The following is a 57536-nucleotide window of genomic DNA, read 5'->3' as shown; positions in this document are numbered from 1 at the left end:
GAGCCGTGGGCGCACCGGGCCCGTACCGAACTGAAGGCCACGGGCGAGACGGTCGACCAGGACGGGGACGCGAGCGGGCTGCTCGCCCGGCTCAGCCCGCAGGAGCGGGAGGTCGTACGGCTGGCGGCCACCGGTGTCACCAACCGTGAGATCGCCGCCCGGCTCTTCCTGAGCCCCCGCACGGTCGGCCACCACCTCTACCGCGCCTTCCCCAAGCTCGGCGTCAGCTCCCGCGCGGACCTCCCCGGACTCCTCGCCCCGGACTCCTCGCCCCGGACCACTGACGCCCCGGACCATTGACCGGCCTCCTCGCCCAACGCGAACGACCGCCGGGCGAGGAGGCTGATCCGGTGCGTCACAGGCGCTGGCTGCAGCTGTTCGATGGCGGTCGGGCGGCCCTGTGCCGAGATGCCGGTCAGCGGCAGGACGTTCACGCCCTGCCGGGAACGCGCCATGCCGTTGGCGGTGCGAGGCAGGCCGTCGCCGGACGTGTCGGAGGACATCAGCGGGTAGCGCGCGCCGCGGTAGCCCAGCACCATGCGGATGCAGCCGGAGCAGTCCAGGGGCCGGGCGCGCATGGCTTCCGGCCTGCGCCGACGGCGCCGCGTCGGCCGGCACCCGAAGAGGCCGGCGTGCCGGCCGATCTCATGGAGGACCGCGGCCTTCGCGTCTGCAGGGGATGCTCCGACCAATGCCCCTGGAAGGAACCACGAACGTGCAGGGGAAGGCGGCGAAGCGCCACGACGCGACCTGCAAGGCCTCCGCACAGGCCCTGACGATCCTGTCCAGGCTCCTGTCCAACTGGTCCGACGCCGGGCACTAGCCCCGGCAGGGGGTGCCACCGAGAGGGAGCTCCACCGAGAGGGAGCTCCACCGAGAGGGGGTGCCACCGAGAGGTCGGCGGGGCTGGGGCCTCACCTCACCGTCCGGACTCCCCGCGGATGACGGCGAGCACCCCGTCCAGCTCGTCCGGCCTGACGAGTACGTCCCGTGACCTGGATCCCTCGCCGGGCCCGACGATGCTCCGAGCCTCCATCAGCTCCATCAGCCGGCCGGCCTTCGCGAAGCCGACGCGCAGCTTGCGCTGGACCATCGAGGTGGAGCCGAACTGGGTCGAGACGACCAGCTCGGCGGCCCGGCAGAGCAGATCGAGGTCGTCGACGTCGTCCTCGTCCGCGTCCTCGTCCGCGCCCTCGTCCGCGTCCTCGTCCGCGTCCTCGTCCGCGCCCTCGTCCGCGTCCTTGTCCCCGTCGGGCGCGGCGAACAGCCCTGGGTGGGAGGTGCCCATGCCGCGCAGGCGATCTCGTACCTCCACCGCGCTCTGCGGCCGATGCGAAGGGTGCTTCTCCAGAAGCGCGAGAATCAGTTCGTCCCACCCGCCCGGGAGATCCGGCCGACGTCGACTCGGGGGGACAGGAACCTCGGTGACGTGCTTGACGAGCAGCGCGACCCCGCTGCCGGCTGCGAACGGGGGCTGACCGGTGACGAGCGCGTACAACACACAGCCGAGGGAGTAGAGGTCGCTCCGGTGGTCGGCCGGAACAGCCTGGGCCTGTTCCGGTGACATGTAGGCGGGCGTTCCCAGCACTGTTCCCGCCGCCGTCAGGGTCGTGTGGGGAGACGCGTTGTCCAGGAACGCGGCGATGCCGAAGTCCAAGATCTTCGCGACACCGCGCGACGTGACCATGATGTTGGCCGGCTTGATGTCGCGATGCAGCACCCCCGCCGCGTGCGCCGTCGCAAGCCCGTCGCACACCTGGCTGCCCCATGAGGCCACATCATGGGGGGACGGTGGCCCCTGCTGGATGATGTGGTCGAGGGGCTGCCCGCCGAGCAGTTCCATGACGATGAAGAGCAGAGAACGCCCGTCCACCTCGGCCGCGCCGATGTCGTGCAGCGTCACGACATGCTCGCTGTCGAGGCGCGCGACAACGCGGGCCTCGCGCTCGAACCGCGCCATGGCGCCGGGGTCCGGGCCGCCGTACTCGCCGGCCGTCAGCGTCTTGACCGCGACCTCCCGGCCCAATCGCTCGTCGTACGCGCGCCACACCTGGCCCATGCCGCCTGTGCCGACGAGATCGATCAGCCGATAGCGGTCACCAACCCGTGTCCCCTGCACTGACCCTCCCCGACGTCGGCAGCCACGGCGATCCTATGGCCCCTGCCGCACAACCGAGGGGACAAGCAGAAGGCCCCGGCCGGTTTCCCGGTCGGGGCCTTCACGGTCCCGACAGGTCACTGGCGGAGAGTCAGAGGCCTGTCCGGGGCCGCCGCTCAGCCTTGTTCAGGCGATGTGGTTGAACGTGGAGCCCTCGCCCGCGTACAGCGACGTCGACTGACGGCTGAAAGGGGCGGTGGTGGAGCCCGTCGAGCGGTAGACGTACGTGCCGCCCGCCCCGTACGCGATCAGGTCCGGGCGCCCGTCGTTGTCGAGGTCACCGGCGCCGACGAGCTGCGAGAAGACACCCCAGCCGGCGCCGATCCGCACGCGGGTGGAGAAGGTGCCGCCGCCGTTGCCCTGGTACAGCCAGAGGACGCCGTCCTTGTCGCGGGCGACCAGGTCCCCGGCGGCGGTACCGGCGATGTTCCCGGCGGCGGTGATCTGGTTGTAGATGCCCCAGCCCCAACCGGTCTTCACGCGCGGCGCGAAGGGGGCGGTGGCGGAGCCCGTGCCCTTGTAGAACCACAGCACGCCTGCGGTGTCCGTGGCGAGGAGGTCGGCGCGGCCGTCGCCGTCGAGGTCCGAGCCGCCGGTGAGCTTGTCGTAGATGCCCCAGCCGCCGCCGACGCGGGCGCGGGGCGCGAAGGTGCCGTCGCCCTTGCCGAGGTAGTGCCAGAGGTAGCCGGAGCCGTCGAGGCCGACGAGGTCGCCGACCTCGTCGCCCGCGATGTTGCCGACGGCCTCGATCTGCTTGTACGTCTGCCAGCCCGCGCCGATCCGGGTGCGCTGGGCGGGCTTGACCTGGCCGTTCACCGGCCGGTCCAGCAGGTCGTCGCGCCACAGCACGCCGGAGGCGTCCCGGGCGAGGACGTCGGTGGAGCCGGTGTCGGTGTAGTCGTGCGGGTTGCTCGTGCGGACGACCGTCATGAGCCAGCCCTGGTAGGCGGGCTCGCCGATGCCGTCGAGCGGCGTCGCCTCGGCCTCCACCGCGTACCTGCCGTTCGTCGCGTCGACCCCGCCGCTGACGCCGTCCCAGGTGTAGCTGAAGAGGGTGCCGGGGGCCGGGGCGTTCACGCGCGTGCGGAACTCCTTGCCCGTGTCGGTGTGCGTGAGCGTGAGGTCCAGGTAGGCCTCGGGGCGCGACAGCGTCCACCCCAGCGTCACCTTGCCGCCGGTCTTGTCGAGTTCCGCCACGTCGGGGACGTGGACCTGCTCGATCTCCAGGCCGACCGCCATCTGGCCCGTTTCCGCCACCTTGGTGACCGTCGGGGTGCCGTCCTCCGCCGCCGCCGCGATCCGGAACAGCCCGTCGCCGTCGGCGGCCCGGCTGCCGTTCACCACCGCGCTGCCGTCGTTCGCGGCCGCCGAGCCGGACGCCTGGTCGGCGAGGTCACGGGTCTCGCCGCTGGTCAGGGAGATGGCCCGGACGGGCGTCGAGGGGTTGCCGTACACCAGCCAGCCGCCCACGATCTCGGTGTACCACTCGCTGTCCCGGGTGCCCAGGACGGTCTGCTTCGCCTCGCGCGTCGTGCGGTCGACGGACGTGACGAACAGTCCGGTGCCGGACTTCCACTCGAGCCAGGCCACGTGCGAACCGGAGGACATCAGGTTGCTGAAGCCGTACCCGGACTCGGCGGAGGCGTACGTCTCGGACACGGTCCCGTTGGCCACGTCGATCACGGCCCGGCCGCCGGTCCGCGCGGCCGCCGGGCCCGTCTCGTAGCCGACGAAGGCGACGCCGCCCTGAACCGGCGTGCTGGTGAAGAAGTCGGTGGCGTCCGCGGGCAGCCCCGACACCTTGCGGCTGGTCGTCGTGGCGCCGTCCTTGCTCACGACGTGCAGTTCCGCCGTACCGTCGTCCTTCGTCACCTGCGCGAGCACGCTGGTCGGGCTCACCACGGCCACGTAGTTCGCGCCGAGCGCGCCGAGGTCGATGTCCACGCCCGGGGCGGACGGGTCGGCCATGTTCCGCAGGGTGAGGGAGCGCATCTCGGAGATGAAGTTGGCGTCGCCGAGGACGACCACGTCGGTGCCCGCCATGGTGAAACCACCGTCCTCGGGCGGGTGGAGCCGGGTGGGGGCGCCACCGTCGTACGGCGTCCAGAGCAGGTTCCTGGTCGCGTTCTCGAAGGAGTGGGTGAGGAAACCCGTGGTGCCCACGCCCGCGAGATTCGAGCCTTCGGGGAAGCCGGGAAGGGCCGCGGCCTGCTCGGCCGAGGCCGAACCCGAGGCCAAACCCGAGGCCGAACCCGAGGCCGAACCCGAGACGGAGACCGAACCGGCCGCGAAGGCGGCCGGGGCGGTGGCCAGCGTGCCGGCACCCAGGGCCGTGACGGCGAGCCCAGGGCCGAGATCCGCACACGACGAGGTGTCCGCGGGTGCTCTGGCCGCCATCCGCAGCGGCGCCACCTACAGCATGGCGGATACGACGCATCCCGTAGGGCAGCATGCCGGGGTCTTTGCACGCCGACTTCAGCGCATGCGGCTGCACGGAGTGGAGCCTCTTGGGCTGGAACGAATGGTGCGGCTCCTCCGCGAGCATGGCCGGCCGGTGCGCGGAGGGCTGATCCATTCTGCTGATCGGAAATGGACCTTCCTGCTCTACCTCACCGAAGACGGCAGCGCACTGGTGGCCTGCGCCCGCCTGCAGCGGCGGGTCGAGCGATCACCACTTGAGGAAAGCGGGAGGGCGTACCCCCGCGGGCACGGCTACCGACTGAGAGCCTCAGCGAGGTCCAGGAACAGCGATACGCCGAAGGCGGCGGCGGCTACGATCCCGACCACCAACAGGGTCACGATCAACGCGATTGCCATCGTGATCCGCGTGCGTCTCACCGCCGACCTGTATGCGCTGTCGTCGTCCCAGTCCTGATCATGCATGGCGGCCCCCTTGGCAGGCACCGTACAAGAGGTACGTGGTTCGCCTCGCCTGCCGGCGGCCCCCTGACGGGGGCCCTGCTGAAGAAGACCGCCGATCAGGCCGGCGAGGCTCTCTGGGGCCTGCCCGAGGGCAGGTGAGACGGAAACTGAGACGGACAACGAAGAAGGGCCCCGCTGCAAGCAGCGGGGCCCTTCGACATCGTGCCCGGTGAGGCACTGGCGGAGGATACGAGATTCGAACTCGTGAGGGGTTGCCCCCAACACGCTTTCCAAATGTTCGTACGGGGGTCCGGCTGGGGTCGTACTTGTCCTGACCTCGGGTGGAGTGACTGGGGCGCTACCTGGCGGACGGCCCCGGACGGGGGCGAATGCAACCAGAACTGCAACCACCGTTCGACTACTTACGCCCCTCGGGGCCGTACCACTGGAGGGGTTGGCCGGTTACTGCGGCGATGCACTCGAAGTCGTGGTCGCAGTGCAGGAGTGTCAGTCCCTGCAACTCGGCGGTCGCGGCGACGACGAGATCCACCGCACCGGCGCTGCGGTGCTTGCCCTGTTTGGTGAGGGCTTCCTGGACCTGCCAGGCGCGGTCGTAGGCGCGGTCGTCGACCGGGACCCAGCCGAAGATCAGCCGTATGTCCTCGATGCCGCGTGCCCGGTCGGCGGCCGATCGGGCGCTGTAGAAGAACTCCAGCTCCGTGATGGGGCACGTGGCGATGAGGCCGGCTGCTGCTGCCTGGTCCCAGCCGTACTGCTCCGCGTCGCCCCGCATGAATCGGGCGAGGGCGCTGGTGTCGATCAGGTAGAGCGCGGCATTCACCGTCGGTAGTTCCGCTTGTCCTCGAAGAGCGTCAGATCGAACGCGCCTTCGTCGGCCGCGGCGCGCAGGCGGGTCAGGGCCAGCGCCCGCCGCCTGTTCTCCAGTACCTCGCGCAAGGCTGTGTTGACCGTCTCCTTCTTGGTACTGGTGCCCAGGGCTTTGGCTACGTCTGCCACCAGCTCGTCATCGAGGTCGATCACTGTCCGGCTCATGTGCACCTCCCGTATATCAACTGTGGAAACAAGTATATCTCTCATGGTTCATCGATGTCATGGATTCACGTCGGCATGACGCCGTGGATGCGGGAGAGGGTGAAGACGCGTTCGTCTTCTCGCAGGTGGCACCAGGCTTCGAGGTAGGGCGGGTCGAGTTCGAGGCGGCTGAGGGTGCGCACCGTGCGGTTGCCGGAGGCGGCGACGTACTCCACGGCGATGGCATGAGCTGCGTCGATGGCGTGGGCGAGCTGGCGGACGTCGGTGTACGGCAGGCGCTTCGCCCACCCTGCGACGATCTCCTCGGTGTCTGTGGCGAAGGGCACTCCGCCCTCGAACGGTGCTGGTTCGGGAGCCGTTGCCGGGGCGGCCAGCAGCCGGGTCGCCAACGCGCTCGGGTCGAAGGCGGCGGATCCCTTTGCCATGCTCGGGGCAGCGGTCCGGCCGCCGCCCCTCGCCCTGGAGCCGCGCGGAGCCGGAACGCAAGCGGCGGCCCGCCGAGGCCGGGTCTTCTCGATGCGTACCGTTCCCTCGTCGGTCTCGGCGACGGGGGCGTATCCCTCGGCCCGAAGAGCGGCGAGGGTCGCGTCGAGCGGGCTGCGGCTGATCAGCACCGTCGGTGCCAACTGGCGCAGCCCAAGCTTGGCGAGCTTGCGGTGGGCGGCGAGTTCGGCCAGGAGCGCGGGCTCGTCGCCGTGGAGGACGCAGGCGGCGGGGGCGATGCGCACGCGCCCGTGGCTTCGTGCGGTGTCGGTGATCAGGTACGACAGCGGCTGTGGCAGCGGCTCGGCGGCGACGGCGGCCAGGTCGGCCGTGATGTCCTCGGGGGTACGGCCGGCGTCCAGGGCCCGGCGGACGCTGCCGGGGCTGAACCGCCACACCGATGCCGTGCCGTTGGTCTCCCGGTCGGCGACGGAGTCCAGGAGCGAGGCCAGCCGCGCGGACGGGGTGCCGGTGACGACGGCGGTGAGGTCGGCGCCGATCCGGGCCGTCGCGGCGGCCGAGGGCAGCAGCCGACGGCATTCGATGCCCAGCCTCTCCGCGTCGCCGGTCCACAGGTGGATGCCGAAGGCGGACAGAGCACCGCGTGCGAGTACGCCGAGGAGTTCGGCCTCCTGGATCACGGTGGCGAACGGCGTTCCGTCCGGCGACGAGTCGGCGAGGGGGCGGTGCCAGGCGACCAGCGGCCCCAGATCCGACGCGACCCGCACGCCCTGCCCTGTCGGGAGCCGCGCGGCTGAGGCCAGCAGACCGTGGCGGGCCTGCACGCAGCCGTTGCAGGGCGGTGCGCCGCCGAGTGCCGGGAGAGCCTTGTTGTCCTCGTCGCGGGCCTGGGTGGGGGTGAGCGGCAGGTTCCACCATGCCTGGAGCAGTACGGCGAACTGCTCCGGGGGTTCCTGTGCCGCCCAGGCGTCGTATGCCTCGGTGGGGGCCACTCGATCGCAGTCCCGGGCCAGCAGCCCGGCGGCGTACGCGGTCTCCAGGGTGAGGCGTACGACGGTGTCGTCGGCCTGGGCGGCCTTGCCGATCCGTGCCAGTTCACGCGCACCGATCCCGCCGGACTTCAGCCGGGCCGGCGCGGTTGCCGAGCAGGCCGACAGGACCGAGGCAGCGCCGGCGGCGAACGCCGAGGCGACGGCCGACGCCTCGCGGTCGACCTCCCTCGGTGTGACGGGCGCCAACCCCACGGAAGGCGGGACGGCTTGGAACGGGGCGTGCCAGCCGGGCCCGCGCAGCGCGAGTGCCACCTCGGCGGGCATACGGGCCGGGCCGTAGCGGTGGCGGTCCTGGACCAGGAGTCCCCGCTCCAGTGCCCATCGAGCGCCCGGTTCGAGATCGGGGCCCGGACTCCCGAACATGATGAACCGCGCGGGCCTCGCGGGCCCGGCCCCCGCTCGGCCTTCCAGCAGCTTCCGGGTCGCCGCAGGGGCAGTGGCGACCACGGAGAGGATCCGCTCCGGGTCGCCGTGGTGTTCCATGAGCGCGGCCAGCCGCTGCGCCTTGCTGCCCGGCGGTTTGACGCCCAGTGCCGCCAGCATGCCGCGTAGCTCGTCGGAGGTCGTGCCCGTGAGCAGTTCCTCCAGCGGGGCATCCAGGCCCAGTGGTGCGTCCCACGCCTGCCGGAGCGGTCCGGCCATGCGGAGCTTCCCTGCGCCGTCAGGCCAGACCAGAGCATGATCGGCGAGAGCCTCCAGTGCGGCGTCCAGCTCGCGGGCGGCTTCACCGTCCGCCGCTTCCAGCAGCTCCGCCAGGGCATCGCGCGACGCGGGCGCACCCAGCGCCGCCAGCGCTTCGGCGACCTGGAGATGAGGCAGGGCGAGCTGCGGCAGGGCAAGCGCCACCGATCCCGGGCGCTGAAGACGGTCGGCCAGTTCCCCCACCGATCGCGGCTCCGGAGGGGACGCGGCGTCCCTCCGCGTCTCGAGCACGCGTGCCAGGCGACAGCCGTCAAGGCCGTCCAGCCAAGTCGCCAGCGTCGATCGGGACTTCATGCCGGGACACCTCGCGGGATCAGGACCATGGCAGCGGGGAGACCCGCCGCGGGGTTTCAAGGATGTCGTACCCCTGTGATCCGCAGATGCCGTACGGGGCAGGACTCCCCCGTTGGTGGGCGCCGGCATCCGCGAGGCGGCGGGAGTGGGGCTACCCAGTTACCCGAGACACCCGAATTAGGTGCATGTGAACGCAACCGGAAATGCAACCGGAGCATGACGAGAAGCCGAGCCGCAGATTGCGGCTCGGCTTCTCGTTTCGCCTGTTCAGGCGGCTGCGGAGGATACGAGATTCGAACTCGTGAGGGGTTGCCCCCAACACGCTTTCCAAGCGTGCGCCCTAGGCCTCTAGGCGAATCCTCCGCCGCAAACAATACAAGACGTTGAGGAGTGCTCGCGAACCTGATCCCCGGGAGCGATCCCGGAGGTCGGTCCGAGGTCGATCGGGGGCACGTGGGGCCCCTGGGATCGGGTACCCTTGGCGGAGCCCCTCACGTGGCGCTATCTGACTGAACTCCCCCAGGGCCGGAAGGCAGCAAGGGTAGGTCGGCTCTGGCGGGTGCGTGGGGGGCGCTTGCGTTCCCGGGAGTGCCCGGGTTGTCGGTGGGCGCCTATAACCTCGTATACGTGTCGTCTCTCGCGCTGTACCGCCGCTATCGCCCTGAGTCCTTCGCCGAGGTCATCGGGCAGGAGCATGTCACCGACCCGTTGCAGCAGGCCCTGCGGAACAACCGGGTCAATCACGCGTACCTGTTCAGCGGGCCCCGTGGATGCGGCAAGACGACCAGTGCGCGCATCCTCGCGCGCTGTCTGAACTGTGAGCAGGGTCCCACTCCCACCCCCTGCGGGGAGTGCCAGTCCTGCCGTGACCTGGCGCGGAACGGGCCGGGGTCGATCGACGTCATCGAGATCGACGCCGCTTCGCACGGTGGTGTGGACGATGCCCGTGACCTGCGGGAGAAGGCGTTCTTCGGGCCCGCGTCGAGCCGGTACAAGATCTACATCATCGACGAGGCGCACATGGTCACCTCGGCGGGCTTCAACGCCCTGCTGAAGGTGGTCGAGGAGCCGCCGGAGCATCTCAAGTTCATCTTCGCCACCACCGAGCCCGAGAAGGTCATCGGGACCATTCGGTCGAGGACGCATCACTACCCCTTCCGGCTCGTGCCGCCCGGGACCCTGCGGGAGTATCTGGGCGAGGTCTGCGGGCGTGAGGGCATTCCCGTCGAGGACGGGGTGCTGCCACTCGTCGTGCGCGCCGGTGCCGGGTCCGTGCGTGACTCGATGTCCGTCATGGACCAGCTGCTGGCCGGCGCCGCCGAAGACGGTGTGACATACGCCATGGCGACGTCTCTTCTCGGATACACGGACGGGTCCCTGCTCGACTCCGTGGTGGACGCCTTCGCCGCCGGGGACGGCGCGGCCGCGTTCGAGGTCGTGGACCGGGTCATCGAGGGCGGCAACGACCCCCGGCGGTTCGTCGCCGACCTGCTCGAGCGCCTGCGGGATCTGGTGATCCTCGCCGCCGTGCCGGACGCGGCCGAGAAGGGGCTCATCGACGCCCCGGTCGATGTCGTCGAGCGCATGCAGGCGCAGGCCTCGGTCTTCGGCGCCGCCGAGCTCAGCCGGGCCGCCGACCTCGTGAACAGCGGGCTCACCGAGATGCGCGGGGCCACCTCGCCGCGGCTGCAGCTGGAGCTGATCTGCGCGCGCGTGCTGCTGCCCGCCGCCTTCGACGACGAGCGGTCGCTCCAGGCCCGGATCGACCGGCTGGAGCGCGGCGCCGCCGCCGCGCCCGCGCCCGTCTTCACCACCGGTTCGCCGGCGCCCGCGATGGGGTACGTGCCCGGTCCCGAGGCTCACACGCCGATGGCGCCGCCTCCGCCCCCGCCCGCGCCGGTCCAGCCCACCCCGACTCCTGCCCCAGCACCCGCCCCCGCGCAGCCGACTCCGGCCGCCGAAGGCCCCCGCCCGGGCGCCTGGCCCGGGGCCGCCACACCCGGTGCCCCCGCCCCCGGCGCCTGGCCGGGCGCTTCGGCCCCCGCCGCTCCGGCGCCGCAAGCCCCCGCTCCCGCCCAGGCCGCTCCCGCGCAGCCCGCCCCGGTCGCGCCCGCCGGCGACATGGCCCAGGGCGCCGCCCAGGTGCGGAACATGTGGCCGTCGATCCTCGAAGCGGTCAAGAACCGCCGCCGCTTCACCTGGATCCTGCTGAGCCAGAACGCCCAGGTCGCCGGGTTCGACGGCACCACCCTCCAGCTCGGCTTCCTCAACGCCGGCGCCCGCGACAACTTCGCGAGCAGCGGCAGCGAGGACGTCCTGCGCCAGGCGCTCGCCGAGCAGTTCAACGTGCAGTGGAAGATCGAGGCGATCATCGACCCCTCGGGCGGTGCCACACCGCCGCCCGCCGCGGCCAACTTCGGCGGCCGCCCGGCCGCGTCCGCGCCCGCCCCGTCCTTCCAGCAGGCCCCGCCGCCCGCTCAGGCCCCCGCGCCCACCCCGGCACAGGCGCCGCCCACGCCCCGCCCGCAGGCCTCGGCTGCCGCCCCCGCTCCCGTGGAGGCACCGCCGCAGCGCCGGCCCGTCGCGCCCGAGGACGACGTGCCGGAGGAGGACGATCCCGACCTCGTCGACTCCGCCCTCTCCGGCCACGAACTGATCGTGCGCGAGCTCGGAGCCACGGTTGTGGAGGAATACACGAACGAGTAGGGCCGTCTCGCTCGGTGGCCCGCACAAAGACCACGGCCGCCCCCGGGCTACCCTGGCTGGCGTGAAGGTCCTCGTCATCGGCGGCGGCGCCCGCGAACACGCCCTGTGCCGCTCTCTCTCCCTCGATCCCGACGTCACCGCTCTGCACTGCGCGCCCGGCAACGCCGGAATCGCGGAGGTCGCCGAGCTGCACCCCGTCGACCAGCTGGACGGCGCCGCCGTCGCCGGCCTGGCCACAAGCCTGGAGGCCGATCTGGTCGTCGTCGGCCCGGAGGCCCCGCTCGTCGCCGGTGTCGCCGACGCCGTCCGCGCGGCCGGCATCCCCTGCTTCGGCCCGTCCGAGCAGGCGGCGCAGCTGGAGGGCTCCAAGGCGTTCGCCAAGGACGTCATGGCCGGGGCCAACGTCCCGACCGCCCGCAGCTACGTCTGCACCACCGCGGAGGAGATCGACGAGGCGCTCGACGCCTTCGGCGCTCCGTACGTCGTCAAGGACGACGGTCTCGCTGCCGGCAAGGGCGTCGTGGTCACCTCCGACCTGGCCGAGGCCCGGGCGCACGCGCTCGCCTGCGGCCGCGTCGTCATCGAGGAGTACCTGGACGGCCCCGAGGTCTCCCTCTTCGCGATCACCGACGGCGTCACCGTCCTTCCCCTCCAGCCCGCGCAGGACTTCAAGCGCGCGCTCGACGGCGACGAGGGCCCGAACACCGGCGGCATGGGCGCCTACTCGCCGCTGCCCTGGGCCGACCCCAAGCTGGTCGACGAGGTCATGGACACCGTCCTGCAGCCCACCGTCGACGAGCTGCGCCGCCGCGGCACCCCCTTCTCCGGGCTGCTGTACGCGGGTCTGGCGATCACCAGCCGCGGTGTACGGGTCATCGAGTTCAACGCCCGTTTCGGCGACCCGGAGACCCAGGTCGTGCTCGCCCGGCTCCGCACCCCGCTGGCGAGCGTCCTGCTGAACGCCGCCAACGGCACGCTCGACAACGAGCCGCCGCTCAACTGGCGCGAGGACGCGGCCGTGACCGTGGTCGTCGCCTCGCACAACTACCCCGGGACGCCGCGTACGGGTGACCCGATCGAGGGCCTCGACGAGGTCGCGGCGCAGAACGCCCCGCACGCGTACGTGCTGCACGCCGGCACCAAGCGGGACGGCGACGCGATCGTGAGCGCCGGCGGCCGCGTCCTGTCGGTCACCGCGACCGGGGAAGACCTGGCGCAGGCCCGCGAGCGGGCGTACAAGGCGGTCGGCCGCATCCGTCTGGACGGCTCCCAGCACCGTACGGACATCGCGCGCAAGGCCGCGGGGGAGTGAACCCCTAACCGCCCCGGACCGTCATCACCTTTACCCAAAGCCATTCCATCGAGTGAGGGCTGGGCCATCCGGATGACGCCCGCCGAACCCCCAACTAGGGTGCGGCGAAGGCGTTCCGGCACTTGGCCCACCGGCATTGCGATGTCAGTGGCGGGTGCCACAGTGGGGGAGTGAGCAACACCGCCACAGGCAGTCCCGACGAGGGCAGGAGGGGGTGATGTACGGCGTGTCCGGTACCGGTTCCGTTGTCGGCGAGGAGATGGGTGCGCGCGCCGCGCGCACCCGGGCCCTCGCCGTGCTCCGTGTCCGCGGCAGGGCGCTGGGCCTCGCGCTGCTCCCCGCGGCCGCGGCCGTGATCCTCTACGCGGGCGGGGGCACCGGCCGGTTCACGGGTGCCGGCTGGGACGCCGCCCGCTGGGTGACCACCGCGCTCGCGCTGGTCGTCCTGCTCGCCACGGCCGCCGTCGCGCTGGTCGTCGCGCGCGCCCGGCCCGCCGTCACCCCGACCGTGGAGCTCTCCGAGACCGCGGCCCCCGATCTGTACCGGCTGGTCCGGGACCTGGCCGACCGGCTGGGTGTCCCGGCGCCCTCCGCGATAGCCCTGACGCCGGACTGCGACAGCTGGCTGGAGGACCGTACGCATCCGGCGCACGGCACGACGCAGGGGCTGCGCCGCTCCGCCGACGCGCCCGTCCTCGTGATCGGCTCGCCCTTCCTGTGGTGGATGCGCGTGGGCGAGCTGCGGGCGGTCCTCGCCCCCGTCGTCGCCGGTACGGCTCCGGCGGCACAGCCCGACATAGCCGCGGCCCGCCGCTTCGTGCAGGGCCTGGACGCCGCCGTCGCCGTTCCCCGCCGCGCCGGGCTCGACCCGGTCAGCAGGCTCGGCGCCCACGCGATCGGGCGGGTCGCCCGGGTTCTGCTGCGCCTGTGCCGCGGGCATGCGGCCGAGATGGAGCGGGGCGTCGCCGCGGCCGGCTCCGAGCGTGCACAGGCTGTGGATTACGGGGTCCGGATCGTCGCCCAGGAGCAGGTCGGCCTCGCCTACGCGGGCTGGGACCGGCTGCTCACCCGGGTCGCGCTGCCCGCCTGGCGGATGGGCCGCTGGCCCGCGCGCCTGGACGCGGGCGTGGTCTCCGCCCTCACCGAACTCTCCCGCCGTGACCGCCTCGCCGAGGGTTTCGCCTCCCGGCTCGGCGAGCGCCCCGCCTGCGACCTGCTCGAAGAGCCCGGGGCCGTCGACGAGGCCGCCTCGCTGCTCGCCGCCCGTCTCTTCCACGGCGGCCCCGCGGAGTCCGGCCCGGACTGGTCCCCGGTGGACTGGAACCAGTACCCGGAGGAGGTCGTGGACCGGAAGTGGCGCTCCGACGCGGCCCGGCTCCACCAGGTCCTCGACGATCTGGGCGTGCTGCCCACCGGCTCCGCGAGCGCCGACGGCCCGACCGGCCCGACGCTGACCCGCGTGATGTCCCACCTGTCGACGCGCCCCCCGGAGGCCATCGCCCCGGACACCATCGCCCCGCAGGCCATCGCCCCGGACACCATCGCCCCGGACACCATCGCCCCGGAGGCCATCGCCCCGGAGGCCATCGCCCCGGAGGCCATCGCCCCGGACACCACCGCCCCGCAGGCTCCGCCCGAGGCGCCCGCCCCGGACGGCGTCCCCGAGGACCAGGACGTCCCCGACGCCCCGGACGACCAGGACCCCCACGCCCCTGGCGAGCACGACGGCCCCGAGCCGTCCGCCCCCCACCCCGCCGCCGACACCCTCGCCGCCGCGCTCACCGCCCGGGTCGCCCGCGAGGAGGCCGCCAAGCCCGCCGCTCCCGTCCCCGCGCCGCACGCGGCCACCCTCGGCGCGGACACGCTGCCGCTCTTCCCGCTGCAGCCGCCCCGCACCGGGCGCGATCTGCTCGCCGACCATGTGACGGCGATGGTCTGCTGCGCGGCCGTCGACACCGCCGGCGCCGCTCCCGGCCTCGACTGGCTCGACGGCCCGGCACTCCTCGTCGGCGGCGAGCGGAACACGGACCTGACCGCCCGCGTCCTCGCCCTCGTCGAGGACGGCGACCCCGTGCCCCTGCGCGCCTGGCTCACGGAGACCGGCGTCCGCCCCGAGAAGCCCGTGCGCCTCGTCTGAACCCCCGTACCCCCGTACCCCCGTACCGCCGTACCCCCGTACCGCCGGAAGGGCGTCTTCCGTTCACGTCAATTCGCGACGAACGGTGACGGAGTGCGTGCGTTATGTGATGTGCTGGGGACCGGCACTGACAGCAGCACGTGACAACAACACGACGGAAGACGGCGCGGGGGAGTCGAGGGAGGGGCGCAGTATGGGGGCGGAGCAGATCAGGCGGTGGGAGTCGGGCGCGCTCGCCCACGCCGTGTCGGACCCCTTCGGCCAGGGCCCCCTGCCCTGGCTGCGCGGTTCGGAGAACTACTTCGACGACACGGGACAGGTCGTTCCCTGGTACGCCGACGAGACCCTGGCCCGCGGCGGCAGCGGCGGCCCCCGTACCGCCGACGACGTACGCAGCCAGATCAAGGGCTTCGCGTCCAACGGGGCCGTCGCCCCCGGCGAGGCGATCGATTTCCACATCACGGTGGACCCGCCGCAGCAGTTCTCGGTCGACATCTACCGGATCGGGCACTACGGCGGCGAGGGCGCCACGAAGATCACCACCAGCCCGCGCCTCTCCGGAATCGTCCAGCCGGCCCCGCTCACCGCCGACCGGACGGTCTCGTGCCACCACTGGTGGCAGTCCTGGCGCCTGCAGATCCCCACCCTCTGGTCGATCGGCGCGTACGTCGCCGTGCTCACCACCGCCGACGGCTACCGCTCCCACATCCCCTTCACCGTCCGCGACAACCACCCCGCCGACCTCCTCCTCGTCCTCCCGGACGTGACCTGGCAGGCGTACAACCTCTACCCGGAGGACGGCCGGACGGGCGCCAGCCTCTACCACGCGTGGGACGAGCAGGGCCGTCTTCTCGGCGAGGAGGATGCGGCGATCACCGTCTCCTTCGACCGCCCCTACGCGGGCGCGGGCCTGCCCCTCCACGTCGGCCACGCCTACGACTTCATCCGCTGGGCCGAGCGGTACGGCTACGACCTGGCCTACGCCGAGACCCGCGACCTGCACGCGGGCCGCGTCGACCCCACCCGCTACCGCGGCCTGGTCTTCCCCGGCCACGACGAATACTGGTCCGTCCCCATGCGCCGGACCGTCGAACTGGCCCGCGAGCAGGGCACGTCCCTCGTCTTCCTCTCCGCCAACACCCTCTACTGGCAGGTGGAGCTCGGCCCGTCCCCCTCCGGGGTCCCCGACCGCCTCCTCACCTGCCGCAAGCGGCGCGGCCCCGGCCGGCCCGCACTCTGGCGCGAGATCGACCGCCCGGAGCAGCAGCTGCTCGGCATCCAGTACGCGGGAAGGGTGCCGGAGTCGCACCCCCTGGTCGTACGGAACGCGGACCACTGGCTCTGGGAGGCCACCGGCGCGGGCGACGGCGACGAGATCCCGGGCCTGGTCGCGGGCGAGGCCGACCGCTACTTCCCGCGCACCGCGCTCCCCGAGCACCAGGGCCGCATCCTGCTCGCCCACTCCCCCTACCAGGACGGCGAGGGCGCCCTGCGCCACCAGGAGACCTCCCTCTACCGGGCCCCGTCCGGGGCGTGGGTCTTCGCCTCCGGCACCTTCGCCTGGTCGCCCGCCCTGGACCGGCCGGGCCATGTCGATCCGCGCATCCAGCGCGCCACCGCGAATCTCCTCGACCGCATCTGCAAGAGGGACTGACCAGCAAGAGGGACTGACCAGCATGAGGGACTGACCAGCCTGTCGGCGGGCCCGGCCGACGCGTCCGTGTCCCTGTGCGAGAGAATCGAAGCGCTCCCTGGATCAACCTACGCGGAGGAACCGTGTCCGGATTCGTAGAAAAGCCCGAGCCTGTTCAGGTCCCGGGCCTCACCCACCTCCACACGGGCAAGGTGCGTGAGCTCTACCAGAACGAGGCGGGCGACCTCGTGATGGTGGCCAGCGACCGCATGTCCGCGTACGACTGGGTGCTGCCGACCGAGATCCCCGACAAGGGCCGGGTCCTCACCAAGCTCTCCCTGTGGTGGTTCGACCGCCTCTCCGACCTGGTCCCCAACCACGTCATCTCCACCGACGTCCCGGCAGGCGCCCCCGCCGACTGGGAGGGCCGCACGCTGATCTGCAAGTCGCTGCAGATGGTGCCGGTCGAGTGCGTGGCCCGCGGCTATCTGACCGGCTCGGGCCTCCTGGAGTACAACGAGTCCCGTACGGTCTGCGGTCTCGCGCTCCCCGAGGGCCTCAGCGACGGCTCCGAGCTGCCCGCGCCGATCTTCACGCCCGCCACCAAGGCCGCCGTCGGCGACCACGACGAGAACGTGAGCTACGAGGAGGTCGCCCGCCAGGTCGGCGCGGAGACCGCCGCGCTGCTGCGCCAGACGACGCTCGCCGTGTACGGCCGGGCCCGTGACATCGCCCGTGACCGCGGCATCATCCTCGCCGACACCAAGTTCGAGTTCGGCTTCGAGGGCGACACCCTGATCCTCGCCGACGAGGTGCTGACCCCGGACTCGTCCCGCTTCTGGCCCGTCGACCAGTGGCAGCCGGGCCGCGCCCAGCCCTCGTACGACAAGCAGTTCGTCCGCGACTGGCTGACCTCCCCGGCCTCCGGCTGGGACCGCAGGAGCGAGGAGCCGCCGCCCGCGCTCCCGCAGGAGATCGTGGACGCGACCCGGGCGAAGTACCTGGAGGCGTACGAGCTGCTGACCGGCAACACCTGGTCGTAGCGCACGAAGAAGCCCCCGGTCGGATCGACCGGGGGCTTCTTTCATGGAGCGGACGACGAGATTCGAACTCGCGACCCTCACCTTGGCAAGGTGATGCTCTACCAACTGAGCCACGTCCGCATGCGCCGTAGCGCGGAGCCAACTATACCCAACCTTTCTCCCGTGCGAGACGCACCGCCGTATGACGGTTCTCGGCGCCGAGCTTCGCGGCGGCCGATGAGAGGTAGTTCCGGACCGTTCCCTGCGAGAGCGAGGCCCGCTCGGCGATCTCCGCGACCGGCGCGCCGTCGGCCGCGAACTCCAGGACCTCGGCCTCCCGCGCGGTCAGCGGCGAGTCCCCGGCGGAGATCGCGTCGGCCGCCAACTCCGGGTCCACGTAACGGTTTCCGGCGTGCACAGTACGGATGATCTCCGCCAGCCGCTGGGCGCTGACGGTCTTCGGCACGAAGCCCCGCACCCCGGCCGCGAGCGCCCGCTTGAGGTGTCCGGGGCGGCCGTGACTGGTCACGATCATGGTCGTGCAGCCGGGCAGTTCGTCGCGCAGGGATGTGGCGACCCTCACACCGTCGAGGCCCGGCATCCGCAGATCGAGCACCGCGACATCGGGCCGGTGGGCGCGGGCCATGGCGAGCGCCTCGGGTCCGGTGGCGGCCTGGGCGACGACCACGAGATCGTCCTCCAGGGCGAGCAGCGCGGCGAGCGCCCCGCGGATCAGATGCTCGTCGTCGGCGAGCAGGACGCGTACGGGAGTGCCGGTCACGGCCTCGCCGCCCGTCGCTGTACGGGTACGGACGCGGGCGCCGATACGGGATCGGGCGCCGGTACGGAATCGGGCGCCGGTACGGGATCGGGCGCCGATACGGGTACGAGCGCCGTCACCCGGAACGAGCCGCCCTCGTCCGGCCCCGCCTCCAGGGTCCCGCCCACCGCCGCGAGCCGTTCCCGCAGCCCTTCGAGGCCCGAGCCGCGCCCCATCTCCGCTCCTTCCCGTACACCGTCGTTCCGCACTGTCAGCAGCACCGAACCGTCCTGCTCCCGCAGCGAGATCGCGCACCGGCGCGCGTCCCCGTGCCGCAGCACGTTCGTCGTGGTCTCCCGGACCACCCACCCGAGCACCGACTGCACCTCGGCGGGCAGTTCGGCGGGCAGCCCGGTCTTCACGGGATCGATCGCGCAGTCGATCCCGGCGGCGCCGAGCACCCCGCGCGCGCCCTCCAGCTCGACGCGCAAGTCCGCCTCCCGGTAGCCGCGCACCACGTCCCGTACCTCCCGCTGGGACTCCTGCGCGATCCGCTGCACCTCGATCATCTGGTCCACGGCCTCGGGGCGTTCGCGCCGCGCCAGCTGCACGGCGAGCTCGCTCTTGAGCGCGATCACCGAGAGGTTGCGGCCCATGACGTCGTGGAGATCGCGCCCGAAGCGCAGCCGCTCCTCGGCGACGGCGAGCCGGGCCTGGAGCTCCTTGGACCGCTCCAGCTCCCGGACGACCTTGAGCAGCCAGGAGGAGAATCCGCAGGCGGCGCCCAGTCCGGAGCCGCCGAGGAGCACGGCGACCGCCGAGCCGAGGGCCGGTCCCGCGCCGATCCCGAGGGCGGCGACCGCGGCCCCCGTCCCGATCGCGGTGCCGAGCACGGCGTAGGACATGTGCCGCACCCTGCGCAGGCACATGACCAGGGTGCCGAGGGTGAAGACGATCAGGCCGATCATGGCGGCCGTCGTCACCGTGCTGTCCTTGGTCACGCCCGCCGCGTCCAGGACGAGCAGGGCCAGCGAGGAGGACCCGGTGAAGCCGCCCAGCGCGGCCGCGTGCCGGACGGGCCGTTCGCGCCGCTCGACGGCCCAGTCCAGGGCCCGGGAGGCGACGACGGCGGAGAGCACCGCGTGCGCACAGATCAGCAGGAACAGGGCCAGGGCGGTGCCGTCGCCGAGCCGGCTGTCCTGGTCGCGGGAGAAGGGCACGCCGCCGAGGGCCATGATCTCCAGCGGCGCGAAGACGTGGAACGTCCACCGCGTGTACAGCTCGACCTTGGCCGCACTGCTGCGCCCGCTCCACCACCCCGTCAGCCTGGACACCCGCCCGGCCCCCCTCTTCTGGCGCCGCGGCTCCCAGCGGAACCACCGTCGGACAGCAAACACCGTGATCGTTCCCCAGGCCAGCGTGTTGAGCCCGGCGGTGTGCAGGGCCCTGGCCTCGCCGACGCCGAACCAGCCGGCGCGTACGAATTCCATGACGCCGCTGAGCAGCAGCAGCCGGCAGACGTCGGCGACGGCGTCCGGAGGCACGTCGGTGGGGACCAGCATCCCGGAGCCCATGGCCGAGACGAGGAAGAACGGCAGGGTGGTGATGCCCGCGCTCTCGACGTTGCGGGTGATGACCGTGGTCGCGGCGGCGGCGGTGAGGAGGGCGACGCCGGCCAGGAGACCGAGCACGAGCAGCTCGGGCCGCCGTGGCGCGGGCAGGTCGAGCAGGGCGATCCCGCCGGCGGTGAGCACGGCGCACTGGGCGAGCGCGATGGCCCCGGAGGGGAGCGCGGCGCCGGCGAGGAGCTCCAGGTCGCTCGCCTCTCCCGTACGCGGCCGCTTGAGGACCAGTTCCTCGCGCCGGGCCACCAGGGCCGAGACCAGGCCCATGGAGACGACCAGGATCAGGACCATCCCGGTACCGCCGACGAGGGTGGCTCCGGCGACGCCCATGGGCAGTTCGCCCTCGTCGATCCGCGCGCCCGAGGACCGCAGCACGAAGGTCATCAGCAGGGGCATCAGGAGGGCGATGAACAGGTTGTTCTTGTAGGTCCGCTGCCTCGATCACGTTGGTCGTGGCTTCAGCCTCCCGGCGGAGGAGGCCGGTCGGCAGCGCGTGCTGTCATCACTGCTCATGACACATGTCAGAGCCGACTCGTCGCCCCGCCGGGCACGACGAAGGCCCCGGTTCGTGAGAACCGGGGCCTTCGATCTGGAGCGGACGACGAGATTCGAACTCGCGACCCTCACCTTGGCAAGGTGATGCTCTACCAACTGAGCCACGTCCGCATTGCTGCCGCTCAGCTCTCACTGGGCGGTGCGAGCACCACTCTACCTGATCCACAAGAGTGGTCGGTAATGCGATGCAGAGCGGGTGACAGGAATTGCACACTGCGCCTTCCCCCTGGAAGGGGGATGTTCTACTACTGAACTACACCCGCACGCTGCGTGAGGTCCGGCCCTGCGGCCTCGCCCCTCGGCGTGATCCAGACTCTAGCCGATCAGTGGGGGTGCAGTGCAACTCCGTTCCTGGCAGGGAGTCAGCCCGCCGTCCCGGCCGGCCTCAACTGGCCTCGCGGAAGGCCTCGTAGACCCGCTTCGGGATGCGGCCGCGGGCGGGCACGTCCATCTTGTTGGACTGCGCCCAGGCGCGGACGGCCGCCGGGGAGGGGGCCACGGCCGTGTGCTTGTACGAAGTGACGGGGGCGCTCGTGCCGCCGGCCCGGGCGGCCGCGGCCTTGCCCGTCAGCTTCCGGCCGGCCGCGAGGTAGGGGGCCAGCGCCTTGCGCAGTTTCTTTGCATTGGCGGGATTCAGGTCGATCTCGTACATCTTCCCGTCCAGGCCGAACGCAACCGTTTCCGCCGCTTCTCCGCCGTCGATGTCGTCGAAGAGAGTGACCACCACACGCTGAGCCACGGATATCGGTCCTTTCCTGCGGTCCGCCGTGTCATGGGTGGCGTGGGTAACGCCTCTGACGTGCGGCGACACCGGATTTACGGCTGTCCCGGGACAATGCTGCTTTCCTCTGTATTCCTTTGTACAGCGGTAGGCGTCGCAATGTGAAGCCCAGCCAATTGCATCAGCGTGTCCCACCGCAATGGGCCGCGCAATATTTCACTTGAATTTTCCGTGAGGATCTTTGGGGTCGTTTGTAGGGTCCTCCAGACTTCTACCCGCGTAGAATTTGGAGGCAGGTACGCTGAGGGAACCGCCCACGCAACACACCACCGGGAGTGCCAGTGGCACGCGTCGTAGTCGACGTCATGCTCAAGCCGGAGATCCTCGACCCCCAGGGCCAGGCGGTGCAGCGTGCACTGCCCCGCCTGGGATTCGACGGAATCGCCGACGTCCGCCAGGGAAAGCGCTTCGAGCTGGAGGTGGAGGGACCGGTCGACGAGGCCGCCCTTGCCCGCATCCATGAGATGGCCGAAACCTTCCTTGCCAACACCGTGATCGAAGACTTCACCGTGAAGGTGGAGTCGTGACCGCACGCATCGGCGTTGTCACGTTCCCCGGAACGCTGGACGACCAGGACGCGCTGCGCGCAGCCCGCCTGGCGGGCGCCGAGCCCGTCTCGCTCTGGCACCGCGACAAGGACCTCAAGCAGGTCGACGCCGTGGTCCTGGCCGGCGGCTTCTCCTACGGCGACTACCTGCGGGCCGGAGCCATCTCCCGCTTCTCGCCGGTGATGGAGACGATCATCGAGCAGGCGAAGGCGGGCATGCCCGTCCTCGGTATCTGCAACGGCTTCCAGATCCTCACCGAGGCCCATCTGCTGCCGGGCGCGATGCTGCGCAACAACCACCTGCACTTCATCTGCCGCGACCAGAAGCTGCGGGTGGAGAACGCGGACACCGCCTGGACCGTGGACTACGGGCAGGGCCAGGAGATCCAGGTCCCGCTCAAGAACATGGACGGCCGGTACGTCGCCGACGAGCGCGTGCTCGACGAGCTGGAGGCCGAGGGGCGGGTGGCCTTCCGCTACCTGGACATGAACCCCAACGGCTCCCTCCGTGACATCGCGGGCATCACCAACGCCGCGGGCAACGTGGTCGGCCTCATGCCGCACCCCGAGCACGCCGTCGAGCCGCTGATCGGTACGGGCCGTACCGACGGCCTCGGTTTCTTCACCTCGATCCTCAAGAAGCTGGTCAACGCCTGATGACTCTGGACACGGTCAAGCACGCGACCGAGACGCCGGACAGCGAGCAGCCCTGGAAGGAGCTCGGCCTCAAGGAGGACGAGTACGCCCGCATCCGCGAGATCCTCGGCCGCCGTCCCACCGGCGCCGAGCTCGCCATGTACTCCGTCATGTGGTCCGAGCACTGCTCGTACAAGAGCAGCAAGGTCCACCTGAAGCAGTTCGGCGAGAAGACCCCCGCCAACGACGCCATGCTCGTCGGCATCGGCGAGAACGCGGGCGTCGTCGACGTCGGCCAGGGGTACGCGGTCACCTTCAAGGTCGAGTCGCACAACCACCCGAGCTACATCGAGCCCTACCAGGGCGCGGCCACCGGCGTGGGCGGCATCGTCCGCGACATCCTCGCCATGGGCGCCCGCCCGGTCGCGGTCGTCGACCCGCTGCGCTTCGGCGCGGCCGACCACCCCGACACCAAGCGCGTGCTGCCCGGTGTCGTCGCCGGCATCGGCGGCTACGGCAACTGCCTGGGCCTGCCGAACATCGGTGGCGAGGTCGTCTTCGACGAGTGCTACCAGGGCAACCCGCTCGTCAACGCCGGCTGCATCGGCGTGATGAAGCACGAGGACATCCACCTGGCCAAGGCCTCCGGCCCCGGCAACAAGGTGATCCTCTACGGCGCCCGTACCGGCGGCGACGGCATCGGCGGCGTCTCGGTCCTCGCGTCCGAGACCTTCGACGACACCAAGCCGACCAAGCGCCCCGCCGTCCAGGTCGGCGACCCCTTCCAGGAGAAGCTCCTCATCGAGTGCACCCTGGAGATCTTCAAGGAGAAGCTGGTCGCGGGCATCCAGGACCTGGGTGGCGCCGGCCTCTCCTGCGCGACGAGTGAGCTCGCGAGTGCCGGCTCCGGCGGTATGCGCGTCGAGCTCGACCGGGTCCACCTGCGCGACGCGACCCTCTCGCCCGAGGAGATCCTCATGAGCGAGTCGCAGGAGCGCATGTGCGCGATCGTCGAGCCCGAGCACGTCGACCGCTTCCTGGAGATCTGCGAGAAGTGGGACGTCATCGCCACCGTCATCGGTGAGGTGACCGAGGGCGAGCGCCTGGAGATCTTCTGGCACGGCGAGCAGATCGTCGACGTACCGCCGCGGTCCGTGGCCCACGAGGGTCCGACGTACCACCGGCCGTATGCCCGCCCGGAGTGGCAGGACGCGCTCCAGGCCGACGACGCCGGCAAGCTGCCGCGGCCGCAGAACGGTGAGGAGCTGAAGGACCAGGTCCTGAAGCTGGTCTCCTCCCCGAACCAGGCGTCGAAGTCCTGGATCACGGACCAGTACGACCGGTTCGTGCAGGGCAACACCGTCCTGGCGCAGCCCGAGGACGCGGGCATGGTCCGTATCGACGCGGAGACCAACCTCGGCGTGGCCATGGCGACCGACGGCAACGGCCGGTACGCCAAGCTCGACCCGTACACGGGCGCGCAGCTCGCGCTGGCGGAGGCGTACCGCAACGTCGCCGCCTCCGGCGCCAAGCCGCTCGCGATCTCGGACTGCCTGAACTTCGGTTCGCCCGAGGACCCGGCCGTGATGTGGCAGTTCGCGGAGGCCACCCGTGGTCTCGCGGACGGCTGCCTGCAGCTGGGCACCCCGGTCACCGGCGGCAATGTCTCGCTGTACAACCAGACGGGCGAGGTCGCCATCCACCCGACGCCGGTCGTGGCCGTGCTCGGTGTGATCGACGACGTGAACCGCCGTACGCCGATCGCCTTCGCGGAAGAGGGCCAGCTTCTCTACCTGCTGGGCGACACGCGTGAGGAGTTCGGCGGCTCGGCCTGGTCCGAGGTGATCCACCAGCACCTCGGCGGTCTGCCGCCGGCCGTGGACCTCGACCGGGAGAAGCTGCTCGGCGAGATCCTGATCTCCGCCTCCCGCGACGGCATGATCGACGCGGCGCACGACCTGTCCGACGGCGGTCTGGTCCAGGCGGTCGTCGAGTCCTGCCTGCGCGGCGGCACGGGCGCGCGCCTGGTCGTCCCGGACGGCCTGGACGCCTTCACCTTCCTCTTCAGCGAGTCGGCCGGCCGTGCGGTCGTGGCCGTCCCGCGCAGCGAGGAGCTCCGCTTCACCGACATGTGCGGCGCGCGGGGTCTGCCCGCGACCCGGATCGGTGTCGTGGACGGTGAGGAGATCGACGTGCAGGGCGAGTTCAGTCTCGCGCTGAGCGAGCTGCGCACCGCGCACGAGGCGACGATCCCGGGCCTGCTGGCCTGATCCGAGTCGGTACGTGAGGCGGCCCCCGGTCCTCGGACCGGGGGCCGTCCCTCGTTCAGTCGGCCTGCCCCCAGAAGGCGTCCGCCTCGTCGATGTCCTCGACGCACTCGTCGACGTCGGTGATCTTGCCTCCGACGATGGTGAAGAAGAGACCGCCGCGCATCTCGATGCCGCGGTCGCCGCGGTCGCCGTGCCACTTGTGGGTCGATATGACGTGTCCCCGGCCGTCCGGGTACACGCCCTCCATCTCGACCCGGAAGGTGCCGTGGGTGAGCTCCATGAGACGCCCGAAGTGGGCGAGGACGTTGTCCGCGCCTTTGAAGTGCCCGGACATCTGACTGGATCCCGGTGAGTGGTGGGTGCAGTCCGAGGTCATCAGAGACCGCAGGGTCTCCGTGTCTCCTTGGGAGAACGCTTCGTAGCCCCGGCGGACCACGACGCTGTCAGGGTGCTCGGCCATGGCTGTCCGACCCCTCTCGTACGCGTAGGTGTGCTGGAAGCCCTCCCTTTCCAGTCTCCGACTACCCTCGCCCCCATGCCACCGGCCAAGAAGCGCACGCGCAGCTACGACTCCGCCAAGATCCGGGCCGCCGTGCTCGCCCAGTTCGGGAACGTACGGGAGGCGGTGAGCGCGCTCACCCCGGAGCAGCTCGACGGGCCGACCCGGCTGGGGGAGTGGACGGTACGGGACCTCGCCGCGCACATGACGATGGTTCTCGGCTCGGTCGTCCGCAAGCTCTCCGAGCCCGAGCCGGCGACGCTCGAACTCGCCCTGCTGGACTGGCCCTCGGCGACCGCCACCGCCGCCGCGACGATCGACGAGGACACGCGGGCGATCGACACGGGCGACCTGCCCGGCCTGTACGCGCGGACGGTGGAGCGCTTCGAGGAGGCGATCGCCGGCGCCGCGGACGAGCGCCTCGTCCCGACGCGCTTCGGCACCATGCGGCTCGGTGACCACCTGGTCACCCGCACCCTCGAACTCGTCGTCCACACCGACGACCTGAACGCGGCGACCGGCCTGGACGTCCCGTACGACCGTCAGGCCCTGGCCGCCTGCACCCGTCTTCTCGCGGACGCGCTCGCGGCGAAGGCCCCGGGCGGCGCGGTCGAGGTACGGGTCCCGCCGTTCGCGGTCGTCCAGTGCGTGGAGGGCCCCCGGCACACCCGCGGCACCCCGCCCAACGTCGTCGAGACGGACCCGCTGACCTGGATCCGGCTGGCGACCGGTCGTACGGGATGGGCGGAGGAGCTGGACGCGGCGCGGGTCAGCGCGAGCGGGGAGCGGGCGGACCTCGCCGCCCTGCTCCCGGTCATGGGCTGAACGGAACGGAACGGAACCGTCCGTCCCGCCAGGCCGTCCCACCGGCATGCAGAAGCCGCGCATCACCGCAGCCACCGCCGCCCTGGCCTCGCTCCTCGTCCTCGCCGCGTGCGGCACCGAGAAGGCCGGGTCGGACCCCGGCGCGGGCACGGTCTCCCCTGACCTGCCGGTCACCGGCGTCCACTGGGCGGTGGACAGTCTGACCGTCGACGGCAGGAAGACCCCGGCGCCCGCCGGCACCTATGTCGAGATCGAGAAGAACGGGCGGGCGAAGGGCAACTCCGGCTGCAACCACTTCGGCGCCACCGTCACCGTCGAGGGCGACACCCTGGAGGTCGGCCTCGGCGAGACCACCGAGATGGCGTGCGACGCCATGGACTTCGAGACGGCCTTCCACAAGGCGTTCACGGGGAAGCTCAAGGCGAAGCTGGCCGGCGACCGGCTCACCCTCACGGCCCCCGACGGCACGACCTCGCTCGCCCTGACCTCCGAGCCGCCGGCCCCGCTGAACGGCACCACCTGGACCGTCGACTCCCTCCTCTCCGGTGACACGGCCACCTCCGTGCCGAAGGGCGCGGAGGGCAAGGCGCACTTCGTCATCGACAAGGACGGCAAGGTCGGGGGCAGCCTCGGCTGCAACAGGTTCTCCACCACGGCCGAGATCTCCGGCCGGACGGTGACCTTCGGCCAGATCACCACCACCCGCATGAGGTGCACGGGCCCGGAGATGGACCTGGAGACCGAGCTGTACGAGGTCTTCGGCGGCTCGGCGACGTACGAGCTGCGCCACCGCGGACTGTCGCTCGTCAACGCCGAGGGCAAGGGCTTCGCCGCGACCGCGAAGGGCTAGCGGGCGTCCTGGTGCGAACTGCGTCACACCCCAGGGCCCCCACCCGTGCCGTACGAGCGTCCGCTTGCCGTCGCCCGGCCGGCCGGGAGCCCGTTCCCGCCTAGGGAGAAGGGCATCTACGCACGTCAATGGATCAGTTCGTACGATCACACCACTCGGAGGCCCCTTGGATTTCCCCAATTCGGACCAGTGGTCGACCTCGCCTACACTCGGAGGCGTGCCACGTGGTGACGGTCGACTCAATCACGATCTGCTTCCCGGCGAGAAGGGCCCCCAGGACGCTTGCGGCGTCTTCGGTGTCTGGGCTCCGGGTGAAGAGGTCGCAAAGCTCACGTACTTCGGGCTCTACGCCCTCCAGCATCGGGGTCAGGAATCCGCGGGAATCGCGGTCAGCAACGGCTCCCAGATCCTCGTCTTCAAGGACATGGGCCTCGTGTCCCAGGTCTTCGACGAGACCTCTCTCGGTTCCCTCCAGGGTCATATCGCGGTCGGTCACGCCCGCTACTCGACCACCGGGGCCTCCGTGTGGGAGAACGCGCAGCCGACGTTCCGGGCGACCGCCCACGGCTCGATCGCGCTCGGCCACAACGGCAACCTGGTGAACACGGCGCAGCTCGCCGAGATGGTCGCCGACCTTCCCAAGAAGGAAGGCCGCACCTCCCGGGTCGCCGCCACCAACGACACCGATCTGCTCACGGCGCTCCTCGCCGCCCAGGTCGACGAGGACGGCAAGCCGCTCACCATCGAGCAGGCCGCCGCGAAGATCCTCCCCGACGTCCGGGGCGCCTTCTCCCTCGTCTTCATGGACGAGCACACGCTCTACGCGGCCCGTGACCCGCAGGGCATCCGCCCGCTGGTCCTCGGCCGTCTCGAGCGCGGCTGGGTCGTCGCCTCGGAGTCCGCCGCCCTCGACATCTGCGGCGCCAGCTTCGTCCGCGAGGTCGAGCCCGGCGAGATGATCGCGATCGACGAGAACGGCATCCGCACCTCCCGATTCGCGGAAGCGAAGCCCAAGGGCTGTGTCTTCGAGTACGTGTACCTGGCGCGCCCGGACACGGACATCGCCGGACGGAACGTCTACCTCTCCCGCGTGGAGATGGGCCGCCGCCTCGCCAAGGAGGCCCCGGTCGAGGCGGATCTCGTCATAGCGACGCCGGAGTCCGGCACTCCGGCCGCGATCGGCTACGCCGAGGCCAGCGGCATCCCCTTCGGCGCGGGCCTGGTGAAGAACGCCTATGTGGGCCGCACCTTCATCCAGCCCTCCCAGACCATCCGCCAGCTGGGCATCCGACTGAAGCTGAACCCCCTGAAGGAAGTCATCAAGGGGAAGAAGCTCGTGGTCGTCGACGACTCGATCGTCCGCGGCAACACCCAGCGCGCTCTCGTCCGGATGCTCCGCGAGGCCGGCGCCGCCGAGGTCCACATCCGGATCTCCTCGCCGCCCGTGAAGTGGCCGTGCTTCTTCGGCATCGACTTCGCCACCCGCGCGGAGCTGATCGCCAACGGCATGACGGTCGACGAGATCGGCAAGTCGCTCGGCGCGGACTCGCTCTCGTACATCTCCCTCGACGGGATGATCGAGGCGACCACCATCCAGAAGCCGAACCTCTGCCGTGCCTGCTTCGACGGCGAGTACCCCATGGAGCTTCCGGACCCCGAGCTGCTCGGCAAGCAGCTGCTCGAGACCGAGCTGGCCGCCGGCCCGGCCGCCACCGCGGCCGCCGACGCGCTGCGCCGTCCGTGAGACCCCGCAGTAACGCAGTAACGACACGAAAGCTCTGAACCCATGTCTCAGACCACCGGTGCCTCCTACGCGTCCGCGGGCGTCGACATCGAGGCGGGTGACCGCGCCGTCGAGCTCATGAAGGAATGGGTGAAGAAGACGCAGCGCCCCGAGGTCCTCGGCGGCCTCGGCGGCTTCGCCGGCCTCTTCGACGCCTCCGCCCTCAAGCGCTACGAGCGTCCGCTGCTCGCCTCCGCCACCGACGGTGTCGGCACGAAGGTCGACATCGCCCGCCAGATGGGCGTGTACGACACCATCGGCCACGACCTGGTCGCGATGGTCATGGACGACATCGTCGTCTGCGGCGCCGAGCCGCTCTTCATGACCGACTACATCTGCGTCGGCAAGGTCCACCCCGAGCGGGTCGCCGCCATCGTGAAGGGCATCGCCGAGGGCTGTGTCCTCGCCGGCTGCGCCCTGGTCGGCGGCGAGACCGCCGAGCACCCCGGCCTGCTGGGCCCGGACGACTTCGACGTCGCCGGCGCCGGTACGGGTGTCGTGGAGCACGACCGTCTGCTCGGCCCCGATCGCATCCGTACGGGTGACGCCGTCATCGCGATGGCGTCCTCCGGCCTTCACTCCAACGGGTACTCGCTCGTCCGCCACGTGGTGTTCGACCGGGCCGGCATGACCCTCGGCCAGCAGGTCGAGGAGTTCGGCCGGACCCTGGGCGAGGAGCTCCTGGAGCCGACGAAGATCTACTCGCTGGACTGTCTGGCGCTCACCCGGACGGCCGAGATCCACGCCTTCAGCCACATCACGGGCGGCGGCCTGGCCGCCAACCTGGCGCGGGTGATCCCGGACGGGCTGCACGCCACGGTCGACCGCTCGACCTGGACCCCGGGCGCCGTCTTCGACCTGGTCGGCAAGGCAGGACAGGTCGAGCGCCTGGAGCTGGAGAAGACCCTGAACATGGGCGTCGGCATGATGGCCGTCGTTCCGGCGGAGTCCGTGGACGTGGCCCTGGCCACGCTCGAGGACCGGGGCGTCGAGGCCTGGGTCGCGGGCGAGATCACCGAGCGCGGCGACCACGCGACGGGCGCGGAGCTCGTCGGCGACTACGCCAAGTAGGAGGGCGCTACGGGCGGCCTCGGCCGCCCGTAGCCCGTCACAGCACCGAACAGCATCGATGCAGCACAGAAACCCGGTCCAGGTATCCCTGGACCGGGTTTCTGTCTGAGCAGCGCTCTTGTTAAGAGGTCAAGCGCGACGCTGGGACGACGCGTCAGGACCGGACTCGTCGTCCTCGTCCTCGTCGTCCGTGTTGTAGAGATCCGCGTACTGCGCGTACGGGTCGTCTTCCTCGTCGTCGTCCTCGAACGGCTCGCCATTCGGCGGCTGGCTCGAAGTCGAAGCGCCCAGCTCGCTGGCCAGACGCGACAGGTCAGTCCCGCCGCTGCTGTACTTCAGCTGGCGGGCGACCTTCGTCTGCTTGGCCTTTGCCCGGCCGCGCCCCATGGCTCGACCCCCTCGGTGACGGGGCTCGACGGCCCCAGAGTCTTGACACGCGTTCATGATTCGGAACGGGCTCTCGGCAGAGAGACCGGTCCGTAGGGCTTCAACGGTACCTGCTTCCGTGGCCATACGGTACGCCGCACGCATCACATGACCCGGTACAGAACCATCGAGGTGCCCTGTCCTCGCTGGTCAATCGCGATTTTAACCTCTTCTTGAGGGCCGACCCGCCGACCGGGGTGAGTCATCTCTCGATTGGGGTGAACCTACAAAGTTCACCCCTGGGAGCACCCCGGCGGGCCGGCCCTGTCGAGAATCAGCCGCGGCGGGCGTCGGCCATCCGCTGCTCGGCGATCCGGTCGGCGGCCGCGGCCGGCGGAATGCCGTCCACCTTCGCACGTGCGAAGATCTCGAGGGTGGTGTCGAAGATCTTCGTGGCCTTCGCCTTGCACCGGTCGAAGTCGAAGCCGTGCAGCTCGTCGGCGACCTGGATCACGCCACCGGCGTTGACGACGTAGTCGGGCGCGTAGAGGATCCCGCGGTCCGCGAGGTCCTTCTCCACACCCGGGTGCGCGAGCTGGTTGTTGGCCGCGCCGCAGACGATCCTCGCGGTGAGGACCGGCACGGTGTCGTCGTTCAGCGCGCCGCCGAGGGCGCACGGGGCGTAGACGTCCAGGCCCTCGACACGGATCAGGGCGTCGGTGTCCGCGACGACCGTGACCTGCGGGAACTTGTCCGTGATCCGGCGGATGGACTCCTCGCGTACGTCGGTGATGTACACCTCCGCACCGTCGGACAGGAGGTGCTCGACGAGGTAGTGGCCGACCTTGCCGACGCCCGCGACGCCGACCTTGCGGCCGCGCAGGGTCGGGTCGCCCCACAGGGTCTGCGCGGAGGCGCGCATGCCCTGGAAGACACCGAAGGCGGTGAGGACCGAGGAGTCGCCGGCGCCGCCGTTCTCGGGGGAGCGGCCGGTGGTCCACTGGTTGGTGCGGGCCACGACGTCCATGTCGGCGACGTAGGTGCCGACGTCGCAGGCCGTCACGTAGCGGCCGCCGAGGGAGGCGACCATACGCCCGTAGGCGAGCAGCAGCTCTTCGGTCTTGATCTTCTCGGGGTCCCCGATGATCACGGCCTTGCCGCCGCCGTGGTCGAGGCCGGCCATGGCGTTCTTGTACGACATGCCCCTGGAGAGGTTCAGCGCGTCGGCGACGGCCTCCGCCTCGGTGGCGTAGGGGTAGAAGCGGGTGCCGCCGAGGGCCGGGCCCAGGGCGGTGGAGTGGAGAGCGATGACGGCCTTGAGGCCGGAGGCGCGGTCCTGGCAGAGCACGACTTGCTCGTGGCCACCCTGCTCCGAGTGGAACAGAGTGTGCAGCACGTCAGCAGGAACGACAGGAACGCCGGTCACATCGGTCACGGTGGTGACTCCCAAGTACGAAGCGGCGGATACGCCGGTCCCCCCTGCGGGTGGTGGCGGGACCGGTTCGGCAAGAGAGTAAGTCCTACCTGGGCGTAGATCCGCCTCAGTGCTGAGGATCACCCCCTCCCGGAGTACCTCCGTGGAAGGATTTGCGACATGTCGGTCGCCTCCTCGGTCCTCGTCCCGTATGCCACCTATCTGCGCGTGTACGAGCCGCTGGCGGCTTTTCCGGAGCCGGAGCGGGGGCACTGGGCCCGGTACGCGCGCCGGGCGGACACCCCGACCGCGCAGGACGAACTCCGCCGCTCGCTCGCGGATCTGCTGCCGACGCCGCCGGTCCCGGTGCCGGTCCACGAGAGCGGTGACGCCTTCGTCGCGTACGTCGACGGGGTGGTCATGGTCTGCCCGTGGCGGACCCGGCTGCGGGGCTGGCTGGCGCTGGAGGAGCTGGGGGAGGCGAGGGAGGCGTGGCCGGAGCGGGCGCTGCCGGGTCCGGTGCTCGACGTGATGCTGCCGCCGGTGGTGCGGGCCCAGGTCGCGGCGGACCACGAGCGCTGGCGGCAGCGGAACCCCGACGCGCGCCCGTGGATCCGTACGGCGGTCTGGCAGGTGCCGGTGCGCTGGTTCACGCTCTTCGCGGACGAGGAGCGGGAGTACGTGCCGGGGGAGCAGGGCTCGGCGGCGGTGCTGCGGTACCGGACGCCGATGGTCCAGGCGCGGCGCCGGCTGGCGCGGGCGCTGCGGACGCTGCGCGAGGCGATCGACGAGGGTCCGCTGACCGAGGGTCTGGTCGAGGTCGGCCGATGGCTGGAGGAGTTCCATCCGCGCGCGCTGGTGGAGCTGGACTACGGCGGTCTGGTGCACGCCCTGTCGGCGGACCGGCTCGCGGCGGACCGGTCGGCGGCGGATGTGGCCGAGGGGATCGCGGCGCTGCGGGAGGGTGACGGAGAGGGTGCGAGCGAGGCGTACGGCCGGGTCGCGGAGCGGTGGCGGGCGATCCGCAACCTGCAGTTCGCGAACTGATCATCGACAGAACACATCCGGCTGATGTAAATGATCATTGAGCGTCGCGGGGCTTCGGTGTGCGCTCGTGAGGACCTTGGTGCGTGTGTGTCGGGACGTAGGTCCCGATCCGGGCCTTTGGCTCAAGCGTGACGGACAGCACTTACTACGCCCTTGCGCCCATCGCCCACCCTCGTGCCAAAATAGGACAAGGAGTCCGGGGAGGGTTCCTTCCGTCCAAGTATGGGCGGAACACTCAGCATTGCACTCTATGGGGGGTCTGACGACTCCTGATCGCTCTGTGACTGATCGTCACAGTGGCGTGACTGTCCGTTATGGCATGGTCCATCGACTTCCGCCCGCTGATGAACACCTGCGAGGGCAATTCCATCGGTTTGGCCGACGTGGCTGGACGGATGGTGTAGTTGTAGTGCCGAGGACAAGCCGTTCGTCCTATAACCGACTCGGCTCGCGTCCGCCATTTCGGGCAACGCGGGTCAAGGTGCAGAATTTAGAGGAAAGAACCGAGAAGGTTCGGTTCTCCCGAGGAGGCCGCTCATGACCGCTCGCACCCCTGATGCCGAGCCGCTGCTGACCCCCGCCGAGGTCGCCACGATGTTCCGCGTGGACCCGAAGACGGTGACCCGTTGGGCGAAGGCAGGAAAGCTCACGTCCATCCGCACCCTGGGTGGACACCGCCGGTACCGCGAGGCTGAGGTCCGCGCCCTGCTGGCGGGTATTCCGCAGCAGCGCAGCGAGGCCTGAGGTACCTGCAGTACTCGTAACACCCCGTAAGACCGGGCATTTCCGGGTCCCCCAACCTGGACCGCCCACCCCAAGCTCTGCCGACGGGCGCCTGCCCCAACAGGCTCTACGTCATCGATCGCGCTGGACTCCGCCGGGTCCAGCGCGATCTTTTTTGTGCCCGCTCACGAAGCTTGAAGGTTGGTGCAATTGCACATATTAAATGGGGCGGGTGTAGGAAGGGCATAAGCGGGGCACTTTGTAAAACTCGTTCGGTGACACCCGTCACACTGGCGAGGTCTTGCCAAGAACCAGCCTGCCACTCCTGGCGGCGTCCTCAACCCGCCGATGGTCATGGGCTGGTGGGACTTTCGTCCTCGGTCTGCTCGAGCTCCATGGCGAGCCTCAGGAGGCGGTGACAGACGGAACACCGCTGTGTGATGTGCCCAAAGCGGGAGGCGGCCGCCAGATGGGCGCGCAGCAGCGCGCGTACCTCATGCCTCGACTGCCGTGCTGCGGATGCCGCGGCCATGCGCGACCACCTCCGGTGTGGGCCCCCGATTCCCTGATGTCTGGGGTACCGGCGGCCGGCGGACGGCGTCAATACACGGGACCGCAACGAAGCGGCACGACGAAGAAGGCCCACACCGATCGGTGTGGGCCTTCTCTTCGGCGATCCTGACGGGACTTGAACCCGCGACCTCCACCTTGACAGGGTGGCGAGCTAACCAACTGCTCCACAGGACCATGCTCGCAGCCCTCAGTGGGGGCTGCGAAGAAGACTGTACAGCAGGTCAGAGGGTCTGGTCGAACCGGCGCAAGGCGACACCCGGAAGCGGTGCCCCCGGTTACGGCGCCGCCGCGTCGATCGCCTTCACGATCCGCTTGTCCGAGACCGCGTACGCCGTGCCCAGCGCGTGTGCGAAGTAGCTGACCCGGAGCTCCTCGATCATCCAGCGGATGTCGGTGACCTCCTTCGGCACCGGCCTCCCCTGGGGGAGCTGTTCGAGCAGCCAGGCGTACTCGTCCAGCATCTCGTGGACCTTCGCCATGCGCGTGGTGTCCCGCTGGACCCCCGTCGGCATCTGCTGCAGCCGGCGGTCCACCGCCACCAGATAGCGCATCAGGTCCGGCAGCCGCCGCAGGCCCGTCCTGGTGACGAAGCCCGTCGGCATCAGCCATGCCAGCTGCTCGCGGACGTCCGTCAGGTTGTCGATCAGGGCCAGGCTGTTCGTGGCCTTCAGGCGCCGCTCGCAGGCCTGCCAGGCCGCCAGGATCTGCTGGACCTGGTCCACCGTCCGGACGGTCGCGTCGACGAGGTCGGCGCGGACCTTGTCGTACAGCTTCCGGAAGGACTCCTCGTCCCACACCGGCCCGCCGTGGTCCGCGATGAGCTTGTCGGCGGCGGCGGTCGCGCAGTCGTCGAAGAGCGCCTGGATCGAGCCGTGCGGGTTTCGGGACAGCGCCAGCTTCTGCTGGTTGGTGAGCTTGTCCGAGGCGAACTTCGCCGGGTTCACCGGGATGTTCAGCAGGATGAGCTTCCGCGTGCCCCGCCACATGGCCTGCGCCTGCTCGGCCTCCGTGTCGAAGAGCCGTACGGCGACGGTCGCGCCCTCGTCCACCAGCGCCGGGTACGCCTTGACCGGCTGCCCGGCCCGCCGGGTCTCGAAGACCTTCGTGAGCGTGCCGATCGTCCAGTCGGTGAGCCCCGTGCGCTCCAGGGACTGCCCGGAGCCGTCAGGGCCCGCCGTGGCGGCCGCGGCGGCCTTGGAGAGGGCCTGGCGGGCCTTGGGGCGCAGCTTCAGCTTCAGCGCCTCCAGGTCCTTGTCCTCGGCGAGCTTGCGGCGCCGCTCGTCGACGATCCGGAAGGTGATCTTCAGGTGGTCGGGGATCCGGGAGAGGTCGAAGTCCTCCGGAGCGACCGGGACGCCGACCATGCGGTGCAGCTCGCGGGCGAGCGTGACCGGAAGCGGCTCCTGCAGCGGCACGGCCGAGTCCAGGAAGCGGGTCGCGAAGTTCGGCGCGGGCACGTAGTTGCGGCGGATCGGCTTCGGCAGCGAGCGGATGAGCTCGGTGACGACCTCTTCCCGCAGGCCCGGGATCTGCCAGTCGAAGCCCTCGTCCGTGACCTGGTTGAGGACATGGAGCGGGATGTGGACGGTGACACCGTCCGCGTCGGCGCCCGGCTCGAACTGGTACGTCACCCGGAACTTCAGCTGCCCCTGCCGCCAGGAGTCCGGATAGTCGGCCTTGGTGACCCCGGCGGCCTTCTCGTTGATGAGCATCTCGCGCTCGAAGTCGAGGAACTCCGGTTCCTCGCGCCGCTTGTGCTTCCACCACGAGTCGAAGTGCGCGCCGGACACGACGTGTTCGGGCACGCGCTTGTCGTAGAAGTCGAAGAGCGTCTCGTCGTCGACGAGGATGTCCCGGCGGCGGGCGCGGTGCTCCAGCTCCTCGACCTCGGTGAGGAGTCTGCGGTTGTCGGCGAAGAACTTGTGGTGCGTGCGCCAGTCGCCCTCGACGAGCGCGTTGCGGATGAACAGGTCACGGGAGGCCTCGGGGTCGATCCGCCCGTAGTTCACCTTGCGGTCGGTGACGATCGGCACGCCGTAGAGCGTCACCTTCTCGATCGCCATGACGGCCGCCTGGTCCTTCTCCCAGTGCGGCTCGCTGTACGTCTTCTTGATCAGGTGCTGGGCGAGCGGCTCGATCCACTCCGGCTCGATCCGCGCGTTGACCCGGGCCCACAGGCGCGAGGTCTCCACCAGCTCGGCGGACATGATGAAGCGCGGGGGCTTCCTGAAGAGCGCCGAGCCCGGGAAGACCGCGAACTTGGCGCTGCGGGCGCCCAGGTACTCGTTCTTCGCGCCCTCCTTCACGTCCTTCATCCCGATGTGGGAGAGGAGGCCGGCGAGGAGGGAGACGTGGACGGACTGCTCCGGCGCGGCAGCGTCCGCCGAGGGCTCCTTGAGGTGGATGCCCATCTGCTTGGCGACCGTGCGCAGCTGCGCGTAGATGTCCTGCCACTCGCGGATGCGCAGGAAGTTCAGGTACTCCTGCTTGCACATCCGGCGGAACGAGGACGAGCCGCGCTCCTTCTGCTGCTCGCGGATGTACCGCCAGAGGTTGAGGAAGGCGAGGAAGTCGCTCGTCTCGTCCTTGAAGCGGGCGTGCTGCTGGTCGGCCTGGGCCTGCTTCTCGGCGGGCCGCTCCCGCGGGTCCTGGATGGAGAGCGCGGCCGCGATCACCATGACTTCCCGTACACAGCCGTTCTTGTCCGCCTCCAGGACCATGCGGGCCAGGCGCGGGTCGACCGGCAGCTGGGAGAGCTTGCGGCCCTGCTCGGTGAGACGCTTCTTCGGATCCTTCTGCGTGGGGTCGAGCGCGCCCAGCTCCTGGAGGAGCTGCACGCCGTCGCGGATGTTGCGGTGGTCCGGCGGGTCGATGAAGGGGAACTTCTCGATCTCGCCGAGGCCGGCCGCGGTCATCTGCAGGATGACGCTCGCCAGGTTCGTACGGAGGATCTCGGCGTCCGTGAACTCCGGGCGGGCGAGGAAGTCGTCCTCGGAGTAGAGACGGATGCAGATGCCGTCGGACGTACGGCCGCAGCGGCCCTTGCGCTGGTTGGCGGAGGCCTGGCTCACCGGCTCGATCGGCAGCCGCTGGACCTTGGTCCGGTGCGAGTAGCGGGAGATACGGGCGGTGCCCGGATCGATCACGTACTTGATGCCGGGGACGGTCAGCGAGGTCTCGGCCACGTTGGTGGCGAGGACGATCCGGCGGCCGGGGTGGGCCTGGAAGACGCGGTGCTGCTCGGCGTGGGAGAGGCGCGCGTAGAGGGGGAGGACCTCCGTGTTGCGCAGCTGCTTCTTGAGGAGGGCGTCGGCGGTGTCGCGGATCTCGCGCTCGCCGGAGAGGAAGACCAGGATGTCGCCGGGTCCCTCGGACTGGAGCTCGTCGACGGCGTCGCAGATCGCGGTGATCTGGTCGCGGTCGGCCTCTTCGCTGTCCTCTTCCAGGAGGGGCCGGTAGCGGACCTCGACCGGGTACGTACGGCCGGAGACCTCGACGATCGGCGCGTCGCCGAAGTGGCGGGAGAAGCGCTCGGGGTCGATGGTCGCGGAGGTGATCACGACCTTGAGGTCGGGGCGCTTGGGCAGCAGCTGGGCCAGATAGCCGAGCAGGAAGTCGATGTTGAGGGACCGCTCGTGGGCCTCGTCGATGATGATCGTGTCGTAGGCGCGCAGCTCGCGGTCCGTCTGGATCTCGGCGAGCAGGATGCCGTCCGTCATCAGCTTCACGAAGGTCGCGTCCGGGTTCACCTGGTCGGTGAACCGGACCTTCCAGCCGACCGCCTCGCCCAGCGGCGTGCGCAGCTCCTCCGCGACGCGCTCGGCGACCGTGCGGGCGGCGAGCCGGCGGGGCTGCGTATGGCCGATCATGCCGCGCACGCCCCGGCCGAGCTCCAGACAGATCTTGGGGATCTGCGTCGTCTTACCGGAGCCCGTCTCACCGGCGACGATCACGACCTGGTGGTCGCGTATCGCCTTCAGGATCGCGTCCTTCTTCTGCGAGACCGGCAGCTGCTCGGGGTACGTGACCGCGGGCACGCGGGCGGCCCGCCCGTCGACGCGCTCCTTGGCCTTGCCGGCCTCGGCGGCGATCTCGTCCAGGACGGCCTCACGGGCCTCGGGCTTGCGGATGCGGCGGGCGCCCTCGAGGCGGCGGCCGAGCCGGTGGGCGTCCCGCAGCGAGACCTCGGCCAGGACGGACTGGAGGGCGGCGAAGGAAGTAGACATACGGACCCCAGGATCGCACCCCGGGCGGAGAACCGGCGAACCGATTTCCAGGGCGGTGCGGCCCGTAATATTTCGGGCACGTCGAGCCGAGAGGTACCCCTATGTTCCGCACCGTCCGCGCGCTGGCGGCGTTCGCCGCGCTGGTGGGCGTGGTGCTGGGGCTGCTGGGGTGCGGTGCGCCCCAGGCCGGGGCGAGCACGCAGGTGGTGGTGCAACCGGCCGGGATCCCGCCGGGCTGCGGCCAGGGTCACACGGACGACGGCGCCGCCCGGCCGGCGACGCCGCCGCGCCCGACCGGCTTCGGCGAGCTGCTCCCCGCGCTCACGGGCGAGCGGACGGCCTGCGGGGTCTGGGGCGGGGACGGAGGAGTACGGGACCCGGCACCGGGCCCCGAGCCGCCGGAGCTCGTACCGCTGTCACCGGTGGAGCTGTCGATCCTGCGCGTTTAGGCGGGGCTGAGCCGTCCGTCCTCGTCCGTTTCTGTGTGCAGGAGTTTCCGCATGTCCACGTCCACGTCCAAGTCCAAGCCGATCGTGATCATCTCCGGGGTGGCCGTCGCCGCCGCCCTGCTCGCTCTCGTCTCGTACACCGCGACCAAGCCCTCGTCGGGCGGTTCCGCCGGTTCCTCGTCCGCCGTGGCCGAGGTCTCCGCCGACCCGGGCAACGGCGTCTACCCCGAGCTGGAGGCGTACGCCCGCCGCGACGCCGGCGACAAGCTGGCCCTGGGGCGGCCGGACGCGCCCGTCGTGCTGATCGAGTACGCCGACTTCAAGTGCGGCTACTGCGGGAAGTTCGCCCGGGACACCGAGCCCGAGCTGGTGAGGAAGTACGTCGAGAACGGCACCCTGCGCATCGAGTGGCGCAACTTCCCGATCTTCGGTGAGGAGTCGGAGGCGGCGGCCCGGGCCGCGTGGGCGGCGGGGCAGCAGGGCCGGTTCTGGGAGTTCCACAAGGCCGCGTACGCGGAGGGCGCCAAGGAGAAGGGCTTCGGCAAGGAGCGGCTCGCGGCCCTCGCGAAGGAGGCGGGCGTCCCTGACCTGGCGCGGTTCGCGAAGGACACCGACGGCGCGGCGGCGCGGGAGGCGGTGAGCAAGGACCAGGAGCAGGGGTACTCGCTGGGGGCGACCTCGACCCCGTCCTTCCTGGTCAACGGGCGGCCGATCGCGGGCGCGCAGCCGCTCGACACCTTCACGGAGGCGATCGAGGCGGCGAAGGCGGCGGCTGCGGCGAAGACCGAGGGCCGATGACCCCGGACATCGGATACCTCGCGGCCTTCCTCGGCGGTCTGCTGGCGCTGCTCAGCCCGTGCAGCGCCCTGCTGCTCCCGGCCTTCTTCGCGTACTCGATCGACACACGGGCGAAGCTGGTGGCCCGTACCGGCATCTTCTACGCGGGCCTGGCCACCACCCTCGTCCCGCTCGGCGCGGCCGGTTCGTTCGCCGGGCGGCTGTTCTACGGCCACCGGGATCTGCTGGTGGCCCTCGGCGGCTGGGTGATCATCGTGCTCGGGGTGCTCCAGATCCTCGGCATGGGCTTCGCCTCCCGCCGTATGGCCGAGGTCAGCGGCCGGATCCGCCCCACGACCGCGGTCTCCGTCTACGCCCTCGGCCTGGTCTACGGCCTTGCCGGTTTCTGCGCGGGCCCGATCCTCGGCAGCGTCCTGACGGTGGCGGCGCTGAGCGGCAGCCCGGCGTACGGGGGGCTGCTCCTCGCCGTGTACGCCCTGGGCATGGCGGTCCCGCTGTTCGTGCTCGCGCTGCTCTGGGAGCGGTACGAGCTGGGCGGGCGGCGCTGGCTGCGCGGCCGCACGCTGCGCCGGGGCCGCTTCGAGCTGCATTCGACCTCGCTGCTGTCGGGCCTCTTCTTCGTGGTGCTCGGCACGCTGTTCCTGGCCTTCGACGGCACGACGGCGCTGCCGGGGCTGCTGTCGGTGGACGACTCGTTCGCGGTGGAGGAGCGGGTGGCGTCGATGGGCCGTTCGGTGCCGGACTGGGCGCTGCTGATGGCGGTGGTCGCGGTGGTGGCGGTGGTGCTCGCGGTGCGGGGTTGGCGGGGGAGGCAGCGCGAGGAGGCCTGAGTACGGGGAGGGCGCCCGGTTCCTGGCCGGGCACCCTCCCCGTACCCCCCGGCGTACCCCCACGGGCGCACGAAAAAGGCCCCGTTCTTCCGAACGGGGCCTTCTCTTTGTGGCTGGGGCCGGGGTCGAACCGGCGACCTATCGCTTTTCAGGCGATCGCTCGTACCAACTGAGCTACCCAGCCTGGGGTATCCCCAGCTCGAAGAGCGAGGGGACGAGACTGTTTCCAGCCTCAGCGATCCTGACGGGACTTGAACCCGCGACCTCCACCTTGACAGGGTGGCGAGCTAACCAACTGCTCCACAGGACCATGCAATGTGCGAGACAAGTCTCGCACACGGTGATGCGTGCCCCCAACGGGATTCGAACCCGTGCTACCGCCTTGAAAGGGCGGCGTCCTGGGCCACTAGACGATGAGGGCTAAGGGCCCACCTGGGCGCTTCTCAGCGCGTCGGGGACGTGAGAAGCATATGGGATCCCGGCCGCTATCGCCAAAACGGTTTCGCCTGGGGGGACAATGGCCGGGTGCTGGAGATGACGCGCGAGGAGTTCGAGGAGCTGGTGGCCGAGTCCTTGGACCGGATTCCGCCGGAGCTGACGCGGCTGATGGACAACGTCGCGGTGTTCGTGGAGGACGAGCCCTCGTCGGACGACCCCGAGCTGCTCGGGCTCTACGAGGGGACTCCGCTGACGGACCGGGGCGAGTGGTACGCGGGGGTGCTGCCGGACCGGATCACGATCTACCGGGGGCCGACGCTGCGGATGTGCGAGTCGCGCGAGGACGTCGTCGCGGAGACCGAGATCACCGTCGTGCACGAGATCGCCCACCACTTCGGCATCGACGACGAGCGGCTGCACGCGCTGGGCTACGGCTGACGGGTGACTGTCGGCTGACGGCGGGCTGATGGCGGGCTGACGGCCGGCCGGCTCGCCGGCCGAGGGGCGGTTGCCGCGGGGGCGTGTCTCTTGTGGCGCAAAGGGAGTTGGGCAGCGAAACGCGTTTCCTTTCCTGGCTTTCCCGCCCTTTGTGTCTTGGAGGTGCCTCCGTGCGCCATTTGCCCACCCGCGTGAGATGGGCCGCGACCGCGTTGGCGGTCGCCGCCTGCGCCGGTCTGAGCGGCTGCATGAGTGTGAGTGACGAGGGCGCGAAGCCGGCGCCCAGCGAGTCCGCGGGGAAGCAGGGCGTGGCGGCCGACTCCGACGGGGGCGCCGGGGGCTCGGGCCGGCACGGCGGGTCCGGTCGGGACATGGCCGGGAAGGGCGGGCCGGACGTGGACGGGACGGGCGAGGAGTCGCCGGTGCCGAGCGGGTCGCCGTCCGTCTCGGCGAAGCCCTCGGCGGACGCGCCGGGGGGCAAGGGCCCCAAGCCCAAGCCGGGCCACGAGCCGGGCAGGCCGAGCGCGCCGGGCGGGGACCCCACCCCGCCGGTGGATCCGCCGGAGCCGACGCCCACGCCGACCGACCCGGAGCCGACCCCGACCCCGAGCCCGAGTCCGACTCCGGAGCCCACGCCGGACCCGACCGACTCGCCGACCTCGACCCCCGGCGCGGACACCCACATGGGTGCGATGAAGGCGGCGGACGGGCCGGGCAGGTCGACGGAGCCGGAGGCATCGCCGCAGGTCGGGCCCGCGTGACGAGGTCCGGTTTGCCATAGGTGGGGGAGGGTGCGTATGGTGGTAGATCGTTTGATCCCATTGCCCGGCGCCGACACAGAAGAGCGCCGTGTGGCGCGTACTCTCCCTAGCCGTGGCTGGACCGCATTGAGGCGGTCGATTTGCGAATTTCACGGAGTTGACGGGCGCGTGCCGAGACTCCGGAAGGTTTCGCATTTCGCATGTCCATTTTCAGTTCTGACCACGCCGTCATGCCCGAGAACGACGAGATCGTCGAGGCCGTGGAGGCCACCGAGATCGTCGAGACCGAGGCTTCCGACGTGACCGAGGCCGCTGAGGCCACCGAGGCCGAGTCCTCCGAGCCCACCATCACCTTCGCCGACCTGGGCCTGCCCGAGGGCGTCGTGCGCAAGCTCGCGCAGAACGGCGTGACCACCCCCTTCCCGATCCAGGCGGCGACCATCCCGGACGCCCTGGCCGGCAAGGACATCCTCGGCCGCGGCCGTACCGGCTCCGGCAAGACCCTCTCCTTCGGTCTGCCGACGCTGGCCCAGCTCGCCGGTGGCCACACCGAGAAGAAGAAGCCCCGCGCGGTCATCCTCACCCCGACCCGTGAGCTCGCGATGCAGGTCGCGGACGCCCTCCAGCCGTACGGCGACGTGCTCGGCCTGAAGATCAAGGTCGTCTGCGGCGGTACGTCGATGGGCAACCAGATCTACGCGCTCGAGCGCGGCGTCGACATCCTCGTCGCCACCCCGGGCCGGCTGCGCGACATCATCAACCGCGGCGCCTGCTCCCTGGAGAACGTCCAGGTCGCGGTCCTCGACGAGGCCGACCAGATGTCCGACCTGGGCTTCCTGCCCGAGGTCACCGAGCTGCTCGACCAGGTGCCCGAGGGCGGCCAGCGCATGCTCTTCTCCGCCACCATGGAGAACGAGATCGGCACGCTGGTCAAGCGCTACCTGAACAACCCGGTCAGCCACGAGGTCGACAGCGCCCAGGGCAACGTCACGACCATGAGCCACCACGTCCTCGTCGTGAAGCCGAAGGACAAGGCGCCGGTCACGGCCGCCATCGCCGCCCGCAAGGGCCGCACGATCATCTTCGTCCGCACCCAGCTGGGCGCCGACCGCATCGCCGAGCAGCTCGTCGAGTCCGGCGTGAAGGCGGACGCGCTGCACGGCGGCATGACGCAGGGTGCCCGTACCCGCGTGCTCGCCGACTTCAAGGACGGTTACGTCAACGCGCTGGTCGCGACCGACGTCGCCGCCCGCGGTATCCACGTCGACGGCATCGACCTGGTCCTGAACGTGGACCCGGCCGGCGACCACAAGGACTACCTGCACCGCTCGGGCCGTACCGCCCGTGCCGGCCGTTCGGGTGTCGTGGTCTCCCTCGCGCTGCCGCACCAGCGCCGCCAGATCTTCCGTCTGATGGAGGACGCGGGCGTCGACGCCTCGCGTCACATCGTCCAGGGCGCCGGCGCGTTCGACCCGGAGGTCGCCGAGATCACCGGTGCGCGTTCGCTGACCGAGGTCCAGGCGGACTCCGCGAACAACGCCGCCAAGCAGGCCGAGCGCGAGGTCGCCGACCTCACCAAGCAGCTGGAGCGCCTGCAGCGCCGCGCCGTCGAGCTCCGCGAGGAGGCCGACCGCCTGGTCGCCCGCGCGGCGCGCGAGCGTGGCGAGGACCCGGAGACCGCGGTCGCCGAGGTCACGGAGGCCGCCGAGGCCGAGGTCGCCGCAGCCCTCGTGGCCGCCGAGCCGGTCCAGGAGCGCCGCGAGGAGCAGCGCCCGGCGTTCCGCGACGAGCGGGGCAACTACGAGCGTCGTGACCGTGGTGGCGACCGCGGCGACCGTGGTGGTTTCCGCCGCGACAACGACCGTCGGGACAACGACCGTGGTGGCTTCCGTCGCGACGACCGCCGGGACAACGACCGTCCGTCCGGTGGCTTCCGCCGTGACAACGACCGTCGTGACGACCGTGGTGGTTTCCGCCGTGACGACCGTCCGTCCGGTGGTTTCCGTCGGGACAACGACCGTCCGTCGGGCGGCTTCCGTCGCGACAACGACCGTCCGTCCGGTGGCTTCAACCGTGACAACGACCGTCCGTCCGGTGGCTTCCGCCGCGACGACCGCCCCTCCGGTGGTTTCCGCCGCGACAACGACCGTCCGTCGGGCGGCTTCCGTCGGGACGACCGTCCGTCCGGTGGCTTCAACCGTGACGACCGTGGCGGCTTCCGCCGTGACGACCGCCGCGACAACGACCGCCCCACCGGCGGCCACCGTGGCAGTGACCGTCCGTTCAACCGTGACCGCCGCGACGACCGTCCCGCGGGCGGCTTCCGCTCGGGCGGCGACCGCCCGTACGGCCGCCGCGACGACCACCGGGGCGGCGACCACCGCGGCACCGGCACGAACACCGGCTCCTTCGGCCGCCGCGACGACAAGCCGCGCTGGAAGCGCAACGGCTGATCTGGCGTAGGCAGCTGAGACAGCCGAGACAGCTGAGATAGCTGATCAGGGCCCGTACGACACCTCGGTGTCGTACGGGCCCTGCTTCTTTGAACAGGTTCGAAAATACCTTCCGGCGGCTGTGCGGCTCCTGTTAGCATCCGATCATTCGCATGGGGGGCGGTGTGGCCGGGGGGCCACCCATTACTTCTGTACTTCTGTTCAGCACAGGCACCGCTGTCTCCCCCATGCCTCTTCTTCATGCATCAGGGGAGGATCGAGTGCCTCGCAGCGCTCTTCTACGCCATTCCATCGCGGCCGTCACGGCAGCGACCCTTCTCGCCGGCATCGGCCCGCTGGCCTCGACGGCCACCGCCGCCCCGGCGTTCGCGGCCGGTGCCGCCGCCGCGACCATCGACCCGTGGGCGGCGTCCGCGCCGCTGACCGACGGCACGGCCATCCACGGCCTCGTGGATCTCAAGACGGCCAAGGACGGGGCGGTCGTCGCCCTCTGGTACCGGAGTCCCGAGGACCACAGCAAGCTCGAATACGTGGTGTCCGTACGCCCGGCAGGCAGTTCCGCCTGGGGCGCGCCGCACATCCTCACCACGTCGCCCAGCCAGCGCGGTGAGGCCCAGCTCGTGGTCTCGGCCGACGGGTCCGTCACGGCGGCCTGGATGGAGTTCCCGAACGACGTTTCGCCGGGGGACGAGAAGCCCGGCGGTGTGTTCCGCATGGCCGTCCTCGCGGCCGGCGCCACGACGTGGTCCGCCCCGTCCGAGATCATGACCCACCCCGACTGGGTCCACGGCGGGAAGGTGGCAGGCTCCCCGTCCGGAACGCTCGTCGCGACGTGGACGGCCGTCTCGGAGGGCAGGACCGGGCTGTACTCCTCGGTCCGCACGGCCCCGGACCAGGCGTGGTCGGAGCCGGTCCGCCTGGACGAGCCGCTCGCGGACGCGGGCCTCTCCTCCGCAGGGCAGCTCGTCTACTCGGGCCAGGGCACGGCGACCGTCGTCTTCCAGCAGTCCGGTGCCGAGACCAGCGAGATCAAGGTCGTCGACCGGACCGCCGACGGCACGTGGACCAAGCCGGTCACCGTCTCCGCCCCGAACGCCTACGCGCACAACCCCTCCCTGACGCTTGGTCAGGACGGCCGTGCCGTGCTCCTCTGGACGACGCAGGAGTCCCCGGCGGCCCAGGAACAGACCGAGGTGATCGCCCAGCGCCCCGCCGGAGGCCTGACCTGGGGGGCCGAGGAGCCGGCCAACGGGTTCGAGGGCGGTACCTGGCGGAAGATCGCCGTCGGCCCGGAGGGCGACGTCACGCTCCTCGGGGTCTCCTGGACCGATGAGAACCGGTTCGGCGCCCGCACCACCACACGGTCCGCCGCGACCGGCGTCTGGTCCGCCGTGAAGACGATCTCGACGGGCTACGTCCCCGACGACCAGTTCGATCTCACGGTCGGCCCCGACGGCACCGTCCACGCCGTATGGACCCAGGGTGACCAGGACCGGAAGCTGATGACCTCCTCCCGGGTCAACGGCGTCTGGTCCGCGACGCCGACGCCGCTGTCCACCAACACCAGCGGCTACGCCCTGGGCCTGGTCACCGTCGACGCGGCCAGCCGTCCCGTCGCCGTGTGGCAGCAGTCCACCGGCGACTTCACCACCCAGCTGCGCGCGGCCACCACCGCCCCCGCCCCCGCCCCGGAGCCCAAGCCGCTCCCCAAGTGGCGTGACTACAGCGGCGACGGCAAGGGCGACCTGCTCGCGCTCACCTCCGGCGGGTCGCTGACCGTGCGTACGGGCACCGGGACCGGAGGTCTCGCTACGGGCGCCACGGCGACCGGCTGGCCCGCGGGGTCGGTCGTCGTGCCCGTGGGGGATCTCTCGGGGGACGGGTGCAACGATCTCGTCGTGCGGAACTCCTCGGGGGTGCTGACGCGGCACGACGGTGGCTGCGGCAAGGCCTTCTCGCCGAACGGTCCGCGGCTGACGATCGGTTCGGGGTGGCAGATCTACAACAGCCTCTCCGCGCCGGGCGATCTGACGGGCGACGGCCGGACCGACCTGCTGGCGCGCACGCCCGCCGGTGAGCTGTGGCTCTACGCCGACGACAGCGCGGGCAAGTTCAAGCCGCGCGTGAAGGTCGGCTACGGCTGGCAGATCTACAACGCGATCGCCGGCGTCGGCGACCTGAACGGCGACCGGTTCGGTGACGTGCTGGCCCGTGACACGGCCGGGGTGCTGTGGCGGTACTACGGGACCGGCAAGGGCACGCTGGGCGCCCGCGTGAAGGTCGGCGGCGGCTGGCAGATCTACGACTCCGTGGTGGGCGTCGGCGACATCACCGCCGACGGCAAGGCCGACCTGGTCGCCCGGGACACGGCCGGCGTGCTGTGGCGCTACAACGGCACCGGTGCGGGCACGTTCGCCGCCCGGGTGAAGATCGGCGCCGGCTGGCAGATGTACAAGACCCTGTCCTGACAGGTGACGCTCGGCAGGGCCCGCCCCGCACCTCGGTGCCGGTGCGGGCCCTGTCCCGTATCGGCATTCGGCATTCGGCGGTCGACGTCCGACGGGTTACGCTCAGCCGGTCGACGGGGCGAGACGTGCCGGCCAGGGGGCCCGGCGGAGGCTTCTCCCCTCGTCCGCATCTCCGTTCGGCCCTGGGGAGGGACTCTCTTTGTCACGCCATGCCCGTGTGCGGCGCCCTCGCGCGCGTACCGCCGTCCTCGCCGTCGCACTCCTCGCCTCCGGCGTCGGAGCGGCCGGGACCACGCCGTCCCTGGCCGCACCGGGCGCGCCGGTCGTGGGGATCGACCAGCTGGACGTGACGCCCAACTGGCGTGCCGTGCCCCGGCACGAGACCGTCACCGCCGTCGGCCCCACGGGCTATGTGCACGAGACCGAGGACTCCGCGAGGACCACCGGCGGAGAACTGTGGTGGACGGACTTCACGGACCCCTCGAAGAGCGTTCCGCTCGGGTACGGGGTGGGGCGCCCCTTCGCCGAGTCCGGTATCGGCGGGCGGTACCTGTACGTCCAGCGTGAACTCGGCGCGTACGTCGTCCGCGACCTGGAGACCGGCACCGAGCGGGCCGTCGACACGCCGCCGACCGCGAGCTACTGGGGGCTCCTCGGCGACAAGCTGCTCTTCGAGCAGCGCGCCTCGGAGGAGTTCGGGACGTCCGCCGGCTACTACCTGCGGCGCGCCGCCGACCCGACGGGCGCGTCGATCCCCGTGACCGGCTGGCCCGCGGACGCCAACGTGCCCGCGGCGCGGCTCGTGGCGGGTGACGCCACCGTCGCCGTGATCCGCTTCGGCCGGTCCTCGGACCCGTACGACGTCACGTACAGCGACCTCGGTCTCGTCGATCTGAGCACCGGGCGGATGACCGTGGTCCCGGCGACCACCCCGTCCGGGAGCGGGCTCGCCGCGCCGGTGGCGGTGAGCCCCGACCGGCTCGCCTGGATCGACGCGGGCCGCCGGGTGCATGTGCGGCAGCGCGCCGACCTGGCCGGTGCCGAGCAGACCTTCGTCCTTCCCGAGGGCCTGAGCACCGCTCGTATCGGCATCGTCGGCGCGTGGGTCCTCGCGTTCGGCGAGGCCACGGGCGAGGACGCCGCCCTGAGGCGGCGGCTCGTCGCGCTCCACCCCGACGGGCGGTCGCAGACCCTCCTGGAGAAGGCCGAGGGCGAGATCAGCCAGGTCGGCGGCGGGGGCGCGGCCGTCGTCGGCGGCAGCTCCGCCACCGACTGGGCCGTCCTCAAGGCCGTTCCGGGCAAGGAGGGCGGCGCGCCGGTCCTGGAGAAGCTGCGCCGCGTCGAACCGATGCCGGCGACGGTGCACTCGATCGCGCTCGGCGCGGGCCGGCTCTCCAGCCTGGAGGGCGGCGGGCCGCAGGGCACGGGCTTCCACGGGCGGACGCTGCCGGTCGGCCCGCTCCACACCGGTGATCCGCAGCCGGTCTGGGCGGGCGCGGAGCCGAAGCGGCTGGAGAGGACGACGCCGCTGTTCGACAGTGGTGACGGCCGTACGGTCTATCTGGCCCACGACGACTTCAAGCCACTGGAGGTCGTCGCCCGCACCTCCTCCGGGCAGGTGAGCCGGGCGCTCACGGCGGACCAGCACGGGAAGCTCGCCGACGCCTTCGGCCGGTGGGCGGTGTTCCAGGGCGACGGCGGAGAGACGCTCGTCGTGGATCTGGACGCGGCGGCCGGCACGCCGGCCGTCGTCCGGAAGCAGCCGAAGGCGGCGGCGGCACTCTGGGGCGACACCCTCTTCACGGGCACGTCCACGAACGGTGAGGTCGCCCGCGTCGACCTGGCCACCGGCAGGGACCTGGGCAAGGTGACGACCGGCGCCGGCTGCCCGGCCACGGAGCTCCAGGCGGCCGCCGGGCGCTGGCTGTACTGGACGTGCGGTCAGATCTCCCAGCAGGGGGTCGTCGACCTGAAGACGGGGGCGAGGATCTCGCTGGGGTCGGGGACCGCCGCCGGCGGTCTGCTCGGCGACGGCTACTACGTGGCCCGGGATCCGGGGGGCTCGTTCAGGCTCCGGGTCACCGACTTCCGCACGGGGCAGGCCCAGACGCGTTTCCTCGACGACTCCGCGACCGCGGTCGTCGTCGGCGCCCGCCGGGAGGCGTGGACCGTCGACCGGTTCGGCGGGCCCGTCGCGTACCGGGACGGTGACAACCGCGTCCACGTGGTGTGGCCCGGCGTGCCCACCTCCGACCTGACGGCGGCCGCGACGAACGCGCCGGCGGCCATGCGGGTCGGCGACGGCTGGAAGGCGTCCTGGTCGCTGTCCAAGCCGGCGTCGATGTGGCAGCTGACGGTACGTCGCAAGGCGACCGGCGCGGAGATCCGTACGTACGGAGGCGGCGAGGCCCGGAGCCGGATCGCGGCGGCCTGGGACGGCAGGACGGCCACGGGGAAGATCGTCCCGAACGGCACGTACACATGGACGCTGTCGGCGAACACCGCCGACGGGCAGGGCCAGGACCTCGCGGTCTCGGGCGCGATCGAGGTGTCCGGCGGTGTGCCGGAGTGGCGGGATCTGGCCGGGAACGACGGTCTGGGCGACCTGCTGGTGATGGACACGGCGGGTCTGGTGTCGATGTACCGGGGTACGGGCGCGGGCGGCGTGTCGGCGCGGATCGCGGGGACGGGGGCGGCGTTCCCGACGTCCTCGGTGCTGGTGCCGTTCGGTGATGTGAACGGCGACGGCTGCGCGGACGTACTGATCCGGGTGGGCGACCAGCTGCGGGCGTACCGGCCGGGCTGCGGAAAGGTGGTCTCGGCGTCGTCGCCGTACACGCTGATCGGCGCGGGCTGGGGTCAGTACGACGTGCTGACCTCGCCGGGCGATGTGAACGGCGACGGGTTCACCGACCTGATCGCGCGTCAGGCGTCCACGGGGGACATGTACTTCTACGCGGGTACGGCCGACCACCGGGTGAAGTCCCGGGTGCGGATCGGCACGAACTGGAAGCTGTACAAGAAGATCGTCGGCGCGGGCGACCTGAACCGGGACGGCCGCGGCGATCTGCTGGGCGTCGACGGCTCGGGCGTGCTGTGGCGCTACTACGGCACGGCGACCGGCGGCGTGTCGCCCCGGGTCAAGGTCGGCGGCGGCTGGGGCGTGTACTCCTCCCTGGTGGGCGTCGGCGACCTGTCGAGCGACGGCAGAGCGGACCTGGTCGCCCGGGACACCTCCGGCCGCCTCTGGGGCTACAGCGGCACGGGCACGGGCCTGTACGGCACCCGGGTCCTGATCGGCACCGCCGGCTGGAACGCTTTCAAGGGCCTGTACTGACCCTGCACCGCCCCTGTACCGACCCCACCCGCGGGGTCCGCCCGGCCATCCGGGCGGGCCTCGCGGAGACGGGGCCGAGTCGGATACCCGATCGGTTCCGGGGATCTATGCGGCTATGCTCGTGGGTGATGTGCCAAGGGCCGTTAGCTCAATTGGCAGAGCAGCGGACTTTTAATCCGTTGGTTGTGGGTTCGAGTCCCACACGGCCTACCGATGGCGACGCGCCCCGACCGGGTTCCGACCGGCCGGGGCGCGTCGTCGTTTCAGCCCGTCCGGTGCGCGCGGATGGAGGGGCAAGGTCCGGCTAGACGACCGGTGGGCGGCCCAGGCGGCTCATGCGCCAGACCGTGGACCAGCGCATGGGGGTTCTGGCGCCGCCCGGGCGGCGTACGCCTTCGGCGAAGCCGGCGAACCAGGCCTTCAGGCCCGGCAGGGACCGTGTGCGGGCCAGGGTCAGGAGCGTCCATACGCCCAGGTAGGCGGGGACGAGGAGAGCGGGCAGGTTTCGCTTGGCCAGCCAGACGCGATTGCGGGCGGTCATCCGGTAGTAGACGGCGTGTCGGGCCGGGCTGGTCTTCGGGTGTTGCAGGAGCAGTTCCGGCGCGTACAGCACCTTCCATCCGCCATCGAGGGCACGCCAGGCGAGGTCGGTCTCCTCGTGGGTGAAGAAGAACTCCTCCGGCCAGCCGCCGATCTGGTCCAGCATCCGCATCGACAGGCCGTGGCCGCCGCCGAGGAAGGTCGTCACCTCGCCCCCGCGCAGAGGGTCCTTCGCGCCCAGGCGGGGCACGTGGCGGCGCTGGGTCTCGCCGGTCTCGTCGGCGATGCGGAACGAGACGATGCCCAGCCGGGGATCCGCCTCGTACAGGTCCGAGAGCCGGCGGAAGACGTCCGTGTCGACCAGCAGGCCGTCGTCGTCCAGGTCCACCAGGACGTCGACGTCGCCGAACTCGCGCAGGACCCCGATCGCGACGTTCCGGCCGCCCGACACGCCCCGGTTCTCCGGCAGCTCGACACCGGTGACCCCTTCGGGGAGGTCGGGAAGCGAACCGGTGCCGTTGCCGACCACGACGACGCGGGCGGCCGGCTCGTCCTGGCCGGTCACCGAGTCGAGCAGCGCCCGGAGTTCGGCGGGCCGGGTGCCCATCGTCAGTACCGCCACACCCACGCGCGGTCGCGCCACAGCCCACTCCGTCCGGTCACCGGGATTGTCCCGAGCCCGCGATGCTAGCCGCCGCACGGCCACCTCTCGTTCACGTCGTTCACGCGAAAGGCACCCGCCCCGCCCCACCCCGCCCCGTCAGACGTTCAGCGCCGCCAGGCGCTCCGGGTCCGCCAGGATCTGGATCTCCACGATGCGGTCGTCCACGACCGTGAACGCCATCAGGCCCGCCGGGCGGCCGTCCACCAGGGAGACCACGCCGGGGGCGCCGTTGACCAGGACCGTGCGGTAGGCGCGGCGGTAGCGGGCGAAGGTGAGGGCCTGGCCGATGACCGCCTCGGCGCCGCGGACCAGCTTCGAGGCCGCCGCGAGCAGCTTGCCGCCGTCCGCGCGCAGGACCACGTCCGGGTCGAGGACCGCGAGAAGGCCCTCGAAGTCGCCGCCCTGGGAGGCCGCCATGAAGGCGTCGACGACCTCGCGCTGACGGGTGACGTCCGGTGCGGGGGCCGGGACCGCGCCCTGCACGCGGCGGCGGGCGCGGCTGGCGAGCTGGCGCGTCGCGGCCGGGGTGCGGTCCACGATTTGGGCGATCTCGTCGAAGGAGACCGCGAACATGTCGTGCAGGACGAACGCCAGCCGCTCGGCCGGCCCCAGCGTCTCCAGGACCACGAGCAGCGCCAGGCCCACCGAGTCGGCCAGGAGCGCCTCCTGCTCGGGGTCGGTGGTGGTGCCGTCCGTGCCGCGGACCACCGGGTCGGGGACGTAGTACTCCAGCGGGTCCTCGCGGCGGGAGGCGCGCGAGCGCAGCATGTCCAGGCAGACCCGGCCGACGACCGTCGTCAGCCAGCCGCTGAGGTTCCGCACCTCGCTGATGTCGGCGCGGTTGAGCTTGAGCCACGCTTCCTGGACGGCGTCCTCGGCCTCGCTGAGCGACCCGAGCATCCGGTAGGCGACCGCTTTCAGGTGGGTGCGGTCGGCCTGGAAGCGCTCGGCCAGGAGGTCCTTCTCGTCCATGGTCTGTGCCTCTCCCTCGTCGATTCCCGTCATGGGCATGACGGACGGCATCCGCGAAACGTGACCGAGGCGTGAGATCCCCGTCGCCCCCCGGCGAACGCCCGGCTTTCCCCGGCCGATCGGCTTCGGTACCGGGCATTGCCACTTCAGCGTGTTGATCTTCAGCCGTAGATTTTCACGCATGACGACAACCGCGCAGGTCAACGCCGTACTTCGTACCCCGCCGGCCACTCCCGCCGCCGCGGCCGCCTACTTCTCCGCCAGCCTCGCCTTCCACGCCGACGTCTCCGATGTCGCCTCCGCCCTCGCCGCCGACGGCGACCCCGGCTTCGTGGTCCTCGACTCCCGCTCCACCGCCTCCTGGGACCAGGGCCATGTCCCCGGCGCGGTCCACCTGCCGACCGCGCTCATCGCCGAGCAGGCCGAGCAGCTGCTCGACAAGTCCGTGCCCGTGGTCACGTACTGCTGGGGCCCCGGCTGCAACGGCGCCACGCGCGCCGCGCTCGCCCTGGCCCAGCTCGGGTACCAGGTGAAGGAGATGCTCGGCGGCTTCGAGTACTGGGTACGCGAGGGCTTCCCGTACGAGACCTGGGAAGGGCCCGCGAAGAAGGACGCGGACCCGCTGACGGCTCCGGTCGACTCCGAGGACTGCGGCTGCTGAGCGGCTGCTGAGCGGCCGCCGAGCGGCCGCCGAGCCGGTGCCGGGAAAACGGATTAGGGGATCGGCTCACCATGCCGTAAGGTCATATTCACCGACGCGGGGTGGAGCAGCTCGGTAGCTCGCTGGGCTCATAACCCAGAGGTCGCAGGTTCAAATCCTGTCCCCGCTACTCAGTAGCAACGAAGGCCCGGATCCAGTCACTGGATCCGGGCCTTCGTCGTGCCGCGTCGTCTCCCACCACATCTTTCGGGCTTGACCTTTACGCAACGTCAAGATCTAGCGTTTTCGGTATGGAGTGGTCGATCCAAGAGATCGCCAAGAAGGCCGGCACCACCAGTCGCACCCTCCGCCACTACGGCGAGCTGGGACTGCTGGAGCCGAGCCGGATCGGCGCCAACGGTTACCGGTACTACGACCAGGCGGCGCTCGTGCGGCTCCAGCGCATTCTGCTGCTGCGCGAGCTGGGGCTCTCCCTGCCCGCCGTCGCCGAGGTCCTCGAAGGCCAGCGGGACACGTCCGCCGCCCTGCGCACCCATCTCCTCCTCCTGGAGCAGGAGCGGGAGCGCATCGGGCGGCAGATCGAGGCCGTGCGGACCACTCTCCACAAGACCGAGAACGGAGAAGAGCTCATGGCCGAGGAAGTGTTCGACGGGTTCGATCACACGCAGTACGAGGAGGAGGTCACCCAGCGCTGGGGCCGCGAGGCGTACGAGAAGGGCGACCGCTGGTGGCGCTCGCTCGGCGCCGCGCAGAAGAAGGCCTTCATGGACGAGCAGGCCGGTATCGCCCGCGACTTCGCGCAGGCGGCGCGGGACGGCCTCGCCGCCGACAGCGACGACGTCCAGGCGATCACGCGGCGCCACGTCGAGTGGCTGTCGATCACCACGACGCCGTCGAAGGAGTACGTGATCGGCCTCGGCCGGATGTACGTCGACGACCCGCGTTTCACCGCCAACTACGACCGGCACGGCGAGGGCACCGCCCTCCTTGTCCGCGACGCGATGCAGGTCTACGCCGAGCGGAATCTGTAGCCGTACGCCCATAAGTAAACGGTGGCCAAAACGGGGCCTGTCGCTTTGCGACTGCACGGCGCCGAACCGTAGTGTCGCGCGCACCATGAGTGACGGAGCGGTGACTGACGTGCGGCGGCGGGCGCCCGCCGTCTTCGTCCTGCTCGCGCTCCTCGCCCTCCTCGTGAGCGTCTGCCACGGTTCGCACGGGCACATGCTCCCCGTCGCCGGCGCGACCACCGCCTCCGCGCCCGCTCTGCCGCACGGCTGTGAGCGGCCGGGCGAGACGTGGTCCTTCGACGCCCATCTGCCCGCGCAGGTCGCGCCGCAGTCCCCGGTGCCGGACGCCGCGGGAACCGCCGTCCTGTCGTACGCGGAGCTCTTCCCCGCCCCTCCGCACGCGCGCTGCGTCCGGGGCAGGGCGGGTCCCGGCCCCGAGCCGGGCCGGCTGCTGATCGCCCTCGGAGTGGACCGGAACTGAACCGGGTCGCACGACACACGACGACCCCGGTTCCTTCCGCGCTCACGCGCTTCCGCGTACCACCCCAAGGACGTATCTCCCATGAGCAAACTGCTGTCCCTGGCCGAGCAGACCGTCGGCAACACCCCCGTGCTGTGGATGGACGACGGCTACTGGGCCAAGCTCGAAGGCTTCAACTTCGGCGGCATCAAGGACCGCGCCGCCCTCTACATGGTCGAGCAGGCGCGCCGCCGCGGTGAGCTGCGGCCCGGCGCGCCCGTCGTCGAGTCGACCTCGGGCACCCTCGGCCTCGGCCTGGCGCTCGCCGGGGTCCTGCACGGGCACCCCGTCCACGTCGTCACCGACCCGGGCCTCGAACCGATCGTCGAGCGGATGCTCGTCGCCCACGGCGCCCAGGTCCACGTCGTGCCCGAGCCGAGCCCGCAGGGCGGCTGGCAGCAGGCCCGGATGGACCGGGTCGCGGAGCTGCTCACCGGCCTCGACGGAGCCTGGTGGCCGAACCAGTACGGCAACCCCGACAACCCCGCGGCGTACGGCGGGCTCGCCGCCGAACTCTCCGGGCAACTCGACAGGATCGACGTCCTCGTCTGCGCGGTGGGGACGGGCGGGCACTCGGCGGGCATCGCCCGCGCCCTGCGCGCCACGTCGAGCCCCGCCCTGGAGCTCGTCGGCGTGGACTCCGTGGCGTCCACCGTCTTCGGCCTCCCGGCCGGCGAACGGCTGATGCGCGGGCTCGGCTCCTCGATCCACCCCGGCAACGTCGACCACGGCGCCTTCGACGAGATCCACTGGGTGGGGCCGGCGGACGCGGTCCGGTCGGCCCGGCGCCTGGCGTCGCGTCAGTTCGCCACCGGAGGCTGGAGCGTGGGCGCGGTCGCGCTGGTCGCGGGGTGGCTGGCCCGTACCCGGCCGCGCGGGACGCGGATCGCGGCGGTCTTCCCGGACGGCCCGCAGCGGTACTTCGACTCCGTCTTCAGCGACGAGTTCTGCGCGGCGCACGGGCTGCTCGACGCTCCGGTACGCGAGGAGCCGGCGGCGTACGAGAGCGGCGGCGCGGTCGACGGCTGGACCCGCCGCGTGCTCGAGCGGGTCCGATGAGCGCGCGGACCGAGGCCTCCGCCAAGGCCTCCGCGAAGGCCTCCGCCAAGGGCGGGATCTGGCGCCAGAGCCGTAGCTTCGAACCGGCGGTACGGCTGCTCTTCCTCAACCAGCTGACCATCAACCTCGGCTTCTACATGCTGATGCCGTACCTCGCCGCGCATCTCGCCGACGGTCTGGGGATGGCGGCCTGGGCGGTCGGGCTCGTCCTCGGCGCCCGGAACCTCTCCCAGCAGGGCATGTTCCTGGTGGGCGGGGCGCTGGCCGACCGGCTCGGCTTCAAGCCGCTGATCGTGGCCGGCTGCGCGCTGCGGACGGTCGGCTTCGGGGCGCTCGCCTTCGCCCAGTCGCTGCCGATGCTGATCGCCGCGTCCCTGGCGACGGGGCTCGCGGGGGCGCTGTTCAACCCGGCCGTGCGGGCGTATCTCGCGGCGGAGGCGGGGGAGGAGCGGCGCGTGGAGGCGTTCGCGCTCTTCAACACGTACTACCAGGCGGGGATCCTGCTCGGGCCGCTGGTGGGGGTGGCGCTGACCGGGGTGTCGTTCCGGCTGACGTGCGTGGTGGCGGCGGTGCTGTTCGCCGCGCTGACGCTCGTACAGCTGCGGCATCTGCCGGTACGGCTACGGGAGAAGGCCTCCGAAGCCTCCGAAGCCTCCGAGTCGACCGAGGAGCGGGGCCAGTTCCGTACCGTGCTCGCCAACCGCACCTTCTGGCTCTTCTCGTTGGCGATGACCGGCTCGTACGTCCTGTCCTTCCAGGTCTATCTGGCGCTCCCGCTGGCGGCGGACGGCACGGCGGCGACGACCGCGCTGTTCGTGGTCTCCGCGCTCGTGGCGCTGGCCGGGCAGCTGCGGATCACGGCCTGGTGCCGGGCGCGGCTCACGCGCGAGCGGTGTCTGGTCCTCGGCCTCGGGCTGATGGGCGCGGCGTTCCTGCTGCCGGTGGGGGTGCCCGGGCTCGTGGGTCTGCTGCTGTGCGCGGCGGCCCTGGCGGTCGCGAACGCGGTGCTCTACCCGTACGAGATGGACACCGTCGTCGCCCTCTCGGGCGGGCGGTGGGTGGCCACGCACTACGGGCTCTACAACACCGTGTGCGGGGTCGGGATCACGCTAGGGAACCTGGGGACGGGCGTGCTGCTCGACGTGACGGGGTGGTCGGCGGCGCCGTGGCTGGTCCTGTGCGGGGTCGGCCTCGGCTGCGCGGCGGCGGTGGGCGCGCTGGGGCGGGGCGGCCGGCTGGGCGCGGGCACGGCGAGGGATACGGGCGCGGGCGCGCGGGGCTGAGGGGCGCGCGGGGCGGCCCACCGCGCGCGTCACCCACTCGGCCGAGCGAAGGTCGCCTCGCGGCGCGGCTCCCTTCACCCTGGGGAGGGCGCGGTACGGTCCGTCGCCGTGTACGGACCGGGCAGGAGAGCACTCGTGGGGCAGGGGCAGGGGCGGCGAGCGGCGGGCGGCGACAAGGGGAACGGGACCGGAAGCGGGAATGGGAACGGGAACGGGCGGCCGGGCCCGCGCGCCGAGCGGGCCCGCCGGTTCATCCGTGCCCTGCCCCCGCTCGTCATCGCCGGCGGTGTCGTCTTCGACCTCTCCACCCCGCCCACCTACACGGCGGCCCCGCTCTTCTCCGCCGCGCCGCTCATCGCCGCCCCGTTCTTCTCGACGCTGACGACCCTGCTGACGGGCATCGCCGCCGTCCTCGCCGGTGTCGGGCTGCACATCTACAACGACACCGTCACCGAGGTCCCGGCCCTCACCGAGACGCTCACCGTCGTCACCGTCTCCGCCCTCGCCCTCCTCATCAACCGGGTCGTCCAGCGCAGCGGCGAGCGGCTCGCCTCGGCCCGGGTGATCGCGGAGGCCGCCCAGAAGGCGGTCCTGCCCACGCCCGCCGAGCGGATCGGCGGGCTGCAGGTCGCGGCCCGCTACGAGGCCGCGCAGGCGGACGCGTTCATCGGCGGCGACCTGTTCGCCGTCCAGGACACGCCGTACGGGGTACGGCTCGTGGTCGGCGACGTCCGGGGCAAGGGGCTCGACGCGGTCGAGGCCGCCGCCGTCGTCCTCGGCGCGTTCCGGGAGGCGGCCGAGCAGGAGTCGACGCTGGAGGCCGTCGCGCAGCGGCTGGAGCGGGCGCTCGCCCGGGAGGGGACCCGCCGCGACGGCCTGGACGCCTTCGAGGGGTTCACCACCGCCGTCCTGGCCGAGATCCCGCGCGG

The 57536-nt window shown here is 71.3% G+C and carries 46 protein-coding genes, 10 tRNA genes, 1 other RNA gene and 1 pseudogene (2 of these 58 running past the window's edge); 34 read left to right on the top strand and 24 right to left on the bottom strand.

Features of this window, described 5'->3' with window-relative positions; all coding sequences use genetic code 11:
• Window positions 1-300 carry the 3' portion of a helix-turn-helix transcriptional regulator gene (locus FDM97_RS34755; RefSeq protein ID WP_137994425.1) on the top strand. Its footprint begins 2697 nt before the window's first position, so only the last 300 of its 2997 coding nucleotides appear in the window; its start codon lies beyond the left edge, outside the window; it ends in the stop codon at window positions 298-300.
• Window positions 301-365: 65 nt separating this feature from the next.
• Here the strand turns inward: FDM97_RS34755 and FDM97_RS36755 are convergent.
• Window positions 366-587: pseudogene (locus FDM97_RS36755) on the bottom strand (hypothetical protein); the annotation flags it as partial.
• Between the two features lie 104 nt (window positions 588-691).
• Between FDM97_RS36755 and FDM97_RS36945 the strand changes: the two are divergent.
• A complete protein-coding gene (locus tag FDM97_RS36945; protein WP_284440310.1) occupies window positions 692-823 on the top strand; it encodes a hypothetical protein in 132 nt (43 codons plus the stop codon).
• A 96-nt stretch (window positions 824-919) separates the two neighbouring features.
• Here FDM97_RS36945 and FDM97_RS34745 read toward each other — a convergent pair whose 3' ends face one another.
• Window positions 920-2119, bottom strand: coding sequence for a serine/threonine-protein kinase (locus FDM97_RS34745; protein ID WP_137994424.1), 1200 nt, complete (start codon window positions 2117-2119; stop codon window positions 920-922).
• 165 nt (window positions 2120-2284) lie between these two features.
• Complete coding sequence (locus FDM97_RS34740) at window positions 2285-4321, bottom strand: FG-GAP repeat domain-containing protein (RefSeq protein WP_254705864.1); 2037 nt, start codon at window positions 4319-4321, stop codon at window positions 2285-2287.
• Here FDM97_RS34740 and FDM97_RS36750 point away from each other — a divergent pair.
• Window positions 4314-5033 carry a hypothetical protein gene (locus FDM97_RS36750; protein ID WP_254705863.1) on the top strand — a complete coding sequence of 240 codons (720 nt, stop codon included), beginning with the start codon at window positions 4314-4316 and terminating at the stop codon, window positions 5031-5033. The genes FDM97_RS34740 and FDM97_RS36750 overlap by 8 nt on opposite strands.
• 405 nt (window positions 5034-5438) lie before the next feature.
• On the opposite strand, the gene FDM97_RS34730 is transcribed toward FDM97_RS36750, so the two are convergent.
• The 4 genes from FDM97_RS34730 to FDM97_RS34715 all read right to left on the bottom strand — a co-directional run bounded on the left by FDM97_RS34730 (window position 5439) and on the right by FDM97_RS34715 (window position 8928).
• Window positions 5439-5861, bottom strand: coding sequence for a PIN domain nuclease (locus FDM97_RS34730; protein WP_137994422.1), 423 nt, complete (start codon window positions 5859-5861; stop codon window positions 5439-5441).
• Entirely contained in the window at window positions 5858-6073 is a 216-nt protein-coding gene (locus FDM97_RS34725; protein ID WP_079428878.1) for a type II toxin-antitoxin system VapB family antitoxin, read from the bottom strand. The genes FDM97_RS34730 and FDM97_RS34725 overlap by 4 nt, the downstream gene beginning before the upstream one ends.
• Before the next feature lie 65 nt (window positions 6074-6138).
• The gene (locus FDM97_RS34720; protein WP_137994421.1) at window positions 6139-8565 is read right to left on the bottom strand and encodes a helicase-associated domain-containing protein; all 2427 of its coding nucleotides are present in this window, start codon (window positions 8563-8565) and stop codon (window positions 6139-6141) included.
• Between the two features lie 278 nt (window positions 8566-8843).
• Window positions 8844-8928, bottom strand: a tRNA-Ser gene (locus tag FDM97_RS34715).
• A gap of 119 nt (window positions 8929-9047) precedes the next feature.
• On the opposite strand from FDM97_RS34715, the gene ffs reads away from it, so the two are divergent.
• The 6 genes from ffs (at window position 9048) to FDM97_RS34685 (ending at window position 17396) form a co-directional block, all read left to right on the top strand.
• Window positions 9048-9146: signal recognition particle sRNA small type (gene ffs, locus FDM97_RS34710), an RNA gene on the top strand.
• Window positions 9147-9192: 46 nt separating this feature from the next.
• Entirely contained in the window at window positions 9193-11271 is a 2079-nt protein-coding gene (locus FDM97_RS34705) for a DNA polymerase III subunit gamma and tau (protein ID WP_137994420.1), read from the top strand.
• Between the two features lie 61 nt (window positions 11272-11332).
• Window positions 11333-12583 (top strand): phosphoribosylamine--glycine ligase, encoded by a 1251-nt coding sequence (purD, locus tag FDM97_RS34700; RefSeq protein ID WP_137994419.1) that lies wholly within the window; start codon window positions 11333-11335, stop codon window positions 12581-12583.
• A 217-nt stretch (window positions 12584-12800) separates the two neighbouring features.
• Window positions 12801-14720: a M48 family metalloprotease gene (locus FDM97_RS34695; protein ID WP_137994418.1), complete on the top strand. Its 1920-nt coding sequence runs from the start codon at window positions 12801-12803 to the stop codon at window positions 14718-14720.
• A gap of 193 nt (window positions 14721-14913) precedes the next feature.
• A complete protein-coding gene (locus FDM97_RS34690; RefSeq protein ID WP_137994417.1) occupies window positions 14914-16374 on the top strand; it encodes a N,N-dimethylformamidase beta subunit family domain-containing protein in 1461 nt (486 codons plus the stop codon).
• Between the two features lie 122 nt (window positions 16375-16496).
• On the top strand, window positions 16497-17396 hold the full coding sequence (locus tag FDM97_RS34685) for a phosphoribosylaminoimidazolesuccinocarboxamide synthase (protein ID WP_137994416.1): 900 nt from the start codon (window positions 16497-16499) through the stop codon (window positions 17394-17396).
• A 44-nt stretch (window positions 17397-17440) separates the two neighbouring features.
• Here FDM97_RS34685 and FDM97_RS34680 read toward each other — a convergent pair.
• From FDM97_RS34680 to FDM97_RS34655, 6 genes are all read right to left on the bottom strand, one after another.
• Window positions 17441-17516, bottom strand: a tRNA-Gly gene (locus tag FDM97_RS34680).
• Between the two features lie 22 nt (window positions 17517-17538).
• A complete protein-coding gene (locus FDM97_RS34675) occupies window positions 17539-18156 on the bottom strand; it encodes a response regulator transcription factor (RefSeq protein ID WP_137994415.1) in 618 nt (205 codons plus the stop codon).
• Entirely contained in the window at window positions 18153-20174 is a 2022-nt protein-coding gene (locus FDM97_RS37050) for a histidine kinase (protein ID WP_284440316.1), read from the bottom strand. Before FDM97_RS37050 ends, FDM97_RS34675 begins: the two co-directional genes overlap by 4 nt.
• Before the next feature lie 176 nt (window positions 20175-20350).
• Window positions 20351-20426, bottom strand: a tRNA-Gly gene (locus FDM97_RS34665).
• An 80-nt stretch (window positions 20427-20506) separates the two neighbouring features.
• Window positions 20507-20578 (bottom strand) — tRNA-Gly (locus FDM97_RS34660).
• A gap of 122 nt (window positions 20579-20700) precedes the next feature.
• A complete protein-coding gene (locus FDM97_RS34655; RefSeq protein WP_175439347.1) occupies window positions 20701-21054 on the bottom strand; it encodes a histone-like nucleoid-structuring protein Lsr2 in 354 nt (117 codons plus the stop codon).
• A 323-nt stretch (window positions 21055-21377) separates the two neighbouring features.
• On the opposite strand from FDM97_RS34655, the gene purS reads away from it, so the two are divergent.
• Genes purS through purL form a run of 3 tightly spaced genes read left to right on the top strand, consistent with a single transcriptional unit; the run spans window position 21378 to window position 24549 of the window.
• A complete protein-coding gene (gene purS, locus FDM97_RS34650) occupies window positions 21378-21623 on the top strand; it encodes a phosphoribosylformylglycinamidine synthase subunit PurS (protein WP_137994413.1) in 246 nt (81 codons plus the stop codon).
• The gene (gene purQ, locus FDM97_RS34645) at window positions 21620-22300 is read left to right on the top strand and encodes a phosphoribosylformylglycinamidine synthase subunit PurQ (protein ID WP_137994412.1); all 681 of its coding nucleotides are present in this window, start codon (window positions 21620-21622) and stop codon (window positions 22298-22300) included. Before purS ends, purQ begins: the two co-directional genes overlap by 4 nt.
• Window positions 22300-24549, top strand: coding sequence for a phosphoribosylformylglycinamidine synthase subunit PurL (gene purL / locus FDM97_RS34640; RefSeq protein WP_137994411.1), 2250 nt, complete (start codon window positions 22300-22302; stop codon window positions 24547-24549). Before purQ ends, purL begins: the two co-directional genes overlap by 1 nt.
• Window positions 24550-24604: 55 nt before the next feature.
• On the opposite strand, the gene FDM97_RS34635 is transcribed toward purL, so the two are convergent.
• A complete protein-coding gene (locus tag FDM97_RS34635; RefSeq protein ID WP_137994410.1) occupies window positions 24605-25009 on the bottom strand; it encodes a nuclear transport factor 2 family protein in 405 nt (134 codons plus the stop codon).
• 75 nt (window positions 25010-25084) lie between these two features.
• On the opposite strand from FDM97_RS34635, the gene FDM97_RS34630 reads away from it, so the two are divergent.
• From FDM97_RS34630 to purM, 4 genes are all read left to right on the top strand, one after another.
• Window positions 25085-25873 carry a maleylpyruvate isomerase family mycothiol-dependent enzyme gene (locus FDM97_RS34630; RefSeq protein ID WP_137994409.1) on the top strand — a complete coding sequence of 263 codons (789 nt, stop codon included), beginning with the start codon at window positions 25085-25087 and terminating at the stop codon, window positions 25871-25873.
• Between the two features lie 46 nt (window positions 25874-25919).
• Window positions 25920-26723 carry an META domain-containing protein gene (locus tag FDM97_RS34625; RefSeq protein ID WP_137994408.1) on the top strand — a complete coding sequence of 268 codons (804 nt, stop codon included), beginning with the start codon at window positions 25920-25922 and terminating at the stop codon, window positions 26721-26723.
• A gap of 217 nt (window positions 26724-26940) precedes the next feature.
• Window positions 26941-28467, top strand: coding sequence for an amidophosphoribosyltransferase (purF, locus tag FDM97_RS34620; protein ID WP_137994407.1), 1527 nt, complete (start codon window positions 26941-26943; stop codon window positions 28465-28467).
• A 42-nt stretch (window positions 28468-28509) separates the two neighbouring features.
• A complete protein-coding gene (gene purM / locus FDM97_RS34615; RefSeq protein ID WP_137994406.1) occupies window positions 28510-29577 on the top strand; it encodes a phosphoribosylformylglycinamidine cyclo-ligase in 1068 nt (355 codons plus the stop codon).
• A 129-nt stretch (window positions 29578-29706) separates the two neighbouring features.
• Here purM and FDM97_RS34610 read toward each other — a convergent pair whose 3' ends face one another.
• Window positions 29707-29964 carry a DUF3073 domain-containing protein gene (locus FDM97_RS34610; RefSeq protein WP_137994405.1) on the bottom strand — a complete coding sequence of 86 codons (258 nt, stop codon included), beginning with the start codon at window positions 29962-29964 and terminating at the stop codon, window positions 29707-29709.
• A gap of 313 nt (window positions 29965-30277) precedes the next feature.
• The gene (locus FDM97_RS34605; protein ID WP_175439346.1) at window positions 30278-31378 is read right to left on the bottom strand and encodes a Leu/Phe/Val dehydrogenase; all 1101 of its coding nucleotides are present in this window, start codon (window positions 31376-31378) and stop codon (window positions 30278-30280) included.
• A 159-nt stretch (window positions 31379-31537) separates the two neighbouring features.
• Between FDM97_RS34605 and FDM97_RS34600 the strand changes: the two genes are divergently transcribed.
• Window positions 31538-32404 (top strand): hypothetical protein, encoded by an 867-nt coding sequence (locus tag FDM97_RS34600; RefSeq protein ID WP_137994403.1) that lies wholly within the window; start codon window positions 31538-31540, stop codon window positions 32402-32404.
• Window positions 32405-32941: 537 nt separating this feature from the next.
• Window positions 32942-33148, top strand: a complete 207-nt coding sequence (bldC, locus tag FDM97_RS34595) for a developmental transcriptional regulator BldC (RefSeq protein WP_003949541.1) — start codon at window positions 32942-32944, stop codon at window positions 33146-33148.
• A 331-nt stretch (window positions 33149-33479) separates the two neighbouring features.
• Here bldC and FDM97_RS36745 read toward each other — a convergent pair whose 3' ends face one another.
• The 3 genes from FDM97_RS36745 to hrpA all read right to left on the bottom strand — a co-directional run bounded on the left by FDM97_RS36745 (window position 33480) and on the right by hrpA (window position 37926).
• Entirely contained in the window at window positions 33480-33659 is a 180-nt protein-coding gene (locus FDM97_RS36745; RefSeq protein ID WP_137994402.1) for a DUF6274 family protein, read from the bottom strand.
• Between the two features lie 141 nt (window positions 33660-33800).
• Window positions 33801-33874 (bottom strand) — tRNA-Asp (locus tag FDM97_RS34585).
• Between the two features lie 101 nt (window positions 33875-33975).
• Entirely contained in the window at window positions 33976-37926 is a 3951-nt protein-coding gene (gene hrpA, locus FDM97_RS34580; RefSeq protein ID WP_137994401.1) for an ATP-dependent RNA helicase HrpA, read from the bottom strand.
• Between the two features lie 101 nt (window positions 37927-38027).
• On the opposite strand from hrpA, the gene FDM97_RS34575 reads away from it, so the two are divergent.
• The 3 genes from FDM97_RS34575 to FDM97_RS34565 are packed head-to-tail and all read left to right on the top strand — an operon-like array spanning window position 38028 to window position 40003.
• Entirely contained in the window at window positions 38028-38375 is a 348-nt protein-coding gene (locus tag FDM97_RS34575; protein WP_137994400.1) for a hypothetical protein, read from the top strand.
• A gap of 51 nt (window positions 38376-38426) precedes the next feature.
• Window positions 38427-39173, top strand: a complete 747-nt coding sequence (locus FDM97_RS34570; protein WP_137994399.1) for a DsbA family protein — start codon at window positions 38427-38429, stop codon at window positions 39171-39173.
• Complete coding sequence (locus FDM97_RS34565) at window positions 39170-40003, top strand: cytochrome c biogenesis CcdA family protein (protein ID WP_137994398.1); 834 nt, start codon at window positions 39170-39172, stop codon at window positions 40001-40003. Before FDM97_RS34570 ends, FDM97_RS34565 begins: the two co-directional genes overlap by 4 nt.
• A gap of 110 nt (window positions 40004-40113) precedes the next feature.
• Here the strand turns inward: FDM97_RS34565 and FDM97_RS34560 are convergent.
• From FDM97_RS34560 to FDM97_RS34550, 3 genes are all read right to left on the bottom strand, one after another.
• Window positions 40114-40187, bottom strand: a tRNA-Phe gene (locus tag FDM97_RS34560).
• 52 nt (window positions 40188-40239) lie between these two features.
• Window positions 40240-40313, bottom strand: a tRNA-Asp gene (locus FDM97_RS34555).
• Window positions 40314-40351: 38 nt separating this feature from the next.
• Window positions 40352-40424: transfer RNA gene (locus FDM97_RS34550), tRNA-Glu, on the bottom strand.
• Window positions 40425-40528: 104 nt separating this feature from the next.
• Here FDM97_RS34550 and FDM97_RS34545 point away from each other — a divergent pair.
• The 6 genes from FDM97_RS34545 to FDM97_RS34520 all read left to right on the top strand — a co-directional run bounded on the left by FDM97_RS34545 (window position 40529) and on the right by FDM97_RS34520 (window position 50108).
• Entirely contained in the window at window positions 40529-40879 is a 351-nt protein-coding gene (locus FDM97_RS34545) for a metallopeptidase family protein (RefSeq protein ID WP_217510277.1), read from the top strand.
• A 248-nt stretch (window positions 40880-41127) separates the two neighbouring features.
• Complete coding sequence (locus FDM97_RS34540; RefSeq protein ID WP_254705862.1) at window positions 41128-41640, top strand: hypothetical protein; 513 nt, start codon at window positions 41128-41130, stop codon at window positions 41638-41640.
• A 200-nt stretch (window positions 41641-41840) separates the two neighbouring features.
• Entirely contained in the window at window positions 41841-44093 is a 2253-nt protein-coding gene (locus tag FDM97_RS34535; protein ID WP_137994397.1) for a DEAD/DEAH box helicase, read from the top strand.
• A gap of 260 nt (window positions 44094-44353) precedes the next feature.
• Window positions 44354-46561, top strand: a complete 2208-nt coding sequence (locus FDM97_RS34530) for an FG-GAP repeat domain-containing protein (RefSeq protein WP_137994396.1) — start codon at window positions 44354-44356, stop codon at window positions 46559-46561.
• 217 nt (window positions 46562-46778) lie between these two features.
• Window positions 46779-49898, top strand: a complete 3120-nt coding sequence (locus FDM97_RS34525; protein ID WP_137994395.1) for an FG-GAP-like repeat-containing protein — start codon at window positions 46779-46781, stop codon at window positions 49896-49898.
• A gap of 137 nt (window positions 49899-50035) precedes the next feature.
• Window positions 50036-50108: transfer RNA gene (locus tag FDM97_RS34520), tRNA-Lys, on the top strand.
• Between the two features lie 94 nt (window positions 50109-50202).
• Here the strand turns inward: FDM97_RS34520 and FDM97_RS34515 are convergent.
• Complete coding sequence (locus FDM97_RS34515) at window positions 50203-51081, bottom strand: glycosyltransferase family 2 protein (protein ID WP_175439345.1); 879 nt, start codon at window positions 51079-51081, stop codon at window positions 50203-50205.
• Window positions 51082-51198: 117 nt separating this feature from the next.
• The gene (gene sigJ, locus FDM97_RS34510) at window positions 51199-52074 is read right to left on the bottom strand and encodes an RNA polymerase sigma factor SigJ (protein ID WP_137995202.1); all 876 of its coding nucleotides are present in this window, start codon (window positions 52072-52074) and stop codon (window positions 51199-51201) included.
• Between the two features lie 181 nt (window positions 52075-52255).
• Between sigJ and FDM97_RS34505 the strand changes: the two genes are divergently transcribed.
• The 7 genes from FDM97_RS34505 to FDM97_RS34475 all read left to right on the top strand — a co-directional run.
• Window positions 52256-52735, top strand: coding sequence for a rhodanese-like domain-containing protein (locus tag FDM97_RS34505; protein WP_137994394.1), 480 nt, complete (start codon window positions 52256-52258; stop codon window positions 52733-52735).
• A 95-nt stretch (window positions 52736-52830) separates the two neighbouring features.
• Window positions 52831-52904: transfer RNA gene (locus tag FDM97_RS34500), tRNA-Met, on the top strand.
• A 121-nt stretch (window positions 52905-53025) separates the two neighbouring features.
• A complete protein-coding gene (locus tag FDM97_RS34495) occupies window positions 53026-53766 on the top strand; it encodes a MerR family transcriptional regulator (protein ID WP_137994393.1) in 741 nt (246 codons plus the stop codon).
• Window positions 53767-53851: 85 nt separating this feature from the next.
• Entirely contained in the window at window positions 53852-54226 is a 375-nt protein-coding gene (locus tag FDM97_RS34490) for a hypothetical protein (protein ID WP_137994392.1), read from the top strand.
• A gap of 81 nt (window positions 54227-54307) precedes the next feature.
• Entirely contained in the window at window positions 54308-55324 is a 1017-nt protein-coding gene (locus FDM97_RS34485; RefSeq protein WP_137994391.1) for a PLP-dependent cysteine synthase family protein, read from the top strand.
• The gene (locus FDM97_RS34480) at window positions 55321-56607 is read left to right on the top strand and encodes an MFS transporter (RefSeq protein ID WP_137994390.1); all 1287 of its coding nucleotides are present in this window, start codon (window positions 55321-55323) and stop codon (window positions 56605-56607) included. Before FDM97_RS34485 ends, FDM97_RS34480 begins: the two co-directional genes overlap by 4 nt.
• 135 nt (window positions 56608-56742) lie before the next feature.
• Window positions 56743-57536, top strand: partial view of a PP2C family protein-serine/threonine phosphatase gene (locus FDM97_RS34475; protein WP_137994389.1) — the 5' portion only. 412 nt of this gene lie beyond the right edge of the window; the window shows 794 of its 1206 coding nt (coding positions 1-794); the start codon lies at window positions 56743-56745; the stop codon falls past the right edge of the window.

The sequence above is a fragment of the Streptomyces vilmorinianum genome (assembly GCF_005517195.1).
GTDB classification, from domain to species: Bacteria; Actinomycetota; Actinomycetes; order Streptomycetales; family Streptomycetaceae; genus Streptomyces; species Streptomyces vilmorinianum.
This window is presented reverse-complemented; position numbering and strand designations above follow the sequence as displayed.

Coding starts and splice junctions, on each gene's coding strand:
- hrpA (WP_137994401.1), bottom strand. CDS start 37,926: ATGTCTACTTCCTTCGCCGCCCTCCAGTCCGTCCTGGCCGAGGTCTCG.
- FDM97_RS36745 (WP_137994402.1), bottom strand. CDS start 33,659: ATGGCCGCGGCATCCGCAGCACGGCAGTCGAGGCATGAGGTACGCGCG.
- FDM97_RS34540 (WP_254705862.1), top strand. CDS start 41,128: ATGAGTGTGAGTGACGAGGGCGCGAAGCCGGCGCCCAGCGAGTCCGCG.
- FDM97_RS34570 (WP_137994399.1), top strand. CDS start 38,427: ATGTCCACGTCCACGTCCAAGTCCAAGCCGATCGTGATCATCTCCGGG.
- FDM97_RS34630 (WP_137994409.1), top strand. CDS start 25,085: ATGCCACCGGCCAAGAAGCGCACGCGCAGCTACGACTCCGCCAAGATC.
- sigJ (WP_137995202.1), bottom strand. CDS start 52,074: ATGGACGAGAAGGACCTCCTGGCCGAGCGCTTCCAGGCCGACCGCACC.
- FDM97_RS34725 (WP_079428878.1), bottom strand. CDS start 6,073: ATGAGCCGGACAGTGATCGACCTCGATGACGAGCTGGTGGCAGACGTA.
- bldC (WP_003949541.1), top strand. CDS start 32,942: ATGACCGCTCGCACCCCTGATGCCGAGCCGCTGCTGACCCCCGCCGAG.
- FDM97_RS34490 (WP_137994392.1), top strand. CDS start 53,852: ATGAGTGACGGAGCGGTGACTGACGTGCGGCGGCGGGCGCCCGCCGTC.
- FDM97_RS34610 (WP_137994405.1), bottom strand. CDS start 29,964: ATGGGGCGCGGCCGGGCAAAGGCCAAGCAGACGAAGGTCGCCCGCCAG.
- FDM97_RS34535 (WP_137994397.1), top strand. CDS start 41,841: ATGTCCATTTTCAGTTCTGACCACGCCGTCATGCCCGAGAACGACGAG.
- FDM97_RS34575 (WP_137994400.1), top strand. CDS start 38,028: ATGTTCCGCACCGTCCGCGCGCTGGCGGCGTTCGCCGCGCTGGTGGGC.
- FDM97_RS34690 (WP_137994417.1), top strand. CDS start 14,914: ATGGGGGCGGAGCAGATCAGGCGGTGGGAGTCGGGCGCGCTCGCCCAC.
- FDM97_RS34720 (WP_137994421.1), bottom strand. CDS start 8,565: ATGAAGTCCCGATCGACGCTGGCGACTTGGCTGGACGGCCTTGACGGC.
- FDM97_RS34480 (WP_137994390.1), top strand. CDS start 55,321: ATGAGCGCGCGGACCGAGGCCTCCGCCAAGGCCTCCGCGAAGGCCTCC.
- FDM97_RS34495 (WP_137994393.1), top strand. CDS start 53,026: ATGGAGTGGTCGATCCAAGAGATCGCCAAGAAGGCCGGCACCACCAGT.
- FDM97_RS34625 (WP_137994408.1), top strand. CDS start 25,920: ATGCAGAAGCCGCGCATCACCGCAGCCACCGCCGCCCTGGCCTCGCTC.
- FDM97_RS34485 (WP_137994391.1), top strand. CDS start 54,308: ATGAGCAAACTGCTGTCCCTGGCCGAGCAGACCGTCGGCAACACCCCC.
- FDM97_RS36945 (WP_284440310.1), top strand. CDS start 692: ATGCCCCTGGAAGGAACCACGAACGTGCAGGGGAAGGCGGCGAAGCGC.
- purM (WP_137994406.1), top strand. CDS start 28,510: ATGTCTCAGACCACCGGTGCCTCCTACGCGTCCGCGGGCGTCGACATC.
- FDM97_RS34635 (WP_137994410.1), bottom strand. CDS start 25,009: ATGGCCGAGCACCCTGACAGCGTCGTGGTCCGCCGGGGCTACGAAGCG.
- FDM97_RS34600 (WP_137994403.1), top strand. CDS start 31,538: ATGTCGGTCGCCTCCTCGGTCCTCGTCCCGTATGCCACCTATCTGCGC.
- FDM97_RS34695 (WP_137994418.1), top strand. CDS start 12,801: ATGTACGGCGTGTCCGGTACCGGTTCCGTTGTCGGCGAGGAGATGGGT.
- purL (WP_137994411.1), top strand. CDS start 22,300: ATGACTCTGGACACGGTCAAGCACGCGACCGAGACGCCGGACAGCGAG.
- FDM97_RS34505 (WP_137994394.1), top strand. CDS start 52,256: ATGACGACAACCGCGCAGGTCAACGCCGTACTTCGTACCCCGCCGGCC.
- FDM97_RS34565 (WP_137994398.1), top strand. CDS start 39,170: ATGACCCCGGACATCGGATACCTCGCGGCCTTCCTCGGCGGTCTGCTG.